General features: G+C 66.9%; 54 protein-coding genes, 1 tRNA gene and 1 riboswitch (1 of these 56 running past the window's edge). Of the genes, 20 read left to right on the forward strand and 35 right to left on the reverse strand.

Going from position 1 to position 57,671, the window contains the following annotated elements; genetic code table 11:
• On the forward strand, positions 1-226 hold a 226-nt coding region (locus B141_RS39365; protein WP_020574464.1), incomplete at its 5' end, for a transposase.
• 362 nt (positions 227-588) lie between these two features.
• Here the strand turns inward: B141_RS39365 and B141_RS0107130 are convergent.
• Both B141_RS0107130 and B141_RS0107135 read right to left on the reverse strand, forming a co-directional pair.
• Positions 589-1,599: a DUF6528 family protein gene (locus B141_RS0107130; RefSeq protein WP_026256988.1), complete on the reverse strand. Its 1,011-nt coding sequence runs from the start codon at positions 1,597-1,599 to the stop codon at positions 589-591.
• An 82-nt stretch (positions 1,600-1,681) separates the two neighbouring features.
• Complete coding sequence (locus B141_RS0107135) at positions 1,682-2,203, reverse strand: GNAT family N-acetyltransferase (RefSeq protein ID WP_026256989.1); 522 nt, start codon at positions 2,201-2,203, stop codon at positions 1,682-1,684.
• 466 nt (positions 2,204-2,669) lie between these two features.
• Here B141_RS0107135 and B141_RS0107140 point away from each other — a divergent pair, with 466 nt between their 5' ends.
• A complete protein-coding gene (locus tag B141_RS0107140) occupies positions 2,670-3,224 on the forward strand; it encodes a hypothetical protein (RefSeq protein ID WP_020574467.1) in 555 nt (184 codons plus the stop codon).
• Here the strand turns inward: B141_RS0107140 and B141_RS39370 are convergent.
• The 5 genes from B141_RS39370 to B141_RS0107165 form a co-directional block, all read right to left on the reverse strand.
• On the reverse strand, positions 3,190-3,699 hold the full coding sequence (locus B141_RS39370) for a DUF418 domain-containing protein (protein ID WP_020574468.1): 510 nt from the start codon (positions 3,697-3,699) through the stop codon (positions 3,190-3,192). The genes B141_RS0107140 and B141_RS39370 overlap by 35 nt on opposite strands.
• Positions 3,700-3,800: 101 nt before the next feature.
• Positions 3,801-4,010 (reverse strand): hypothetical protein, encoded by a 210-nt coding sequence (locus B141_RS0107150; RefSeq protein WP_020574469.1) that lies wholly within the window; start codon positions 4,008-4,010, stop codon positions 3,801-3,803.
• A gap of 67 nt (positions 4,011-4,077) precedes the next feature.
• Entirely contained in the window at positions 4,078-6,081 is a 2,004-nt protein-coding gene (locus B141_RS0107155) for a multicopper oxidase family protein (protein ID WP_040420627.1), read from the reverse strand.
• On the reverse strand, positions 6,078-6,560 hold the full coding sequence (locus B141_RS0107160) for a DUF6220 domain-containing protein (protein ID WP_020574471.1): 483 nt from the start codon (positions 6,558-6,560) through the stop codon (positions 6,078-6,080). Before B141_RS0107160 ends, B141_RS0107155 begins: the two co-directional genes overlap by 4 nt.
• A 198-nt stretch (positions 6,561-6,758) precedes the next feature.
• Positions 6,759-7,712, reverse strand: coding sequence for a carotenoid biosynthesis protein (locus B141_RS0107165; protein ID WP_157180855.1), 954 nt, complete (start codon positions 7,710-7,712; stop codon positions 6,759-6,761).
• A 312-nt stretch (positions 7,713-8,024) separates the two neighbouring features.
• On the opposite strand from B141_RS0107165, the gene B141_RS0107170 reads away from it, so the two are divergent.
• Positions 8,025-9,275 carry a sensor histidine kinase gene (locus tag B141_RS0107170; protein ID WP_026256990.1) on the forward strand — a complete coding sequence of 417 codons (1,251 nt, stop codon included), beginning with the start codon at positions 8,025-8,027 and terminating at the stop codon, positions 9,273-9,275.
• On the forward strand, positions 9,272-9,964 hold the full coding sequence (locus tag B141_RS0107175; RefSeq protein ID WP_020574474.1) for a response regulator transcription factor: 693 nt from the start codon (positions 9,272-9,274) through the stop codon (positions 9,962-9,964). The genes B141_RS0107170 and B141_RS0107175 overlap by 4 nt, the downstream gene beginning before the upstream one ends.
• A gap of 323 nt (positions 9,965-10,287) precedes the next feature.
• On the opposite strand, the gene B141_RS39375 is transcribed toward B141_RS0107175, so the two are convergent.
• Positions 10,288-11,088, reverse strand: coding sequence for a class I SAM-dependent methyltransferase (locus B141_RS39375; RefSeq protein ID WP_020574475.1), 801 nt, complete (start codon positions 11,086-11,088; stop codon positions 10,288-10,290).
• 270 nt (positions 11,089-11,358) lie between these two features.
• Between B141_RS39375 and B141_RS0107185 the strand changes: the two genes are divergently transcribed.
• Positions 11,359-13,365: an elongation factor G gene (locus B141_RS0107185; protein ID WP_020574476.1), complete on the forward strand. Its 2,007-nt coding sequence runs from the start codon at positions 11,359-11,361 to the stop codon at positions 13,363-13,365.
• Between the two features lie 42 nt (positions 13,366-13,407).
• Here B141_RS0107185 and folP read toward each other — a convergent pair whose 3' ends face one another.
• Together folP and B141_RS39380 are read right to left on the reverse strand one after the other, a co-directional pair.
• Entirely contained in the window at positions 13,408-14,262 is an 855-nt protein-coding gene (gene folP, locus B141_RS0107190) for a dihydropteroate synthase (protein ID WP_020574477.1), read from the reverse strand.
• Between the two features lie 21 nt (positions 14,263-14,283).
• Positions 14,284-14,376: riboswitch (ZMP/ZTP riboswitch) on the reverse strand.
• 34 nt (positions 14,377-14,410) lie between these two features.
• Positions 14,411-15,106, reverse strand: coding sequence for an aminoglycoside phosphotransferase family protein (locus tag B141_RS39380; protein WP_157180856.1), 696 nt, complete (start codon positions 15,104-15,106; stop codon positions 14,411-14,413).
• A gap of 411 nt (positions 15,107-15,517) precedes the next feature.
• On the opposite strand from B141_RS39380, the gene B141_RS0107205 reads away from it, so the two are divergent.
• Both B141_RS0107205 and B141_RS0107210 read left to right on the forward strand, forming a co-directional pair.
• Positions 15,518-18,274 (forward strand): DEAD/DEAH box helicase, encoded by a 2,757-nt coding sequence (locus tag B141_RS0107205; RefSeq protein ID WP_157180857.1) that lies wholly within the window; start codon positions 15,518-15,520, stop codon positions 18,272-18,274.
• Positions 18,275-18,462: 188 nt separating this feature from the next.
• Entirely contained in the window at positions 18,463-20,190 is a 1,728-nt protein-coding gene (locus B141_RS0107210; RefSeq protein ID WP_020574481.1) for an ABC transporter ATP-binding protein, read from the forward strand.
• A 393-nt stretch (positions 20,191-20,583) separates the two neighbouring features.
• On the opposite strand, the gene B141_RS0107215 is transcribed toward B141_RS0107210, so the two are convergent.
• Positions 20,584-21,255 carry a maleylpyruvate isomerase N-terminal domain-containing protein gene (locus B141_RS0107215; RefSeq protein ID WP_020574482.1) on the reverse strand — a complete coding sequence of 224 codons (672 nt, stop codon included), beginning with the start codon at positions 21,253-21,255 and terminating at the stop codon, positions 20,584-20,586.
• A gap of 136 nt (positions 21,256-21,391) precedes the next feature.
• On the opposite strand from B141_RS0107215, the gene B141_RS39385 reads away from it, so the two are divergent.
• The 3 genes from B141_RS39385 to B141_RS0107230 all read left to right on the forward strand — a co-directional run bounded on the left by B141_RS39385 (position 21,392) and on the right by B141_RS0107230 (position 25,511).
• Entirely contained in the window at positions 21,392-23,269 is a 1,878-nt protein-coding gene (locus B141_RS39385; protein WP_020574483.1) for an ABC transporter ATP-binding protein, read from the forward strand.
• Positions 23,266-25,047, forward strand: a complete 1,782-nt coding sequence (locus B141_RS39390; RefSeq protein ID WP_020574484.1) for an ABC transporter ATP-binding protein — start codon at positions 23,266-23,268, stop codon at positions 25,045-25,047. Before B141_RS39385 ends, B141_RS39390 begins: the two co-directional genes overlap by 4 nt.
• A gap of 284 nt (positions 25,048-25,331) precedes the next feature.
• On the forward strand, positions 25,332-25,511 hold the full coding sequence (locus tag B141_RS0107230; protein ID WP_020574485.1) for a hypothetical protein: 180 nt from the start codon (positions 25,332-25,334) through the stop codon (positions 25,509-25,511).
• Between the two features lie 126 nt (positions 25,512-25,637).
• Here B141_RS0107230 and B141_RS52710 read toward each other — a convergent pair whose 3' ends face one another.
• Entirely contained in the window at positions 25,638-25,898 is a 261-nt protein-coding gene (locus B141_RS52710; RefSeq protein ID WP_420313578.1) for a VOC family protein, read from the reverse strand.
• Positions 25,899-26,178: 280 nt separating this feature from the next.
• On the opposite strand from B141_RS52710, the gene B141_RS39395 reads away from it, so the two are divergent.
• From B141_RS39395 to B141_RS50555, 7 genes are all read left to right on the forward strand, one after another.
• Positions 26,179-27,111 (forward strand): helix-turn-helix transcriptional regulator, encoded by a 933-nt coding sequence (locus B141_RS39395; RefSeq protein WP_051113991.1) that lies wholly within the window; start codon positions 26,179-26,181, stop codon positions 27,109-27,111.
• 66 nt (positions 27,112-27,177) lie between these two features.
• Positions 27,178-28,023 (forward strand): aldo/keto reductase, encoded by an 846-nt coding sequence (locus B141_RS0107245; RefSeq protein ID WP_237742644.1) that lies wholly within the window; start codon positions 27,178-27,180, stop codon positions 28,021-28,023.
• Between the two features lie 234 nt (positions 28,024-28,257).
• A complete protein-coding gene (locus B141_RS0107250) occupies positions 28,258-28,818 on the forward strand; it encodes a flavodoxin (protein ID WP_020574489.1) in 561 nt (186 codons plus the stop codon).
• Positions 28,819-28,860: 42 nt separating this feature from the next.
• A complete protein-coding gene (locus B141_RS0107255) occupies positions 28,861-29,190 on the forward strand; it encodes a carboxymuconolactone decarboxylase family protein (RefSeq protein ID WP_020574490.1) in 330 nt (109 codons plus the stop codon).
• Positions 29,191-29,218: 28 nt separating this feature from the next.
• Entirely contained in the window at positions 29,219-29,947 is a 729-nt protein-coding gene (locus B141_RS0107260) for an SDR family oxidoreductase (protein WP_020574491.1), read from the forward strand.
• A gap of 75 nt (positions 29,948-30,022) precedes the next feature.
• Positions 30,023-31,009 (forward strand): aldo/keto reductase, encoded by a 987-nt coding sequence (locus B141_RS0107265; RefSeq protein WP_020574492.1) that lies wholly within the window; start codon positions 30,023-30,025, stop codon positions 31,007-31,009.
• A 17-nt stretch (positions 31,010-31,026) separates the two neighbouring features.
• Positions 31,027-31,236 carry a hypothetical protein gene (locus B141_RS50555; RefSeq protein ID WP_020574493.1) on the forward strand — a complete coding sequence of 70 codons (210 nt, stop codon included), beginning with the start codon at positions 31,027-31,029 and terminating at the stop codon, positions 31,234-31,236.
• Positions 31,237-31,243: 7 nt separating this feature from the next.
• Here the strand turns inward: B141_RS50555 and B141_RS0107275 are convergent, their stop codons facing one another.
• A complete protein-coding gene (locus B141_RS0107275; RefSeq protein WP_157180858.1) occupies positions 31,244-31,438 on the reverse strand; it encodes a hypothetical protein in 195 nt (64 codons plus the stop codon).
• Between the two features lie 58 nt (positions 31,439-31,496).
• Here B141_RS0107275 and B141_RS0107280 point away from each other — a divergent pair, with 58 nt between their 5' ends.
• Positions 31,497-32,027: a hypothetical protein gene (locus B141_RS0107280; RefSeq protein ID WP_020574495.1), complete on the forward strand. Its 531-nt coding sequence runs from the start codon at positions 31,497-31,499 to the stop codon at positions 32,025-32,027.
• A 424-nt stretch (positions 32,028-32,451) separates the two neighbouring features.
• Here B141_RS0107280 and B141_RS0107285 read toward each other — a convergent pair whose 3' ends face one another.
• The 11 genes from B141_RS0107285 to B141_RS39405 form a co-directional block, all read right to left on the reverse strand.
• Positions 32,452-33,399: an NYN domain-containing protein gene (locus B141_RS0107285; protein WP_020574496.1), complete on the reverse strand. Its 948-nt coding sequence runs from the start codon at positions 33,397-33,399 to the stop codon at positions 32,452-32,454.
• 181 nt (positions 33,400-33,580) lie between these two features.
• Positions 33,581-34,504 carry an MASE1 domain-containing protein gene (locus tag B141_RS0107290; protein WP_020574497.1) on the reverse strand — a complete coding sequence of 308 codons (924 nt, stop codon included), beginning with the start codon at positions 34,502-34,504 and terminating at the stop codon, positions 33,581-33,583.
• A gap of 261 nt (positions 34,505-34,765) precedes the next feature.
• Positions 34,766-34,838 (reverse strand) — tRNA-Asn (locus B141_RS0107295).
• 81 nt (positions 34,839-34,919) lie between these two features.
• The gene (locus tag B141_RS39400) at positions 34,920-36,542 is read right to left on the reverse strand and encodes a M1 family aminopeptidase (RefSeq protein WP_157180860.1); all 1,623 of its coding nucleotides are present in this window, start codon (positions 36,540-36,542) and stop codon (positions 34,920-34,922) included.
• Positions 36,539-37,057: a hypothetical protein gene (locus B141_RS0107305; protein WP_157180861.1), complete on the reverse strand. Its 519-nt coding sequence runs from the start codon at positions 37,055-37,057 to the stop codon at positions 36,539-36,541. The genes B141_RS39400 and B141_RS0107305 overlap by 4 nt, the downstream gene beginning before the upstream one ends.
• Before the next feature lie 92 nt (positions 37,058-37,149).
• A complete protein-coding gene (locus B141_RS0107310; RefSeq protein ID WP_040420630.1) occupies positions 37,150-38,268 on the reverse strand; it encodes an RNA polymerase sigma factor in 1,119 nt (372 codons plus the stop codon).
• Between the two features lie 125 nt (positions 38,269-38,393).
• Positions 38,394-39,989 carry a D-glucuronyl C5-epimerase family protein gene (locus tag B141_RS0107315; protein WP_169512909.1) on the reverse strand — a complete coding sequence of 532 codons (1,596 nt, stop codon included), beginning with the start codon at positions 39,987-39,989 and terminating at the stop codon, positions 38,394-38,396.
• Between the two features lie 249 nt (positions 39,990-40,238).
• On the reverse strand, positions 40,239-41,249 hold the full coding sequence (locus B141_RS0107320) for a sugar phosphate isomerase/epimerase family protein (RefSeq protein ID WP_020574502.1): 1,011 nt from the start codon (positions 41,247-41,249) through the stop codon (positions 40,239-40,241).
• A gap of 122 nt (positions 41,250-41,371) precedes the next feature.
• Positions 41,372-42,550, reverse strand: a complete 1,179-nt coding sequence (locus B141_RS0107325) for a Gfo/Idh/MocA family protein (protein ID WP_020574503.1) — start codon at positions 42,548-42,550, stop codon at positions 41,372-41,374.
• An 87-nt stretch (positions 42,551-42,637) separates the two neighbouring features.
• Positions 42,638-43,807, reverse strand: coding sequence for a xylose isomerase (xylA, locus tag B141_RS0107330; RefSeq protein ID WP_020574504.1), 1,170 nt, complete (start codon positions 43,805-43,807; stop codon positions 42,638-42,640).
• Positions 43,804-45,177 carry an ROK family protein gene (locus B141_RS39405; protein WP_020574505.1) on the reverse strand — a complete coding sequence of 458 codons (1,374 nt, stop codon included), beginning with the start codon at positions 45,175-45,177 and terminating at the stop codon, positions 43,804-43,806. The genes xylA and B141_RS39405 overlap by 4 nt, the downstream gene beginning before the upstream one ends.
• Before the next feature lie 105 nt (positions 45,178-45,282).
• Here B141_RS39405 and B141_RS0107345 point away from each other — a divergent pair, with 105 nt between their 5' ends.
• Positions 45,283-45,879: a DUF1203 domain-containing protein gene (locus tag B141_RS0107345; protein ID WP_157180862.1), complete on the forward strand. Its 597-nt coding sequence runs from the start codon at positions 45,283-45,285 to the stop codon at positions 45,877-45,879.
• Between the two features lie 61 nt (positions 45,880-45,940).
• Here B141_RS0107345 and B141_RS0107350 read toward each other — a convergent pair whose 3' ends face one another.
• The 3 genes from B141_RS0107350 to dnaG all read right to left on the reverse strand — a co-directional run bounded on the left by B141_RS0107350 (position 45,941) and on the right by dnaG (position 49,803).
• The gene (locus B141_RS0107350) at positions 45,941-46,333 is read right to left on the reverse strand and encodes a hypothetical protein (RefSeq protein ID WP_020574508.1); all 393 of its coding nucleotides are present in this window, start codon (positions 46,331-46,333) and stop codon (positions 45,941-45,943) included.
• 122 nt (positions 46,334-46,455) lie between these two features.
• Positions 46,456-47,862, reverse strand: a complete 1,407-nt coding sequence (xylB, locus tag B141_RS0107355; protein WP_020574509.1) for a xylulokinase — start codon at positions 47,860-47,862, stop codon at positions 46,456-46,458.
• 27 nt (positions 47,863-47,889) lie between these two features.
• Positions 47,890-49,803, reverse strand: coding sequence for a DNA primase (dnaG, locus tag B141_RS0107360; protein ID WP_020574510.1), 1,914 nt, complete (start codon positions 49,801-49,803; stop codon positions 47,890-47,892).
• Positions 49,804-50,087: 284 nt separating this feature from the next.
• On the opposite strand from dnaG, the gene B141_RS0107365 reads away from it, so the two are divergent.
• Positions 50,088-50,402, forward strand: coding sequence for an ABC transporter substrate-binding protein (locus B141_RS0107365; protein WP_020574511.1), 315 nt, complete (start codon positions 50,088-50,090; stop codon positions 50,400-50,402).
• Positions 50,403-50,431: 29 nt separating this feature from the next.
• On the opposite strand, the gene B141_RS0107370 is transcribed toward B141_RS0107365, so the two are convergent.
• The 8 genes in view from B141_RS0107370 to B141_RS0107405 are tightly spaced (at most 42 nt apart) and all read right to left on the reverse strand, a layout consistent with a single transcriptional unit that may run on beyond the window.
• Positions 50,432-51,430, reverse strand: coding sequence for a homoserine dehydrogenase (locus B141_RS0107370; RefSeq protein WP_026256995.1), 999 nt, complete (start codon positions 51,428-51,430; stop codon positions 50,432-50,434).
• Positions 51,427-52,584, reverse strand: coding sequence for a M24 family metallopeptidase (locus B141_RS0107375; protein ID WP_020574513.1), 1,158 nt, complete (start codon positions 52,582-52,584; stop codon positions 51,427-51,429). The genes B141_RS0107370 and B141_RS0107375 overlap by 4 nt, the downstream gene beginning before the upstream one ends.
• Positions 52,581-53,423 carry a carbon-nitrogen hydrolase family protein gene (locus B141_RS39410; protein ID WP_020574514.1) on the reverse strand — a complete coding sequence of 281 codons (843 nt, stop codon included), beginning with the start codon at positions 53,421-53,423 and terminating at the stop codon, positions 52,581-52,583. Before B141_RS39410 ends, B141_RS0107375 begins: the two co-directional genes overlap by 4 nt.
• Entirely contained in the window at positions 53,411-54,580 is a 1,170-nt protein-coding gene (locus B141_RS0107385; RefSeq protein WP_020574515.1) for a M20 family metallopeptidase, read from the reverse strand. The genes B141_RS39410 and B141_RS0107385 overlap by 13 nt, the downstream gene beginning before the upstream one ends.
• Positions 54,577-55,668, reverse strand: a complete 1,092-nt coding sequence (locus tag B141_RS0107390; protein WP_020574516.1) for a mandelate racemase/muconate lactonizing enzyme family protein — start codon at positions 55,666-55,668, stop codon at positions 54,577-54,579. Before B141_RS0107390 ends, B141_RS0107385 begins: the two co-directional genes overlap by 4 nt.
• 1 nt (position 55,669) lies before the next feature.
• Positions 55,670-56,869 carry a pyridoxal phosphate-dependent aminotransferase gene (locus B141_RS0107395; protein ID WP_020574517.1) on the reverse strand — a complete coding sequence of 400 codons (1,200 nt, stop codon included), beginning with the start codon at positions 56,867-56,869 and terminating at the stop codon, positions 55,670-55,672.
• A 38-nt stretch (positions 56,870-56,907) separates the two neighbouring features.
• Positions 56,908-57,627: a GntR family transcriptional regulator gene (locus tag B141_RS0107400; protein ID WP_020574518.1), complete on the reverse strand. Its 720-nt coding sequence runs from the start codon at positions 57,625-57,627 to the stop codon at positions 56,908-56,910.
• Between the two features lie 42 nt (positions 57,628-57,669).
• A protein-coding gene (locus tag B141_RS0107405) for an amino acid ABC transporter ATP-binding protein (RefSeq protein ID WP_020574519.1) crosses the window boundary here: on the reverse strand, positions 57,670-57,671 show a 2-nt sliver of it. The gene runs 751 nt beyond the window's last position; a 2-nt sliver of its 753-nt coding sequence is all that appears in the window; the start codon falls outside the window, past its right edge — the gene reads right to left on this strand; only part of the stop codon is in view: it crosses the right edge, with 2 bases visible at positions 57,670-57,671.

Here is a 57,671-nt window from a genome sequence, read left to right on the forward strand (position 1 = left end):
CGTCGGCAGCCTCAAAGGCGTCTCCACCCCCAGGCTCCGGCAGGAGTCCCCCGGACACATCCGCAAATACCTGTGGGGTGAACACTTCTGGTCCCCGTCCTACATCGCCGCATCCTGCGCAGGCGCCCCGCTCGCCGTGGTGAAGGAGTACACCGAGAACCAGAAGCATCCCGACCGAGGCAGACAGCGCAGACCCGTGCGTCCGTGCAAGTCACCCCGGCTTTAAGAAGCGACTCCACCCCGGGCCTGAAGGCCCGAGGTTCCTCGCTAGATCCTACTGAACTCCGCGGTCCGCCTACAAGGATGTCCGCCTCGAACGGGCAGAGCGTAGCCCCACGCGACGCGGATGTCAGATTTCCTGGGATTCCTGTCCGCCGGACGCCTGCGCCGGACGGGCTCCTCGTCGAAGTCGTCCACGCGACAACAACCTCCGCAGAGGCTGTCCGGCATGCGGTGCTCGACGGATTCGATCCTGACCCTGTTGGTCTGAACGTCGTTCAGGCGTTCGTCGACGGCATTCCCACCCACGGGCACGGATGGGTGGATGCATGGAAAGGTACGCGCCGCAACCCGATCTTGCTAGGGCGTTCAGCGGGACTCGGCTACCCACCACCGCGCTTTGTAGAACTGGGTGCCAGGCCTGGTCCGCGTGGTGTCGGGTCCGAAGAATTCCACCGTGTCGGTGCACCAGCTGGTTGCGCAGCCGGCTTTTGGTCTTGTCTGGAGTATCTGACCGGTCCCAGGATTCGTGCTCACCGACTTGACGCCGACACGGTCGAGTTTGTCAGAGTCGGGATAGTCGGTGGTGAATTCGTCCTTAGAAACGCTGTACTGGTAGACGCGTGAGCCGGTGGTCACCCAGAACCTGTCTGGGTTCCCATAGACCGGCTGGAGATCATGCCCCCACAGAGAAGGGAGCTCGGTCGAGCGAACCTCGGTGAGGGTGGGCTGGGCGGGCGTGCCACCGTACTTGAGCGCAACAATGTGATGGCCGCCCAGGGCCCAGATCATGCGGGTCTCAGGGTCCCATTGCACGCCGTGGGCATCAGGAAGGTTGTACTGCACGTAGGTTTGTGAGTTGGCTCCCTGGGACGCGGTGTAGACGCGTAGCCAACCTCCAGTGCTGGCGGCTACGGCGACGTTCCCGTCCGGGAGTAGCTCGGCGGAGTGGGGATTGTCAAGAGGGGCTATGCCGTCGTCAGCGTTCACCGACCATTGCCTCTTGCCCGATGGGTATCGAATCAGGCCGACGAATCCATACGATGCGGTCGCTAGTACGAGACGAGTGTCGTACTTCCTGCTGTAGCGCAGCTTGGCCTCGTCCACCAACCTCCAGCCCGGTGTCGGTTCCGTGAAACCGTCAGCAGCGGTCGGCTGCCATGCCCACTTCAGCGCCTTGCTGTTGTTCGCTTCGTTCCAGTTCTCGACCGACGGGTCGAGAACAAGAATTCGTTGTGATGCCTGGTCCGTGCCTGCGACCAGGTACTGCTGTTCGTCGGCAGCCGCCCCAGCGGACGTCGGTGCCCCTGACAAGATTCCGGCAGCTACCGAAACCATCCCGATAAGCGCACAGAGCCGCGTTGTGGCAGTCCATCGCATGAAGGTGTCTCCTCACGTTCTGCGGCTGTAGGGATGGCTACTGCTCTACCACAAGCGTTTGCGGTGTGGGGCGACCTGCCGATCATGGTCGCGCCGACCACTCGTCCTCAAGGATGCTGAAGAGCTCAGAGTCCCGCCATCCGTCGCGGATCAGCATCGTGTGTCGCATCCGGCCTTCGTACGTCATGCCCAACTTCTTCAGGACACCGGCCGAGGCGAGGTTTCGCGGATCGCAGGTGCCATAGATGCGGTGCAGATCCATCTCCTCGAACCCGATCGTCAGAAGACCGGACCCAATCTCTGTCCCGATCCCGCGTCCCCAAACCAGTGGATGCACAACGTATGAGATCTCGCCCTGCCGGTGCCTATCCTCGACGTTCAGCTGACCGAGGCCAAGGATCTGGCCGTCGACACGCGCGGCGTAGACGAACCACTTCTGCGGGCTGTCAGTCCAGGCGTTCACCGCCGCTTTCACAAACCCTTGCGTCTGCTCCTCTGTATCGGGCCCATAGGGCTGGTACCGGCAGGCCTCCGGAAGCTTTGCCCAGGAATGCACCGCCATCCAGTCCGTTATACGCAGCGGTTCCAGTCGTACACTCGGCATCCGGCAACCCTGCCAGCGCAACACGACCCCCGCGAGATAATTACTGAACGACGACGACGCCGGCAATCGACCTGACTCCCGAACGCATCGCCTGCGAGATTCGATTCCCCTCAGTCGCCCCGAGGCTCCTCGTGGATTCTTCTGCTGAGGAGTCAGCAAGTAGCCTCCGACGGCGACCCGACGCAGGACCTCGCATCCTTCGACGCGAGGTTCCAGCGCTACGGCTCCCCACGAAGCACACTCAATCCAGCCTGCCTGGTGATGACGCTGTGCCCAAAAGCCCCGAACTGGCCTCACATCCGCGGCGCCCCAACAAGATCGTGGAAACTCCAGGGGGTCATAGCACCCCGGAATCTCCACGATCACACACGGCCAGGCTCCTGGCGCCGAACGAGATCGGCGCGCTGATCGACGGATCATGTCACATTCGAGCCGGCCCATTCGTCTTATAGGTAAAGGAGGCTCCATGCTCAAGTGGATGATTCGCCGCAAGCTCCGCGCATTCGAGCGTCAGCATGGCTATGACTCATCGTTCATGCACGAAGTGCTCGACACCGACCTCAGGGCGTTTCTCAAGTTCGGGTTCGCGACCGGCATCGGCACGTACCGCAAGGACGTCCCGCTCGACGTGTACTTCGCGGCGGGGCTCACCTCGGCGATGCACGCCGATTGCGGGCCGTGCACGCAGCTCGGCGTCGATTTCGCGCTGCAGGCCGGTGTCCCGGCGCCCACGATCGCGGCGGTCGTCGCCGGCGACGAGGCTGCGATGTCGCGCGACGTCGCACTCGGCGTCCGGTACGCGCGAGCGGTGATCGCTCACGACCCCGAGGCCGACGTGTACCGCGAGGAGATCGTGCAGCGCTGGGGCCCGCGGGCGTTGCTCGCGCTCGCGTTCGGGATCATGAGCGCGCAGCTCTATCCGACGCTGAAATACGCGCTCGGCCACGGCAAGGCATGCACACGGGTCGTGGTCGCCGGTGAGACCGTCACGCCGCGGCAGCGGGCGGCCGGGACCATGTGAACAAGTGGTCCCGGAACGCCGCCCGGCGCGATGACGGCGACCGATCTCCACTCAGTAGCAGGCTCAAAGCGGCGTACAGGGTGAGGATGTTGCTGAACCACAGCAGTGCGGCGTGCACCGCGCCGATAGCGAACAGCGCGGCCGACCGGCGCAGCAGGCGCGGCACGGCCGGGGCCTGGGCGCGGGTGGCGGCGTCGATCTGCAGGGTGAACGAGTAGCCGAACAGGAACGAGAACAGCACGAAGAACTTGTTCACGAAGGCGGTGTCCACGATCACGGACACCGCCTGGTCGATCGGGCTGTCGAAGGTGTAGGTGAGGTCGAACGTCCCTCCCTGCATGCTCCGGATCCCGGTCACAGCGGCGACGACGTTGGTGATGAGGATCCCGAACAGCGCGAGGCTGCGGATGGCGTCCACTTCGCCGATGCGGCGGCCGGTCTGCACGCCGGGTTCAAGGTCAGTCGTTGTGGCCATGGGTGTCGTGAACCTCCTTTAACCCCTGGTAGATCCATGAGCTGTCCGGCGGTTGGGGTGTTCTCGATGTAACGGCTGGTGGGGCGGACCGATGGAACGTTTTACGAGTCCACCCACTGGGTGTCGAAGAGACGCCTTAGCAGCGGTGCGGTGTCCCGCGGCGCGTTGCGCAGCCGGACCAGGATCAAGGAATCGGCGAGTTCCTCCAGCGCCGCGTCGATGACGTCCAGATCGGACCGGCGCAAGGAGGGAGCTCGGCGGGCAAGCCGCCGCAGTTCGGCGTCGATGACGGTGCGGCTGTGCTTGTGCACGTAGGAAACGAGATCCGACGTGGGATCCTCCGAGCACGGGGCCGGCTGTCGAGCAGGGCACGATGAATCAGTGGCCATGGCTTGGGTTCCTGGCCGAATCGACGCCGCGGGCAGTGTGCGAGTGGCCGAATGGCGTGGTAACACCGTCGTAGCGGAGCCGCAGCATCATTCCCTGATGTGCGTGCGGCAGATTGTGGCAATGGTTCATCCAGATCCCGGGGTTCGCGGCCTTGAATGCGACCTCCCACACCTCTCCTGGGCGGACATCGAATGTGTCCACCCACAAGGGACTTCCGGACGACGGAGTCCCGTCTCTGGACAGGATCAGCACCGGATGGCCGTGTAGATGCCAGGGATGCGTTTCCAGGCTCCGGTTGACCACGGTGAACCGGACGAGATCGCCTTCGGTGACGAGCTGGTCCGGGATCGACGGGTGCCCCCGACCGTTGACCGTCTGTGCGTACGCCAGCCCACCGTCGACCATGGCCACACCACGGTCCAGGACGATCGTGAACTGCCGGTCAGGGGCATCGGCATCGAACGGCGCGGCGACGGGAGTTCCGTAGTGCAGAAGGTCGAGTTCGGGCCAGCCCGAGGTGTCTTCGATGGCCGGCGTTCCACCGGCTGAGTCGGCCTGCGGGCGCAGCCGCACCCCGCCCTCGCGATCGTTGTCGAGCACGAGGGCCACGGCGGTGTCGGGCATACCGAAGACCAGGTCGTACCTACCGCCCGCAGGCAAGCGAAGCTTGACGCCTCGGACCTCGCCGGGCCGGTTGAGATCCCGGCCATCGACGGCCGCCACCCGGAACGGCGTTCCAGCCAGCGCGAACCAGTGCGGAACTGAATCGGTGTTGATCAACCGCAGTCGCACCGGCGTACCGGCTGGCGCGGTGTGTTCGGTACGCCCGTCCTGATCCGCGATCACCATGATGCCGTCGAACGTGTGCACCGGCAGGGTCAGATCCAGCTTCTCTGCATCAGCCGCTTCATCCCCCTGCCGTCTGTCGCGTGGTGTCACGACGAGGGTCCCGTACAGCCCTCTGCGCACGCCGCGGTGCGAAGCCTGGTGGGTGTGGTACCAGTAGGTCCCCACCTGGTCGGCACGGAACTGGTAGACGAACTCCTGCCCAGGGGCAACGACGTCCTGCGTTACGCCCGGTGCGCCATCGTCACCGCAAGCCACGTCATAGCCGTGCCAATGCAGGGTCACTCCGTCCTCGATGTCGGTGTTGCGCAAGGTGACCTTGATCAGATCACCTTCGGTGGCGGTGATCGCCGGACCGGGCACCTGCCCGCCATAGGTCCACGCATCGATCTCACGACCGGACGGGAGTCTGACCCTGGCCGTCTGGGCGGTGAGTTCGTACTGCCTCCTGGTGCCCCCCGGAGTCGGTCTGCGGGCACCGCGCAGATCGGTCACTGACACGGCGGCTCGGGAGCCGGACAAAGGACTCGGACCGCCTCCAGCAGTGACGGATTCAGCAGGCATGAGTGACAGTCCGACACCGGCGCCCCCTGCACCCACCACGACCGCGCCACCTGCAACGGTGATGAACCGGCGGCGCGAGAACCCAGGGTGGCTGTCAGCGGTCTTCTCGGCCGGTGCCGCGAGCACTCGCGCGGTCAGCAGGGCGCCCGCGCCCACCAGCGCGATGGCGATCAGCGCGGTGCCCCAGGTGAGGGGGTACCCGGCCAGGAAGGTCACCACGAGGCCTGCCAGCGCCGCGTAAGCGGCGGCAAGTAACGCGACAACGTTACTTGCCGGCACCGGTTTGCTCGGCGTCCGCCTCGTATCGAGTAGCCGCGGGCCAGCGATCAGCACGGCGGCCAATCCGGTGACCGCGAGCAGCGGCAGCCCCAGCAGAACCTTCTCCTGTACGAACCACCAGCCCCGGCCGGCCAGCATCGCCACCGTGACCACCCGGCCAAGGATCATCAGCACGGCCGCCGCCAGGAGAGCGAACGCGAGCCGGGCGCGCCGGATGGCCAGGGTGACACCGGTCGCGAACCATGCGGCGACGCTCAGCAGTGCGACCGCATGGTCCAGGAGAATCAACTGACTCGTTGTCATGACGCCGGCTGAGCGGATCCCGCCGCGGAACCGGCCGCCCTGGCGTCCTCGCCCGTGCCGGCTCCTCGAGTGGGCGCCGCGGGTCCCGACAGCTCTCGCGTCTGCCGGATGATCCTCCCGACCACCCCCATGATGATCAGGCCGTTGACCGCGTGCAGACCGAAGACGAGCTTGCCGGCCGTCGTGCTGGTGTCGCCCGCGTCATTGAACGCCTTGGCGATCAGCGCGATCACACCCTGGACAACCCCCAACCCGGCGACCAGACCGGTTGTCCCGATGAGCCGCCCGGGCATCCGCGCCAGCGCGGCGACCAAGGTCGTCAGAACCGCGATGAGGACGATCCCGTACCCCAACCCACGGTGCGGCTGGAATGCCTCGTCGTTGGGCGCGCTGTCGAACGCACCCATCGCGGCAAAGTAGAACTGCACGACGATGGCCAGCATCAGCAGGCGCGCCATCACCGCAAAGACCTTACGCATGGGGAGAACTCCTTCAGGTTGGTTGAATCGCAGTAGGCGGGTTCACGTAAGCGATGGTCCCGCCGACGATGCCGTCGCCGCCTCCGACAGTGGATGGCAGTGCCTACGCAGATCTGCGTAGACAACTCGTGCAGAATCGCGCTCGTCGTCGTAGCTCGTCGCGCGGTTGAGAGGGAGCCCAGCACCTACGATGCGGCTTCAGGGAACCTGGGTTTGGCTGGCGGCCACGACCGTTGACGTCCCTGATCTTTCGGAGTGCCGCTGGGCGATCCGCAGCGAAGCGAGGAGTGCGAGGAAGAGCATGCCGTAGACGGCGAGCAGGATGGAGGTTTCGTAGATGTCGCTGGTTTGCCAGGTGTGGCCGGTGGCGTCGGTGACCGTGGTGCGGTCGCTTTTGAAGTACGCGGCGAAAAATGACAGCGTCGTTGCCGCGTAAAGAATGACTGCTTGAAGGTCACTGACGGTTCGTGTCCGCGCTGCTGATGGCGCCGGGCCGCGGCTGCGCAGGTAGAGGGCGAAGGCTTGCATGTACAGGTAGACGGTGAACGTCCAGCCCAGGAAGTTGACGAGAGGTACGCCGAAGAAGCCTCCGCCGTTTTCCCAGATCCACCATTGGTTGATCGTCGCGCTGCTCGGGTCCATTGCCAGGTCCCAGGCGGTCATGGCGGACGCGCCGACGATCGGGGTACCGATCGTGGTCAGCCAGGGTGAGTTGCGGTGGACGTCGGCGAGCAGGCTCGTGGCGACGATCCATGCCAGGTAGCCGATGGCCAGGTAGGCGGGGCCGATGTACCACGGCACCTGGAAGATCTTGCCGTCTCCGGTGTAGTGGTAGTGCCCGAACGGGAAACCGGTCTGGATGCTCAGGTTCTCCAGAAGGTTACTGATCACTAAGCCCGCCACGATGAAGACGGTGATAGCGCGCCACCCGTAGCGCCGCGAGCCATGCAGCGCAAGAAATCCGACTTGCACGACGATCAGCGGTATCCCAATTCCGGGAATGAACATCGCCGCGATCAAGCCGGCTGCGATGAGGGCCGTGAGGACTGCTGTAGTCATGAAGACCTCGCGGGGATGGACTTGTGGAGGCGGCTGAAGGTCGCTTTGCTGCTTGTTGCCTGGGCTGTGGACATATGGCTTCGCCTTGGTCAATACGGACATTCGGTGGTCACACGGTGCATCCGGTTTGTCTTGATGACCCTGGTATCTGGGAAGATTTCTGGGACCGACGTGTGCCCGCTCAGCGAACGGCATCCAGTTCGCGGGCTGTGCTTACGGAGACGTCCGTACGTCCTTTCACGGGATCGATCGTCGCGCCGTCGAGGCGGCCGTGGCCTCCGACAGCGGATGGCGTCGCCTACGCAGATCTACGTAGGCGAAGCTGCTCTGATCGCGCTCCTCGTCGTAGATGGTCGCGCGTCTGGCTGGAGCCGGTTCCCCGCGCGGGAACCCTATGATGACGGGATGCAACGCCGAGCACCGTCGTTCCGCCTGCCTGTCATGGCGCAGGACGTGTTGCTCGCGCTCTTCATCACCGTGATGCAGGTTCAGGGCATCGACCGCGTAGCCGGAGAGTCCGTGTCACGGCCCCTCACCGATCTCGGGTACCTGGGATACGCCCTGCCGATCGTGAGTGGCCTGGTCATTGCCGTCCGCCGCCGGTGGCCGGTGCCAGTGTTCGTCACGACCGCCCTCGCCAGCCTGGTTTACTACGGCTTCGACTTCCCGGACGCACCCACCTGGCTCGGACTCTTCGTCGCCCTGTACACGCTGACCGCCTACGGCGATGGGCGCCGGTCGCTGGTGACAGCTGGCGTCGGTATCGGGGTGCTGACCGTCGCTTGGCTGGTCTTCGCGGCTGACATCGAGCCACGCGCCGCCATCGGATGGGTGTTCTTCCGGATCGGGGCCTCGGTCATGAGCGCCGCCCTTGGCGAGTCGGTCCGGTCCAGGCGATTCATCGCGGCCGAGGCACAGGAGCGCGCTGAGCGCGCTGAACACACTCGGGAGGAAGAAGCACGCTCGCGGGTTGACGCCGAACGGCTGCGGATCGCGCGCGAGGTCCACGACACCGTCGCGCACGCCATCGCGATCATCAATGTCCAGGCCGGTGTCACCGCACACGTGCTCGACAAGCGGCCCGAACAGGCTCGCGAGGCGCTGATAGCCATCGAGCAGACGAGCTCGCAGGCGTTGCGGGAGATGCGGGCCATCCTCGGGGTCCTTCGCGACGCCAACGACGGGCGAGTGCCGCACCCGGGCCTGGGGCAGATCGACGAACTCACCGCGAAGGCGCGCGATGCCGGACTCGACATCAACCTCGAGGCAATGCCGCCAGCGGTGCCACTACCGAGCGCGGTTGGCAGCGCGGCGTACCGAGTCCTGCAGGAGTCGATCACCAACGTGATCCGCCACGTCGGCCCGACCCGGGTGACGGTAGCGCTGGACTATGGAATCGATGTCTTGGAGGTCCGTGTGAGCGATGAGGGTCGCCGAGGCGCCCCAGCTGGTGGGCCTTCGGACTATCGTCCACGGGCCCAGCATCCGACGAGCAACGGCACCGGTCGCTCGGCTGAGCCAGGCCGCGGGATCCTTGGAATGCGCGAACGCTGCCAGCTCCTGGGAGGAGAACTCACCGCCAGGTCGCTGCCGGGCGGAGGGTTCGAAGTCAAGGCGAGGTTGCCCCTGGCGCCGACCGGAACGGCGCACCTATGAACGCCGCAGCCGCATCGTCGCCTGGCAAGGCTCCGATCAAGGTTCTGCTCGCCGACGATGAGGGTCTTGTGCGATCCGGGTTCAAGGTCCTGCTCGACGTCGAAGACGACATCGAGGTGGTCGGGGAAGCCACCAACGGTGCCGAGGCCGTCGAACGAGCCCGCGCCACCCGCCCCGACGTTGTGCTCATGGACATCCGCATGCCAGAAATGGACGGGATCCAGGCGACCAGCCAGATCGCCAAGACGCACGGCCTGCAGAAGGTCCGAATCCTGATCCTGACCACCTACGACACCGATGCCTACGTTTTCGAGGGGCTGCGAGCCGGCGCAAGCGGCTTCCTACTCAAAGACGCCGGACCGGCCGAGCTCCTTCATGGCATCCGGGTCGTCGCCGCCGGAGACGCCCTGCTCGCACCGCGGATCACCCGACGCCTGATCGCCCAGTTCACCACGCAACGAACAGCCGCCCAGGACGGGGAGAACCGACTGGCCGTGCTGACCCAGCGCGAGCGTGAGGTGGTGGCTCTGGTGGGGCGCGGAATGAGCAACGACGAGATCGGCGCCGAGCTGTTCCTCAGCCCGGCGACCGCCCGCACCCATGTCAGCCATGCGATGGTGAAACTGGGTGCACGTGACCGCGCGCAGCTGGTCGTCATCGCGTTCCAAACAGGACTGGCCAGCCCTTGACCATGGAGCTGCTCGCTTCAGCGATGCGTGGCGGCATCGCTAGCTAGCAGGTCTTCCCACACGCTGTCGGGTCCGGGGCTGACAATTTCGGTGGTGCCGGTGTCCATGCCGGTGAAGGTGAGATCGAATTCCGCTATCTCGAACGGCTTCGGTCACCGTCGCCGTCGTCACACCACCGAGCTCCACGAGAGAGCTCCCCAACACAGCAGAGTGTCGGCCGACGAAGACGAGGACGCCCACCTTCTCTGAACTTTCCCGAAACTCCTCCGGCGGGTTCGGGTGACGGTACAACCAGGTGCGCGCACCGTCGAACACGCCGAAAGTCAGGTGCGGTCCCGATCTTTCGTTGCCAACAGTACGAAACCACCGGGAAGCTTGCGGAGCCTCTCCTGCTGCTCGGCCGGGAGCTCTGGCCTGTCGTTCGGATACTCGTCCAGGAGTTCGATGCGCATACCTGCCCACGCAAGTGCCGTGATGATATCGCCGAGGGGCCAGCGGAACTCCACGGTTCCCGGCATGATGTCGTCCGGTCCGGTGCCGGCCAAGCCTGGCGGGCCGGCAGCGTTCCACTGTGGCCGATCCCGCCGAAAGTAGTCCTCAACGGCTACGTACCGGCTGCCGTCGTACTCGAGGCAGATGAAGAGCGGATGGATCTCGTCGACGAGCAGACGCCCACCCATCTTCAACGACGATGTGACGATGCCGGCCCATCGCTTGATGTCTGGTAGCCAACCCAAGGCTCCGCAGCTCAGGAAGACCACATCAAACCCACCAGCCAGCAGCTCAGGAGGAAGCTGATAGACGTCCGCCGCGACGAAGGTGGCATCCAAGCCTGCGAGCTTGGCCTTACGGCGAGCGTGCCTGATGTTTTCCGGCGCGATGTCCACACCCGTGACCCGCGCTCCAGCGAGGGCAAGGCTGAGAGTGTCTTCGCCGGATGCGCACTGCAGATGAAGTACGTCGAGACCGCGCCAATCCGAGATGGGCAGCTCGTTGGCGGGTAGGTTTGCCTCACCCTGCGCGAACAGCTCTCCCGAGTGAAGGCCTTCACCGCGTACGAGAGCGATCGTGTCCCACGCGTGACGATTGACCTCGGTAAATCGGGCGATCTCGGCGGGTTCCATGCCAGCGAGGATAGGGCGACATGGGCGGAATCGGCCAGCCAATTGGTGAAGCTGGCCGGACGCCTCTGGTGATGCATCGATGCGAGATCGTACATTGAACCTACACGGTTTGGTGTAACCTTGCGCCAAAGCCCGCCTGCGCAAGGAATCAGCGTACGGCTAAGGAATCGTTGTCCCTCTGAACGGATGAGGAGGTCGCCATGCGTGGCACTCACGAACTGCCCCAACTGTCAGTGCCACTGAGCGTCCGCGGAGGGACAACGAAACCTCATGGCGTCTTCGCCCCGTTCACCTTTAAACCTTGGAATCGTCGCCCATGTTGACGCCGGCAAGACCAGCCTGACCGAACGCCTGCTGTTCGACGCGGGCGTCATCAGCAAACTAGGCAGCGTCGACAGGGGTACGACTCAGACGGACACTCTCGATCTGGAACGGCGACGCGGCATCACGATCAAGGCGGCCGTGGTGTCCTTCACGATCGAAGAGGCAAAGATCAACCTGATCGACACGCCCGGGCACTCCGAATTCATCGCGGAGGTCGAGCGCGCCCTCCTCGCGCTCGATGCCGCGGTGCTCGTCATATCTGCGGTCGAAGGGGTCCAGGCTCACACCCGGGTTCTCATGCGTACCTTGAAGAGGTTACGCATTCCGACCGTGTTCTTCGTGAACAAGGTCGACCGGATGGGCGCCCAATACGACAGGTTGTTAGGCGACATCGCAGCCAAGCTCACACCTCAGGTGATCGCAATGAGCCGAGTGAGCTGCCTTGGCGCGAAGAACGCGACCGTAACTCCCTGCACGCTCGATGACGACCAACACCTCGAGCAGATCGTGGAAGTCCTTGGGGAGAACGACGAGTCACTGCTCGATGCGTACCTCTATAGTTCACGGGGCCTCGACGGCGCCTTCCTGGAACGAAACCTGGCAGCTCAGACCAAACAAGGTCTGGTGCATCCGATCTACTTCGGCTCAGCCATCACGGGCGCTGGGGTTCCCGATCTCGTCCGAGGAATCCGCGACCTCCTGGAACCAAGCGCCCCACCAGGCGAGGAGCTGAGCGGTGCCGAAGACTTGAGCGGCACGGTGTTCAAGATCGAACGCGGTCGGGCCGGCGAGAAGGTCGCCTACGTCAGGCTGTATTCGGGTGCGATCGGCGTCCGCGACCGCGTCGTCTTCTCAAGGCGAACAGCACACGCAAACGTCAACGAGTACGAGGGAAAGGTTACGGCCATCCATGTATTCGAAGATGGCCGTACGATGCAAGCCGCCAAGGTGTCCATGGGAAACATCGGCAAGATCTGGGGACTCGCAGACATCCAGATCGGCGATCAGCTCGGCCGCTCCAAGCAGGCACGTGCTGAGGCGTCCTTTGCGCCACCCACGTTAGAAACAGTAATCAAATCAAAGCATCCCGACGACCGGATCGCGCTCCATGCTGCGTTACAAAAACTTGCGGAGCAAGACCCGCTGATCAATATTCGACGAAACGACCTCGCTCAGGAAACAACCGTCTGCCTCTACGGCGAGGTGCAAAGAGAAGTCCTCGAAGCCCAGATCGTCGAAGAATTTGGCATTGAAGTCGAATTCGAGGAAACTCGGACTATCCATGTTGAGCGCGTTATCGGCACTGGCGAGGCGTACGAACATATGGGCCTACATGAGCACGTCCCCATCGCCGCGACCGTAGGCCTGCGCATTGAGCCAGCGCCACCTGGCGCCGGGGTCACCTACGAAGTCGGCATCGAACCCGGCCTGCTCTTGCGGGTCTACCACACTGCAATCGAGGAAACAGTGTACGAAACTCTCCACCAAGGCTTGTTCGGCTGGGACGTGCCCGACTGCAAGGTGACATTGACTCTTGGAGCGTACGACAGCATCGGCAGCACGGGTGGCGACTTCCGCGCGATGACGGCACTCGTCCTGATGGCGGCCCTCCTACAGGCCGGCACGCAGGTCTGCGAGCCGCTCAACCACTTCGAACTGGAGGTCCCCAAAGACACGGTCAGCGTCACCATGGCCAAACTCATCGAACTCGACGCCACACCCGAAAACACCACCATCCAAGGAGAGTCGGGCCATCTCGACGGCAGGATTCCGGCACGAGCTGTCCACAACCTCGAACGCCAAATCCCTGGACTCACCAGGGGCGAAGGGATCGTCCTCACCGAGTTCGCCGGCTACCGCCCAGTCACCGGCACCCCACCCCGTCGCGCTCGCACCGACGCCAATCCGCTCAATCGCAAGGAATACCTCAGCCACCTCGCCAAGCGCGGATAACGAGGTAGCGATCGGCGAGTTTCCCCCCAACGGCCACCAGCGTCATCGCCGCGTGACTGGAGGACGTGCGCCCAGAGCATCCCAGATGGTGAGCGCATCCCGAATAGCGGCGACGTCGTGAGTGCGGATGAAGTCGACCCCCTGGCGCGCGGCATATAGTTCTGCAGCGAGACTCGCAGGGCCGATGTTGTCCAGATCACGACCAGTGAGGGAGCGTAGGAACGACTTTCGGGACGGCGAGACCAGGACCGGCAGTCCGAGCTGAGACTTCAACGCGCCGATCCGGGCCAGAGCCATCAGCGAGGGCTCTGGAGTTCTGCCCAGAAAATAACCGAGTCCGGGATCGATGATCAGCCGTTCACGGCTGACACCGGCCCTTTGTAGTGCGGCCAAGCGCCCCCTGAAGAACCCCTCGATGCCCTTCCACACCGTTTCGGCAGCGGTCAACACTTCGGTGGCTGGCCCTCTGCGTTGCACGGAATGCATGACGATCAGCCGACATCCCAGGTCGGCCAACTCCCGGTAGCGGCTGGCATCGGGGAAGCCTTGGATGTCGTTCAGGTACGAGGCGCCGCGCGCGGCGGCAAAGCGTTGGGTCTCAGGCAGGAACGAGTCAACCGACACCGGTATGTCCGCGGCTACCAGCTCGTCGATGACGTCAGCCAGCCGCCGTATCTCTTCATCAGCGGTCACCCTCTGGGCGCTTGGATTGCTCGCCGCCGGGCCAAGCTCAATGATGTCGGCGCCCGCCGCACGCAATCGCCAAGCATGCGCAATCGCGTCCTCGGCGGCCAGGAACCTGCCACCATCCGAGAACGAGTCGGTGGTGATGTTGACGATCCCGACAAGCCGAGGCCGACCCGAGGGTACTACCGCGGAATCAAGATGTTGGACCATAGCCGTGTCTCCCAGGTCGATCCCAGAAGCCCAGGCGCACGGCACAACATCCCTTTGATGGAGCCGCTCCCCGATGGTTACATCCATCTCAAGTCGCCAGTCACGGCTCAACCGCAGTCTACTGGTCACGCAGAGCGGATAGGAAGATCTACGTATGCCGGTTGACGATCTCTCGGCAGGCGGTCGCCCATTCGATTGCGTGCCGCGCTTGATCTCGTCGGGCCGCTGGTAGTGCGAGATCGGTGAGGTGCACCGACTCCTCAGCGATCAAGGCTGTCTGCTGACCGACCATGGCATGTACGAGTTCCTCAACCCACGGATGGCCGTAGCCATAGCGCACTTCCCGAACCTGGTCGGCTTGCTGCGAGATCGGGATCTGATCTACTGGATAGATGCACCAACTCCACGCCATGTAGGCAACATCGTCGATGCGATTCCCAGGGCCAGCAAAGTCCCAGTCGATGAATGCGACCGGGTAACCGTCTTGGAACAGGGTGTTTGTAGAGCCCGCATCGCCATGGGTGATGCATTCCTCTCCGTCGGCGAGAGGATGCCCCGCGGTTATGTCATGGAGATCACGGAGCATTCTGGCACCCAGCTTGGCTGCGCCACACGCACGCTGGCGTGGGTGATCCGAAATGCTGCCGGGGATGTACGTGAAGATGTCCCGACCAGCCTCGTCAATGCCAAGGTATCGAGGCGCAAAGGAATACCCGACGGACTCCAGATACCCCAGCAGCGACGCTACATACGTCGAGTGCGGGCCCCGAGTCCGTCGGACCGTCGAGCCGACGCGTACAACCTCATCCGTCAGGTGGCCACCAGCGAGGGGCTGCTCATTCATGGCCTCCATCATGGAGGAGGTACGACCTTGTTGCCCAGCAGACCACCGGACCGCCTGGACCAGCTACAAGCGGCTAAGGAAACCGAGTTGTGGGGTGGGCACTGGGCCTTCGCCGCGTTCGCCGGCATCTGCGCCGCCACCGCAGTCATCGCCACTGCCAGTCGCGGAGTACGAAAGATGCGCCCGCTCGAAGAACTCCAGGCCGACAGGACTCGCGGGCATCGGCGGCCGGCAGAACCCGCTTGACGGATCGTGGCCGTCATGGGCAGGCTGGCCGAGTCCTCGACAACGGAGCAGCAGGGGAAGGAGGTGCGGAGTTGAACCTGCCGGTCATGCCCGCGCCATCGCCCCTACCGACCCGCTGAGCCCGCGGACCAGGACGGTGGCCCACCAGCCCCTTCGGAGGCCACCTTGTCCGATCGGTTGCCCGATCCTTCCGATCCTTCCGTCCGTCGTGCGTTCCTCGACGGGCTCGACGTTCGACCCGACCCGTTCCAGCTCCACGCCATGGATGGGCTCGACGACGGCCACTCCGTCCTCGTCATGGCACCAACCGGCGCGGGTAAGACGTTCGTCGCCGACTACGCGGTCGCACGCAGCCTCGCCGCCGGAACCACCGCCGTCTACACCACACCGCTGAAGGCACTCAGCAACCAGAAGTACCGCGACCTCTCCGCCCGACTCGGCCAAGACCGCGTCGGGCTCATCACCGGAGACCGGACCGTCAATCCTGGTGCCGCGGTGCTCGTCGTGACGACGGAGGTGCTGCGGGCCATGTTGTACGAAGTGCGGGCGGCGCGGCACGAACTCGAAACGACAGCGATGTCGGAGGGGGTCCACCCGGCTTCCCCACCGCCGGCACTGGCCCGACTGGGTGTCGTCGTACTCGACGAATTTCACTACCTCCAGGACACCGAGCGCGGCGCGGTCTGGGAAGAGGTCGTGATCAACACGCCTGCCGACGTGCCCCTCGTGTGCCTGTCGGCCACGATCCCGGACGTCGCGCTCGTGCACGACTGGCTGACAAAAGTCCACGGCCCGACCGAGCTGGTCGTCGCGGACCAGCGGCCGGTGCAGCTCAACCATCTCTACGCTGTTGGCAATCTGCGCCGAGCCGCGCCGATGCTGCTTCCGGTGTACGTCGACGGACGGCTCAACACCGCGGCCGAACTCCTCGACGGTACGCGCCGCGACACCCGAGGCGAGGGTCTGCGGGCCCGCGACCGGGACCGGCCCGTCCCACCGTCCCGGCAGGACCTGATCGAACACCTGCGGGCAAACAACCTCGTACCCGCGATCTGGTTCGTCCTGTCAAGGTCAGGTTGCGACGAGGCGGTCACCGACTGCCTGGCCAGTGATCTCCAGCTCACGACCGAGGCGGAACGGGTACGGATCCGGGCCCTGGTCGGCGAATCGCTCGCCCGCTTGTCGAGTGGGGAACTCCGCGCGATCGACGCCCCCGGCTGGCAGCACGCGCTCGAGTCCGGCGTCGCGGCCCACCATGGCGGGTTGGCGCCGGTCCAGCGCGAGGTCGTCGAGGCGGCGTTCGCCGAAGGACTTCTGAAGGTCGCCTTCGCGACGGAGACGCTCGCGCTCGGCGTCAACCTGCCCGCCCGCACCGTCGTGATCGACCGTGTCATTCGCGCCAGTGGGGAACTGCTGGATGCGGGCGAGTTCGCCCAGCTCTCCGGCCGGGCCGGCCGCCGCGGCATCGACGACGTGGGGCAGGTGGTGGTTCCGTGGTCGCCGCATGTCCCCTTCCACCGGGTCGCCGCGATCGTCGGCGGGCACCTCGCGGCCATCCGGTCGGCATTCCGGGTGACGCCGGCAATGACCCTCAACCTCGTCCGCATAGGTACGCCGGACGAGGCGCGCGCCGCGGTCGAGTCATCGCTGCGGCATCGCTGCGCGCTGGATCAGGCGGCTGTCCTGCGTACCGATCTCGCCACTCGTCAAGGCGAGCTTGACGACCTCACCGAGCAGCTCGAGCTGTCCGACCTGGCCGAACCCGCCGACCTCACCGAGCAAGCCGAAGCCGCCAACCTCGCCGAATCCGCCGACCGGACCGAGCAAGCCGAAGCCGCCAACCTCGCCGAACCCGCCGACCGGACCGAACCCGCCGACCTGGCCATGGAGCTGGCCGGTGTCCGCCCGGGCGATGTCGTCGTCGACACCGGACGGACGTCGTACGGCCCGGTCGTCGTCCTGGCCGTGGGTACCAAGCGGGGCGCCACCTGCGTCGAGGCCATCCACACCAGCGGGCGGCGCCTCCAGCTCACGCCGTCGAGCCTGCGCGGCCGCCCGGCCGTACTCGCCCACCTCGACCTGCCGGACTGGGAGCCGACCCAACGTGGCCACGCCAAACGGGCCGCCGACGCGCTGGCCCAACTCGACCTCCCACTCGCTGGACTCGAACACGCCACCTCGCCCATTCCGCATCCCCACGCGAAGCCAGCCGCACCTGGACGACGGCTCGCGGCGCGACGCAGCCGGCTGGCCGCGACGGTCGAGAGTCTGGAGACGTTGGTCGCGGAGACGACCGACGGTGTGAGGACAGAGCTCGACCGGGTGATCCGCCTCCTCCGCCGCCGCGGACACCTTGTCAACTGGACCTTGACACCGTCGGGTCAGGCGGTACGGCGGCTGTTCCATCCGTCCGGACTGCTGCTCGGGGAGTGCCTGGTGGCCGGAGTTCTGGACGGACTGGAGCCCGCCTCACTCGCGTCGGCCGCGTCGTGGTTCACGGCGCGCAGCCGCCTTGGCGGGCCACCCTCGACCGGTATCGCCACACCGGAACTGGCCCGGCGATGGGAAACCGTTCGTGCCATCACCCGGGCAGTCCAGGCCGACGAGATCGCCGAAGGGCTGTCCCCCACGCCGCACCCCGAGCCCGCGCTCGGCGTACCCGTCCACCGCTGGGCTGCTGGTTCGCCGCTCGACGTCGCGGTGGGCGCCAGCGACGTCCTGGTCGGAGACGTCGTACGCGAGATACGCCAGGTGGCCGAACTCCTCGACCAACTGGCAACCGTCCCTGGAAACCACCAGACACCCGCGCGGGCCGCCGTCGTCGCGTTACGCCGCGGCGCCGTCGTCGCGGCTGACGAACGAACGACGCCCGACGGAACGGCGTACCCAACACTCCTGCTCAGCACCCCGGTATCGAACTGAGTGCCGACCAAGAGGCCTGCGTAAAAAGCCGTTTGCCAGGCTTTGCCGGCATCGCTTACGGTGCTGGCGTCAGGTTTGGAAGGGGGTGACGGTCATGTCCGATCGACTGACAGCGTCGCCCGAGAGCCGCCCCCAGGCCTGACAATCAGCCGGGGCCTCGCTGCTGAGACTCACAGTGGAGGCCCCACATGCAGCTTTCCCTCCTGCTTCGCCTGCGTCCCTTCCTCCTCGCCGGGCAACGGTCGAGGCTTGCTCTCTACATCGCGTTGTTGCTGGCTTCGGCGCTGCTCGCGGTCGCGGTCCCGCTGGCCTTTCAGCGCACCGTCGATGATGGACTGGCAATCGGCGCCACAGCGGTCGCGCTGACGTGGACCGGCGTCGCCCTGGCACTCGGTCTGATCGCCGCCGGGGCGGCTGCCGTCGCGAACGCCGCGGGCGCCGATATAGGTGGCAGAATCTCAGAGGCGCTGCGGTTGGCGCTGTTCGAGCAGATCACCGCCCAGCCGTACGCCTTCCATGCGCAGTCCAAGGCCGGTGCCGTGGTCTCCCGACTGACGCGCAGCCCCTCAGCGGCCAGCAACCTGATCCAGTCGGTCTTCGGCACCCTGATCGGCCAGGGAGTGCTGTTGGTTTTGGCTGTGGTCACGTTGGCCCGGATCAATGTGATCGCGGTTGTAGTGGTGTTGGCGATGGTGCCGCTATTTATGATCCCGCTGCGCCTGTTCACGAACCGTATTTATGCGGCGGGGCGCGAACAAACCGCCGCCACCAGCGAGGCCGAGCATTTTCTGACCGAACGACTCAACGTCGAAGGCGCGGTGACCCGTCACCTGCTCCATTCACACCCGGCCGAGTCCGCGGCCTTCGCCGCCCGGGTCGCGAGGATCCGGACGGCATTGGTTCGGCGCAATGGCAGCTTCTACGGATCCCAGTTCTTCACCTCCGCCCTCGCCGCTCTCGGCGTGGCTGGCGCCTACGCTGCTGGCACGCTGCAGGGCGCATCAGTAGGACAGGTTGTCGCGATGGCCGCCCTGGTGAAGCTGATCTACGACCCCCTTGTGCAGATCAGCATCCAAGGGCTCGGCCTGAGCGGCGGCATCATCGAACTGGAGAGGATCTTCGCGGTGCTGGACCTGCCGGTGCAGCAGCCTGCAGGTAACCGGAGGCTGGGGGCGCCAGCGACGCGGCTCGCCTTCGAGCGTGTGTGGTTCCGGCATCCAGCGCCCGGAACGGCAACCCTTCCTGACCTCGCCGCGGACACCACTACGGTGGGCGAACACGACTGGGCGGTGGCCGACCTCACGTTCTCATTGGTGCCGGGTGGTACGACGGCCCTGGTCGGCCCCAGCGGAGCCGGCAAAACCACAACAGCCCTGCTTGCCGTCGCGGTGCATCAGCCGACCCGAGGTCGGATCATGATCGACGACGTCGATCTGGCTGATCTGTCCCCGGCGTCGCGGCATCGGGCCATTGGCATGGTGACTCAGGACGTCTTCGTCCTCCACACCAGCCTCCGCGACAACCTCACGGTGGCAGGCCCCGAGGCGACCGACGACCAGATCCTGGAGGCCCTGCACCGCGCCCAACTCGCCGGCCTGATCGACACGCTGCCGCAGGGGCTCGACACTGTGGTGGGTGATCGCGGATTTCGGCTGTCCGGCGGAGAACGTCAACGACTCAGCCTTGCCCGGCTCTTCCTGGCCGATCCGGACATCGTGATTCTGGACGAGGCCACGGCCCACCTGGACACGTTGACCGAGGCCGCCCTCCACAACGCGATGACCCACCATCTTGCCGGGCGAACCTTGCTGATCATCGCCCACCGACCGAGCACGATCGAGAACGCCGATCGCACCATCCGTCTCGATCACGGCCGGGTCGTCGCCATTGATCCAGATCGAAGGATCACGCGATGACCGAACCCCCTTCGATTTCCAAGCCGAAAGCGGGGTCCGATTCTCACTCATACGACAGCCGTCGATCGTGACCTTGGCTGCGTCTTGTGGGTATCGAACGCTGGAGTCGATACCGCGGGCGCCATCAATGCCGAGGTGAAGTCGGCGTGGTTAGGGGCGCGGCGATGCTCGTTGATATACGCCGGGTCCCGGAGCATCCCACCACTGTGCGTCTTGCTCTGCAACGCCGTTGGCCAACCTCGCGCCCGTCGTACCGTCTCGCCAATGCGGACTACCGGATTGAGATTCCCGCCGGTGAGGACTTCTTCTGGCACGGTCTAACGCTACAGCCGACAGCCAGTGGATCGATGGAGCCGGCGCCGCGCAAACCCGCGTGCACCAGCCGCCAGCTCTTTATGACAGCAACGGAAATCGACCGGCCTGAGACCCGAGTTCACTTCGTTCGTGCTCCGTAAGCGATCGTCGGCCGGTACCAACCTCGAAGAACTGCTGGTCGTCCCAATCGAGACTGACGGGCGGTTCCCCACCCAATAGCGCTACGAGGACTGGCCGCGTCACACGCAAGGCGGGTTCAGTCGTCCACGGCGAGCGGCCCAGCGTCATTGCGGCATCAATTCCATGCGCCGCCAAGGAGATCACCCGCGTGAGCAGCCAATCCCCGAGTCTCATGGCCCCGACCCGGTTGATCTCCACCACCCGTTCGAGTTCGACCTCATCCGCCCACGTCACGATGGAATGCACCATGGAGTCGAAGTACTCGGGCGCGGTCGTATGCCCGACGAGGATGCGGGCATGCCTTTGGGTGCGCTCGACATTAAGTTGGCGATATTCCGTCGTGGACCGTTCAGGCCGGCGGTAGTAGTCCGCCGCTTCTCGCGGTGTAGCAGCTTCCGGCGCTCTCGGAAAGTCACCAGACCGCACGCTGTCGGCCGTGTGGACGACAAGCTCCGCCAGAGTCCATGGCGGACAGTTGGTGAGGCGAGCGAATTCCTGCTCCGACACATCACGAAGCGCTTCACTCATCGCCCGTCCCTCAGCCGTCAATGCCAGCCGGATCTCCTTCATGCGCGGCAGCCTAGCCCGGATGCCTGGTGTGCAATCCGCGTACAACAAGCACGCTCGATCCGGCGCTGAACGTGGCCGGAAGAGGCCATGAATTCTGTCGGGCGCCCGCGGGGTCGCGTGTGGCAGCGTCGAGCGCATGGCGCGATTCGATCTGGTTCCGGTGCTTCGGAGGTATCTCCTGCATGCCCGACTGTTGTGGCGGGTGGCTCCCGGGCCGACTGTGCTATGTGCGGTACTGACGATGCTGTCAGCGTTGGCGAGTACGGCGGTGTTGGTGACGACGGGCCGGCTGGTCGGGGCGTTAGCGACGGCGATCTCCTCGGGTCCAGGCTCGGCGGCGGCAGGTGCCGCTTGGTGGTGGCTGGCGGCGACTGCCTCAGCACTGGTGATCGGTCCCGTGTCATCGTCAGCGGTGGCCGCGGTGGCTGAGGGGATCTCGGCGAAGTACCTGGTCGCTGTGTCGGACATGACGATCCAACTCGGCACCGACCCATACGGCATCGGTCACCTGGAGGACCCCGTTATCGCGGGGCGTCTCGATGCGTTGGCGCGAGCACCGCAGGATTGGTTGTTTGTCACCGGTATCAACGGCGGCTGGCTGGTGCTGGCCGAGCGGCTCAGCGGTGTCGGTGCGTTCGTCGTACTGCTGGAATGGTCTTGGTGGCCGCCACTCATCGTGGTCTTGGCATGGCAGATCAACGCGCGGACGATGGCGCGATATATAAACGACGTCTTTGACGAGATGTTGACTGCGACAGGCAGCGGCCGGCGCCGGGCGACGTACTTGCGGTCGCTACTCACCGCGGGCACGACCGCGAAAGAGGTACGCCTGTTTGGGTTGGTCGACTGGCTGGCCGATCGGTACCTCGCGACCTGGCACACCACAATGGCTGTGGTGTGGGCCCGTCGGACCAAAAGCCTGCGGCGAACCATATGGTCAGCGGTGATCGTGCTGGCAGCGAATGCCCTCGTGTTCGGTCTGCTCGCGCGCGATGCGTGGATCGGCGGCGTATCGACTGGCTCGCTGGTGACTGTCGCACTGTCGATCCTGGCGCTCGCAGCATTCGGCAGCCTGTATCCGAGTAACGGGTTCGCACGAACCACCTCTGTGCTCGCCGAGGTGGTTACGACGCGCGTCCAACGCGGTTTGTCACCCCTTCCCGACCGTCGAGGCAGTGCCATCCCGGCGCCAGCACGACCACTGCCGGTGCGTCCGCAGCCTGTGGCGGTGGACCTGCAGGACGTGACGTTCGGCTATGCGTCCCGCGCCAATCCAACCCTGGCGGGGTTGACCCTGCGTATTCCGGCAGGCCAGTCCGTCGCGCTCGTGGGCGTGAACGGTGCCGGCAAATCGACGCTGATCAAGCTCCTGTGCGGCCTGTATCGACCGCAGTCAGGAACAGTTCGGATCGACGGCGCTGACCCCGGCGTCGATGTCACGGCTCGGCGCCGAGTGAGCGCCATCTTCCAGGATTTCGTTCGCTACCAGCTCCCGCTGCGCGACAACGTCGGCTTCGGCGCAGAGGCGGTCGCCGATCACGCCGTCCTCGAACACGCTCTTCACGATGCTGGCGGGGCACAACTGCTCGACGAGCTCAGCTTCGGATGGGACACGATCCTGTCCGCGGAGTACGCCAAGGGCACCGACCTGTCCGGCGGGCAGTGGCAACGGGTAGCCCTTGCCCGCGCATTCGCCGCCCTGTCCGCCGACGCGGGGCTGCTGGTCCTGGACGAGCCCACCGCCGCCCTCGACGTACGCACCGAGGCGGCACTCTTCGATCGTTTCCTCCAGGTGACTCGGGGCGCCACCACGATCCTGGTGTCGCACCGCTTGTCGAGTGTCAGACATGCCGACCGGATCCTCGTACTCGACAATCCCGACGGAGCCGGCGCCCGCGTCATCGAGGACGGCAGCCACGACGAGCTGCTCGCCGCAGGCGGCGCGTACGCGGAGATGTTCACCCTGCAGGCATCACGCTTCGCAGCTGCCGGGAGCGAAGGAGCGACCCGATGACGCGCATGATGCGGTCACTGTGGCTCCTCGCAGCGACCTCCGCGAAAGTCAGTCCGTGGCAGTCGCTGGCATGCCTGGGTGAGCCGGTCGGGCGTGTCCTGCAGCTGCTGCAACCCCTGTATCTGGCGTGGTTCGTCACCGGTATCGCCGAGCATGAGCTGGGGCTCGTCCTCTCGGCTGCTGTCGCGTTCGTCGGGTCAGTTGGTGTGTCACTGGCGCTCGGCATCATCGGCATGGACGCCCGTGGCAGGCAGCAGGAACGAGTCGGCACCTTCTTCGCAGCCCGGATCGGCCGCATCACGGGCGCCATCCCGACCCTGGACCACCTCGAGTCCCCGCGCTACCTCGACGAGTTGCAGGTAATGCGGGAGAACGAAGGTGCCCTGGGTCTGGCGCTCAACCAGTTGTTGAACGCCGTCAGCAATCTCATCTTCGTCGTCGGGACGATCGCCTTGGCCATCACGGCCGACTGGCGGTTGCTGCTGGTCGCGTTGGCGGGTGCGCCGGCCGTGGTCGCCACCCGGTGGGCAGTGGCGTGGCGGGCCTCGGCAGAAACGAAGTCCGCCGAACCTGGCCGGTTGGCCAGCCACCTGCTCGGCCTCGGCCTGTCCGCAGCGCCTGGCGCCGAGCTCCGCGTCTTCGATCTCCAGGGCACGATCCGCGGCCGTCTCCGAGCTGCGACCTCGCTCTGGCGAGCACCGCTTGTCGACGTGGCCCGCCGACAAGCCGTCCTTGACATCGCCGGAAACGTACTGTTCTTTGGCGTCGCGATAGCCGTCTCGGCCTGGATGGTGCGCGACGCGATCGGCGGCACCGTGCTGCTCCCCGACCTGGTCCTATCTTTGATGCTCATCGGTCGGCTCCAAGCGACAAGCAGCATCGTGCAAAACTCGATCCACGCTCTGGCGGACATGATCCGCACTGCGAACCGCTACCTCTGGCTCCTCGACTACCACCAGCAGCAAGCCCGCGCCCACAGCGGAACGGCGATGCCACCGGCGGCCCTGACCAAGGGGATCCGCCTGGACCACCTCACCTACAGCTACCCCGATGCCGCCCGCCCCGCCCTCGACGATGTGTGTCTCGACCTACCCGCCGGCGCGATCATTGCTCTGGTTGGCGAAAACGGGGCGGGCAAGTCAACCTTGGTCAAGCTGCTCACCGGCCTGTATCGACCCACAGCCGGCGCGGTTCTGCTGGACGGGGTCGACCTGGCCGACCATGATCTGACCGCCTGGCGCACACGCGTCAGCGGCGCATTCCAAGACCATGCCCGCTTCGAACTCCCTGCCGGTGATGCCATTGGCGCCGGCGACCTGGCGCACATCAGCGACGGGGACAGGATTCACCACGCCCTCCGCGCCGCCGCGGCCGAGGACGTACTTGCCGCCCTTCCCGATGGTCTCGACACCCACCTCGGATCACAGTGGCAGAACGGGGTCGACCTGTCAGGTGGCCAGTGGCAGAGACTTGCCATTGCCCGCGGCATGATGCGGAGTGAACCACTCCTGCTCATCCTCGACGAACCCACCGCCGCGCTCGACCCCGCCACCGAACACAACCTGTTCCAGCGGTACTCAGCGGCCGCCCACGACGCCAGGCGGCAAGGCGGCATAACCCTGCTCATCACCCACCGCTTCTCCACCGTCGCCGCCGCCGACCTCGTAGTCGTACTCGACCACGGTCGCATCCTCGAGCAGGGCACTCACAAGGAGCTCATAGCGGCAGACGGGCAGTACGCCAACCTCAACAAACTGCAGGCCCATGGGTACCGCTAACACCATCAAAGTCGCTGGATGGCTGTCGCGGGGACTGTGCATCTTACGGTGTTTCCGGCCCGACACGCTGCCCGTGGTAAACCAGTTGGCGGCGGTGCACGCCCCCGAGAAGATCTTCTGCGTGATTCGAGCCTGAGCCTTGGTGTGCAGTCAACGCCCAGCGTTTCGAACGCACCCGCGTAGCCGCATGGTCAGGGGGCGACCGAGATCGGTCGCGCCGCCGGTGGGCCTCCCTCCTGCGGGAATGGCAGCTTGCGATCATCCTTCTCAGAATCGGATCACTCATGTCTTCTACCGTCGACGCGCCCGTAAAGGGCGCGCGGCTCGGCGACGCTGTCGACGATGTCGCCTTCGGGCACCCCTACCTCATGGCCGGCACACTGATCATCCTCACCACGCTGCTCACTATCCCTACTCTCCAAAGGGCCGCTGCTTCCCAAAACACCTCCGTAAGCGTCGAATGACGAGCCGTCCCACCCGAGTTCGAGGCAGTCAAGGCGACCCGGTCCTCACTCGGGAATGGAGCGCCGGGTTTCTGCCAGGTCAACGCAACTCGCGTCGATGTCCCAAACCCTGTGCAACCAATGCGGTCATCTGACCGTGTACAAGAACGGATGACTCTCGTGGTCGGAATAGACGGCACAGTCGGTGCCCGCGTCACGAAGCCAGGCGGCGCCGAGTCCGACCACAAGGTCCTTCGCGGCAGCGAGATCGTCCACTTCGATGTCCAGGTGGATTTGCTGCGGGCGTGCAGGATCTGGCCAGTGCGGCTGCTCCCCCGTTGCTCCTTGGAAAGCGAGAGTAGGACGCCTCCCAACCTCGACCTTGATCGTCACCCACCCCACGAGCACGCCTGCGCCCGATGCCGGTTCCTCCGTGCCAATCCCGCGCAACTGCCGCGGATCGTCGACATGATCAACAACACCGGAGAACGTCTTCAGGAAGCCCGGGACCCCACCTGGCTCGGCGAGGTCGCCGCACTGGAGGAATCATTGCAGCACCTACGCCGTCGTCATGATGAGGCACAGGCCCGTGATCCTCTTCGCGTGAGCTCTATTCCTGATCCCCGGCAGACTGGGGTGCACTGACGGGTCCTGTTACGGCGGCCGATGGGCCCGTACCGTCGAGTGCGTGGATCGGCGTAGGGATATTCAGGAGTTCCTGACGAGTCGTCGGGCGCGGTTGACGCCGGAGCAGGCAGGGCTGGCGAGGTCCGGCGACACGCGACGCGTCGCGGGTCTGCGTCGGGAAGAGGTGGCGACGCTGGCTGGGGTCAGCGTGGACTATTACGCGCGACTTGAGCGAGGCCAGCTGGCCGGGGCATCGAATTCGGTGCTGGAGGCGGTGTCTCGCGCGTTGCAGCTGGATGAAGCGGAACGGCAGCATCTGTTCGACCTTGCGCGAAATGTTGAGCGGAAACCGTCTTGTCGGCTGCGGCGGAAGTCGGCGCCGTCCGGTCCGCGGCAAGCCGTCATGTCGATCCTTGCCGGGATGACCGGGCTACCGGCCTACGTGCGCACACCGAAGATGGAGATCCTGGCGGCGAACGAGTTGTGTCAGGCGCTGTACGGGGGTGCACTGGACGAGAGCCGACTGCCGCTGAATCTGGCCCGGTATCTGTTCCTTGACCCGCATTCACGCGGCTTCTTCCTGGATTGGGAAGCAATCGCCGACGATCTGGTCGGTGCATTGCGGATCGTGGCCGGCCGGGACCCGCGGGATCGGGCGTTGAGCGACCTGATCGGGGAGCTGTCGACCCGCAGCGACGAATTCGTAGCCCGGTGGGCCCGGCAGAACGTCCGTTTGCACCGCACCACTCGCAAGCGGCTGCAGAACCGGGTGGTCGGCGCGATCGAACTGACCGGCAACGCGCTCGAACTGCCCGGTGATGATCTTGTCCTGATTGCCTACACCGCCGATCCCGGCTCACCGGCCGAAGATCAACTGCAGCTGCTGGCCAGCTGGGCTGCCAGCCATAGTCCGACGATGGTCGATCCCGATCCGGCCAAACCGTCAAGTGGCACCGACTTACCAGACCCTCGGCACACGCCCTTTCCCTTCTGAGCAACGAGAGAACCGAGATCAACAATGTCTGATGCGTCTACCCTGACTTTGAACAACTGCGTCACCATGCCCGCCTTGGGATTCGGCGTCTTCCAGACCCCGCCTGATGAGACACGTGCGGCGGTGTCGGCGGCCCTGGCAGATGGTTACCGGAACATCGACACGGCGGCCGCCTACGGTAATGAGCGGCAGGTCGGGGAGGCGGTCGCCGCGGCGGGTCTGGATCGGTCCGAGGTGTTCGTGGAGACCAAGATCTGGATCAGCGACTACGGCTATGACCAGACACTGCACGGGTTCGAGAAGAGTGCCCGCAAACTCGGTGTCGATCAGATCGACTTGTTGATCTTGCATCAGGCGTTGCCGTCGGAGTTCGACAAGACGCTGGAAGCCTACCGCGCCCTGGAGACCCTGCTGGCCGACGGCAAGGTTCGCGCGATCGGGGTGAGCAACTTCATGGTCGACCACCTGACCGCACTGCTGGACCGCGCCACGGTGGTGCCGGCGGTCAATCAGATCGAAGTTCATCCCTACTTCACCCAGCCGCAGGTCCAGGCGATGAACGCCGAGCACGGCATCCTGACCCAGGCCTGGTCTCCGATCGGCGGCATCACCTTCTACCGCGACGGTCAGCACAGCAGCACCCTGCAGGACCCAGACATCGGCCGGATCGCCGATGCCCACGGCAAGACGCCGGCACAGGTGATGCTTCGCTGGCACCTGCAGCGGGGCCGCTCGGCCATCCCGAAGTCGACCAACCCGCAGCGGATCGCGGAGAACATCGACGTCTTCGACTTCGAGCTCACCGCCACGGAGCTGGCGGAGATTGACGCCCTCGACACGGGCCGTCGCGGCGGGCCCGAGCCCGAAGCAATCACCTTGGAGACCTTCGGCCGAGCGATTCCCGAGGACTGAGCCCACGACCTCCGCCAAGGTCTGCACACCTCTGCCGCCCGCGTCGCCGGACATCGCCACACCCATCTCCCGAACGAGGACGCACCCATGCCCACCCCGACGCCAAGACGTGGCCTGCTCACCCGAGGCCTATTCCTCGCCGCAGGCGTGTGCATCGGAACAACCGCATGCTCTGCCGACAACCCCACGGGTCGACCAGCGACAACTACCGAGCCGCGTGACGAAAGCACCACTGTGACCGATCCAGCTACGCCAACGAGAGCCGAGCGGCCGCGAGTCCTGCTGGCCTACTTCTCCCGGGCAGGCGAGAACTACTACAACGGCGGCCGGCGGAACCTGAAGGTCGGCAATACCGAAATGCTGGCCGAGATGATCAGCGATCTGGTCGACTGCAACGTCCATCGCATCGAACCCGCTGATCCGTACCCGCAGGGATACGACGCAACCGTTGCCCGCAACGTAGAGGAACAAGACGCCGACGCGCGGCCCAAGATCGCGAACCCGCTCAACTCGATGACTGACTACGACACGGTGTTGTTGGGCAGCCCGATCTGGAATGTGCGGGCGCCGATGATCATGTCCACCTTCACCGACGCCCACGACTTCACTGGCAAGACCATCTGCCCGTTCGTCACCTACGCCGTCAGCGGGCTGGCCGGCGTCGATCGTGACTACGCCGCCTCCTGCCCGACCGCACGCATCAGTACCGGCCTCGCGGTCCGCGGCGAGGACGCCACCCGGCGCCGACCACAGGTCGAAGCCTGGCTCCGACGGGTCGGCTTGCTCACCGACTGACCATCCACCATCAACACCCATCCGCGTGCAAGGAGGACAGCCGTGACCGAGAAGGCCAATCTCACACCCGCGCAACGCGCCATCGGCGGCTTTGCCCCGAAGCTGGTCTCGCTGACCGATGACGTGCTGTTCGGCGACGTGTGGGAACGCGCCGAGCTACCCAAGCGAGACCGCAGCCTGATCACCGTCGCTGCACTCATTGCTGGCGGCAACACCGAGCAACTGCGCAATCATCTGCGGCTGGCTCAGCAGAACGGGCTCACCGAGACCGAGTTGAAGGAGGTGATCATCCACCTCGCGTTCTACGCCGGCTGGCCTCGCGCGATGTCAGCGATGAACGTTGCCAAGACCGTTTTCATCACCGAGGACTGACCGACCACAAGGGGAAGGAGAGGCCGAGATGGCTGAGCAACACTGGCCGGTGGCGGTGATCACCGGAGCATCGTCGGGCATCGGCGCGGCAACGGCCCGAGCCTTGGTCGACCACAACTATCGGGTCGCGTTGCTGGCCCGACGCATCAACCGCTTGGAAGAACTCGCCGCCGATCTGGGCCCCGCCGCGCTCCCGATCGCGGCCGACGTCACCGATCGACCGGCACTGCTCGCCGCAGCTGAACGAATCGCAGCCGAGTTGGGTCGCGCGGACGTGCTGATCAACAACGCCGGAGTGATGCTGCTCGGCCCGTTCGACAGCACCCAACGCGAGGAAGCCCGCCGGATGGTCGAGGTCAACCTGCTCGGCGCGATGACCGCCACCGAGGTCTTCCTCGGTCAACTCCGCGCCGGCGGCGGCGACCTGGTCAACATTTCCTCGGTCGCCGGCCGCACCGCACGTGCCGGCAACGCCGCCTATGCCGCGACGAAATGGGGCATGAACGGCTGGTCCGAAGCACTCCGCCAAGAACTCCAACCCGACATCCGCGTCACCGTCATCGAACCCGGCGCGGTCGCCACCGAACTCACCGACCACATCACCGACCCAGCAGCCAAACAAGGAGCCGAACAGCTCTACGAGCAGCTGGCGATCACCGCCGAGGATGTCGCCGACGTGATCACCTTCGCCGTGACCCGGCCGCGGCGGATGACGCTGAACGAGATCCTGCTGCGGCCTACCAGCCAACCCGGATAACAGCCTCCACCAGCACGACAACACGACTGCCACGCGGCACCGCTCAACAGCGGATGCGCGGTGAAGGAGTAGATCATGATCAACAGAAGCCTCGGCACCAGCGGCCTCGAGGTGTCGGCGATCGGCTTCGGCTGCATGGGCCTCAACCACGGCTACGGCCATAGCCTCACCGAGAACGACGCCGTCGCGGTTATCCGCTCCGCCGTAGACCTCGGCGTCACGTTCTTCGACACCGCCGAGGTCTACGGCCCCTACACCAATGAGGAACTCGTCGGAAAGGCTCTGGCGCCGGTCCGCGACCAGGTGGTGATCGCCACCAAGTTCGGATTCTCCATCGACGGTGGCCGATCGACCGGACTCGACAGCCGACCCGACCACATCCGCACAACGGTGGAGGAGTCCCTGCGCCGACTCGATATCGAACGCATCGACCTGCTCTACCAGCACCGTGTCGACCCCCAGGTGCCGATCGAGGACGTTGCCGGCACCGTCAAAGAGTTGATCGAGGCCGGTAAGGTCGGCCACTTCGGACTCTCCGAAGCCGGCGTCGAGATCATACGCCGCGCCCACGTCGTCCAACCCGTCACCGCATTGCAGAGCGAGTACTCCCTATGGTGGCGCGAACCAGAAGCCGAGATCATTCCTACCCTCCACGAGCTCGGCATCGGACTGGTGCCGTTCAGCCCTCTCGGAAAGGGATTCCTGACCGGCACGATCAGCGGTGCCACGTCGTTCAGCGACAGCGATGTCCGCAGCAATCTGCCCCGATACAGCGAGCAGATGCGCACTGCACACCAAAGCCTGGTCGATCTGGTGACAGCAATCGGCGCACGCAACAACGCCACCCCTGCCCAGGTCGCACTGGCCTGGATCCTGGCCCAACACCCCACGAACGTCCCGATCCCCGGCACCACCAAACTCCACCGTCTCCAAGAAAACACCGCAGCCGTCGACGTCGAACTCTCCGCAACCGATCTTGATCAACTCAATGCGGCATCCGCCGAAGTCGACCTCTCAACAGACCGCTACCCGGCCCACATGCAACGTTGGATCAACCGCTGAACCGGTCCACAACACCAGTGAACAGGAGCCGGATCCTCGTCCCCTCAGCTGCCCTGCTGTGGGGGCTGCAGCTGGCATTCCTCAGCCCAGCTTTCGCGCTCATCTTGACCGAGCTCTACAACGCGACCACTGCTGAGGTCGGCTGGGTACGCGGCGGTCAGATCCTGACCGGAGAGATCGGCATCGGCGAACCGGGTCCCTTCGACGGTCTGGCTCGCTGCGAGTGACAAGCTGTCACCCTCGACCAGATCGTTCAGCTGCAGCGTGTCGATCCTTGGGGCATGCGTCGTCCTCGATCTGCTGGCCATGCGTTACTCCTGGGTTGTCGTCCATCGTGGCGAGAATCTGACTGGCCCATCCCGGCTCCAGGGAATCGGCGATGTCGATCAGCGCGGTCAGCTGGCTGGGGTGCAAGCGGTCGAAGAGCACCTCCCGCAGCATCGAAATTGAGTTGCCCAACTGAGCTGGCCATCGCAAAGCTCGCGCCATGTCCTCCGCGCGCAGACTGACGCTTGAACACTTTCAGTGGATCGACGGGCACGCAGACGTCTGGGAGATCTTCCGTGATCCCAGCGCGCTCACCGCAGTGGTCAAAGGCCTGGTAGAACCATTCAAGGACGACGGGATCACCGCGGTCTGCGGTATCGAGTCCCGGGGCTTCGCGCTCGGGGTGGCAACCGCGATCCAACTCGGCGCCGGATTCGTGCCAGTACGCAAGCAAGCTGGTCTCTTACCGGGCGAGAAGATCACTCGACAGACCGCTCCGGATTACCGCGGCGTTTGCCACGAGCTCCGACTTCAGCGCGGCTCGCTGACCCCATCAGACCGCGTACTGATGGTCGACGACTGGATCGAAACCGGCAGTCAGGCGGCAGCCGTCAAGTCCATGGTCGACGAATGTGGAAGCCACTGGGCCGGCTGCAGCGTCATTGTCGACGAGACCAATGACGACCGTCGAATGATGCTGGGGGTACGCGGCCTGGTCACAGCCGCCGACCTACCAGCCTGGACCCCGTAGGTCGAGCCGAATATCCGCAAACCCCTCGCGCCGAGGGCTCGCAGCATCGTGACGGAAGCGAGAGCCGGCTTGGTGGTGGTGTCTCGACGGAGAAGCCGACGCATCTGCGCCAGGTCGGGGTGTACCGCGGGTGGCGTCTCACATTGTGTACACCTTCTCGGGTACGAGGCGGGGCATGTCCCCACCAGGCAAGGCAAATTCGCCTAGTGAGGTGGGGACTTGCCGCGTGAGGTCTGCCAAAGATGGCTCCCCACGAAGCACGCTCAATTCACCCTGCCTGGTGGCCACCCAGCGCACGAGAATCCGAATTCGACAGCATCGCCAATAAAGATGGTAAGGCTCGCACTGTCATTGCAAGCCGTTCGTCACCGCCTGGCGCCAGCCAGCTGAAATCGGCTCAGAAAAAGCTCGAGCGGGCCGATAATTATTTGCTCGACCGGCGGACCGTAATGTCGAACTCGCGGTAGACCCGCGCCCAGAATCCGTCCCGCAACCAGACCCGAGCCTCCGGGTAGGGGCGCAGCGAGTGGCCGAGTTCCTTCTCCGCCTCGATCAGGAGCTCGGTGTCGATGACGGTCGGGAGGATCGGCCCGGGGAGGAGATCGCGGACGTTGTCGCGGCCGCGGGTGAGGATCCACTTCTGGGCGACGTGCTCGCCGACTTCCTCGACCGTGTTGCGGTTGGGGCCGAGCTTCGGGACGGTGCCACCGGGCGTGGACCGGACCGGCCGCGGCGCGGGCGTCTTCCCCGCGAACACCTGAGCGGGCGTGGGTGCGGGTTGGGCCGCCTGGGTGGACAGCGGATGCGACTCGCGCACATACGGCCGCAGGAGGTCCGCGGACAGCACCTCGACCGTGTCCGCCTCCCAGACCAGGCGCTCGGCCTGGTTGCTGCCGTAGGAGGGTTCGACCCCCCACAGATGGATGCGTACGCCGTACGCCTGCGCCGCCTCCACCGCGGACACCAGGTCCTCGTCACCGGCGAGCAGCACCGCGTCAGTGACCGCTCCGTGTCGGGCGAGTGCGTCGAGGTCGCTGCGGATCTGGGCGTCGACGCCCTTCTGCTGGCCCTGCTTGTTGAGGTTTCCCAACCGGACCTTGACCATCGGCAGGGCGGCGATCACCCGTTGGTCGACGGTTGGTACGCGGTCGTGAGCGGCGTCGTACCAATACACCCGGAGCAACTCGCCCGGCAGCCGCTCGGCGGCCTGTTTTTGTAGGACCTGGATCAACTCGTCGGCAGCGACGCGGTACTCGCGGCGTTCGCGCGCACCGAAGAGCACTTCACCGGCCGCGGCGTAGAGGTAGCCGACGTCGACCAGGATGGCGTACTTCATCGCGAAGACCGACGCACTGAGGTCTGGGATTCCCATCGTCACCCTCCCTCGACCTCACTGCACGTTGCCGCGCACCGGCAAAATTCCTGAGCCGGGCGCTTTCCCCAGCGAGCGTACACGTCTGTCCCATCCGGTGGACCGCGGATGTTGAGACACGGCCGACGCTCACGGAGCGTCGGCGATGGATGGAACGCCAGGCAGCCGGGATCAGCGGCCGCTACTCGCGGTGCTGCTGCCACCGGTCGGCAGGGTTGCCGGCCTCTCCCCTGCGCCCGAGTCGGTCGATGACGTCGACGAGCTGTCGTACGGTGCGCTCGATCTCCTGGTTGGCGCGGTTCCGCTCGGTGATGATCACGGCGAGCAGGAGCGCCGTCAGCGCGATGGAGCCGTTGAAGATCTGGAGAAGGATCATGTCGGTCAGCAGTCCCTCGTTGGCGAACGGACCGTACCCGTGCGCGGCGGCATCGACAGCGAGGGCAGAGGCGATCAACGCACAGGGGGCGGTGCCGGCGAGTTGGAAGCGGAATCCCGCCCAGATCAGGAACGGAAATGCCACAAAAAGGATATCCAAGGTCCGCAGCGCGATGCCAATCGCCAGGAACGTGCCAGCCAGGAGCGCCGCGGCCTCGACCCACCGCTGCCAAGGAACGCCGCGTGGCCAACCGATACTGCGGATGACGAGGAGCAGTGGGGTGACGATGAGGACGCCGAGCGCCTCCCCCGTCCACCACAGCATCCACGTCGACCAGAACCCGTTCACCGGAATCGGACCGAAGAACACGATCGCGACGCTGCCCACGGTGGCGCTGATCAGCGTCGAGGTGAAGGCACCCAGGAAGACCAGCGCGAAGGCATCGCGCAGCCGGTCGAGTTGGTTGTGGAACCCCACCCGGCGCAGCATCAGGTATCCACAGACGGGAGCTAACGTGTTGCCGAACGTGGTCCCGAGCACGACGGGCAAAGGGCTCCCGATCAGGAGGTTCGACACGAGGGCACCCACCAGGATGCCGGGCCAGACCCAGGGGCCAAGCAGCAACAGGGCAGCCATCGCGACACCGGTCACCGGCCACAGCGGGGCGAGCTGCCGTCGATGGACCAACTCGTCGAGGAGCCCGGCGTCCGCCGCTACCCAGTAGGCCACCGCTACAACGAGGTTCTTGAGGCAAACCACCGCAGCACGGCGGAGCCTGTGGCTGTCAACCACAGGACGATGTTACGCGCGTTGACCAGGTCACCACCCATCTCGCGGACCCCCATTCCCGACCGCCAGGGCGGTCGGATTCCGGTGTGCGCAAGATGCCCGGTTTGCAAAAGGCAAGGCCCCTCTCTGAGCTACAACCTGGCTACAGAGAGGGGCCTCCAGACCCACCGGCCTTCGGGTTGGAACCCCAGGCCAAACGCGCTCCCGCGGCTGGACTCGAACCAGCAACCTGCCGGTTAACAGCCGGACGCTCTGCCAATTGAGCTACGCGGGATCGCCGTGCCGGCGACTGCCGGCCCCGCATAGGTTAGCAGCACCCTCGCCGGGGCAGCGCACGCCTCCGTCCCCTGATCCATCAGCGTGGCAGTGCGCCGAACTCGCGGAACACCCTCAGCACTTCCGGCTCGCTGGCGAACGCCTTGGCGACGTCCTGATCGGTGACGATCCGGTGGGCGTTGGTATCGATGTAGTCCCGGAGTAACCGGTCAAAGGTGGCAGATCCGGCCGCCTGCCGCGCGCGAAGCAGCATCGCACCGCCCTGCCGGTAGACGCCCGCGCCGTACAGATCGGGGTTGCCGAGCGCGTCGTACCACCGCATCGACTCACCGACCTTGTTGTGGACCAGCGTCGGAGCGACGAACGTCATGCGCGCGCTGAGGTCGCCGCTGGTCAGCGCCTCGGCGTACTCCGCGAAGGACTCGTCGAGCCAGGGGTCGCGGGCCTGGTTGTTGCCGACTAACCCGTAGAACCACATGTGCGCCACCTCGTGCGGCACCAGTTGCGGGAAGCCAGCCATGTCGACGTCCCCGAACTGGATCGCCCCCGGGAACTCGATGCCGCTGGTGATGTCCGGCACGATCGAGACCCAGAGGTCGGCGTACGGGAACGGTCCGAGGTGTGTCGAGAGCTCCTTCATCGCCGCCTCGGTGGAGTCGGCCCACTCGGCGACCGGTGTACTGGTGCCGATGGTCGGGGCGCCGACGTGCAGGCGTACGCCGTCCACGGTGCGCTCGACCAGCTCCATCCGCCCCACCGTCACGGCGACGTCGCGGACGGCGTCAGCGCTGAACCGGTGGACGACACTCCCCGAACGCGACGAGGGTTCGGTGCCCATCGACCGACCCGTGCCGAGCACCTGGTCGGCCCGCGGCGCCACCACGTCGAGCTGCGCCAGCCGGAACTCCTCGCTGGTGACCGTCTCCCCGAACAACCGGACCGCCGGGTCGGTCACCCAACCGCGGCCGCGTTCCCAGGCGAGCAGGGGGTACGCCGTCGCGAGCCACGCGGTGCGGTCCTCGGTCGAGTAGCCAACGCGTTCGGGGGTGTCGGCGCCCAGGGTGAGCGTGAACGCGAGGTCGATCGTGGCCTTCTTGCCGGCCGCGATACATCCCTTGACAGGCAGGCGGACCAGCGTCCCGGGCGTGCCCGTCGGGGCGCCCGCCGCCTCGACCTTCGGTGTCACGACGGCACCACCCACGGCCGCCGACGTCACGTCGAGCCGGTTGCCGAAGCTCGCCGTCTCCGGCTTGTTGGGCCACGTGCGGAACACCACCTCGCAGGTACGCCGGTCCGGTGTGAAGACGACCTGCTCGGTCCCTTGGACCACTCGGCGGTCGGCTGGTACGTCGAAGCAGAGCTTCACCACCGGGCGGTCCTTCCACGGCCCGGCTCGCTGCGCGTTCCGCGCCTGGGTGGCGGTCGCGGCCGTCGTCCCGGTCGTCTCTGTCGTCGCCTGGGAGGGGTCGGCGTACGACACCTTGGAGCTGACCCCGCCACCGCCACCATCGGTCGGACACGCGGAGGGTTGGTTCGGTGAGGACGGCGGAGGAGCGGAATCGGTCGGCGCCGGCGTCGCGGTCGGTGCGGCACTCGGAGTCGCGAGGCCGCCGACGGCGCTCGGGGCACATCCGGCGAGTCCGGCCGCGACGAGGCCGAGCACCACCGCGGCGACGCGGAGCCGGCTCCTCGCCCGACTCACGGCTCGACCTCGGCGCGCACCGCGGCAAGAGCGCGTTCGGCCGCCGCCAGGATCTCCGGATCGTCTGGATCGATACCTTCGTCGAACGCGACCGCCCACAAAAGTGCTGTGCCCACACCAGGAGCACGGCGAGCGATCACGCGGATGCCGCGCCGCCCCCGCAGGGCGACGCGCTGCTCGAACACCACACTGGCGGTGATCCGCTCGCGGATGAGCCCCAACAAGGAGACGTCGGGCTGCTCGAAGCGGAAGGTCGAGGTGGGCTGCGGCTCTCCGAGCGGTGCGGTCTCGGTGACGCGGAGGAGTTCGGCGTCGCGGTCCCACTCGGCGTGCTCGACCTGCTCCCACGGAACCCGATGATGGGGAGCACCCGACTCGCCTGGCAGGTGGATCGCCAGGTTGGTCGCGACCACCCAGCGACCAGACACGTCGGAGCCGGCCGCGAGGATTCGTTCGTGGCGTTCGAGCGCGAGGGAGTCGGTCACCTCGCGGGGAACGCTATGCCGTCGGCGCACCAGGTCACCGTACTGGCCCCGCCTCCAAGATCCGAGGACGAGGCCAGCTCGTGGTGCGAACGACTACCCGGGCCCAGGCTGACGCCGGAACCTCAGGCGAGGTACTCCCGGAGTGCCGGCGCCCAACCGCCACCCCGCAGCTTGGCGAGCGTCTTGGCCTCGATCTGCCGGACGCGTTCCCGGGTGACCCCGAACCTCCGGCCGACCTCCTCCAGGGTGTGGATCTGACCGTCGGTGAGGCCGTAGCGCATCTGGACGACGTAGCGTTCCCGCTCACCCAACTGCGCGAGCGCGGAGTCGATGTGCTCGCGCATCAACGACGACGCCGCCGCCTCCAACGGGGCGACGGCGTCCAGGTCCTCAATCAGGTCACCAAGCTCAGACGCTTCCATCTCACCGATCGGAGTATGCAGCGAGACGGGTTCTCGGGCCAACCGAAGAAGCTCACTCACACGTTCGGGACCAAGCCCGACGAGCCCTGCGACTTCCTCGATCAGAGGATCTCGACCCAGCTGTTGGAAGAGCTGCCGCTGCGCGCGGAGCACCCGGTTGATCGCGTCGACAACGTGGACGGGTACGCGGATCGCGCGCGACTGGTCGGCGATCGCGCGGGAGATCGCCTGCCGGATCCACCAGGTGGCGTACGTCGAGAACTTGTAACCCCGGGTGTAGTCGAACTTCTCGACCGCCCGGATAAGACCCAGGTTGCCTTCCTGGATGAGGTCCAGGAGGGGCAGCCCGCGACCTGTACACCGCTTGGCGACTGACACCACCAAGCGCAGGTTCGCCTCGATGAGGCGACGCTTCGCCTCACATCCGAGACGTACGAGCGCCCTGAGCTCGGCGTCCGTCGCCACCACGGTGCCACCCTCGACGAGGCGGCGTTCGGCGAAGAGTCCTGCCTCCACCGCCCGCGCCAGCTCGACTTCCTCCTCGGCGGTGAGCAGCCGGACGCGTCCTATCTCGCGGAGGTACTGCCGGACGAGATCGGGCGCGCGTTCGGTCGGCTCATCGAGAAGCGGGAGGTCTTCTACCTCTGATCCTTGCTCGATGGCGCCGGCCGCAGTTTCTGATTGTTGAACACGAACGGGGATCGTGTCGGGCTCGTCGGCGTCAACGGGGCGAGGATCAGGTTGCATGCCCCGCGCTGCCTCGTCAGCTGTCGGGGTGTCGGCTCTTTGAGCCACGGTCTTGAGTGCGAAAACCGGCACAGCGCAACTCCTCCCACGGGGAAGATCGGCATGATCCAGTGTGCCTGTCCGCACTCAGTTACGTAGGGCATTTACGAATACTCGTGGAGCTATGGCCAACGTCGGCACATCACCCGCCAGACGCCTCAGTCGAGCTTCATCCCGGATGTCGGAACCCAGTACCCCTCCAGCGGTCCATCGGCGATGAGGGCGTGGACCGATCCGTCAATCCAGGCGGTCCGGTCGAACGGCGCGGGTTGCTGGGACGGCACCACCACGGTCCTGGTGTCCACGAGCTTCCCGTCCGCGTCGTACTTCGTACCGATGTACGTCTGGCGACCCAGGAACGCGCCCGTCCGGTTGGCGCGGTACCCCACCTCCGCGACCGGACCGCGCAGCATGACCCGCCCCGGCTTCTCCGGAACCCACAAACCCGTGAGTGGCCCCGTGGCGACGCGGTAATAGACGCCTCTCCCCTTGATCCGCATCCGGCGGATGGTCGTGCCGGTCGTCGCCTCGTGCAGTGTCAACCGCTTCTGGCCGAGCAGGTCGCCAGTGGGGATGTCGAAGTTGTACCCGACCTGGACGCCGGGCTCGAAGTCGATGGTGCGTGGTTCGTCGAACACCGGCGAGGGGTTGTCGTCGCGCAGGATGTCGGCGAAGCGGACGAACTCCGCCGCACCGGTCATCCGCCACAGCTGGACGAACTGCTCGATGTGCAGGTTGTGGTACTTGTTCGCGGCGACGCTCTCGTGCTTCAGGTCGTACATCGACCGGCCGCGCGGGACCCGCACGGTCACCCGGTGGCGGTTCATCGTGGTGACCGCGCCGTCGAAGAGCGCCAGTGCCGAGTCGTTCTTGGAGAGGCGGTAGTACTGCCACAGCCCGAAGATGGCGGACATGTGGCCGTTGAAGACGAGGTCGGACTCGCGCGGCGTACCAAGCGGATACTCGACGAGCCAGAGCAGGCCACGGGAATCGACACTGACCACCCAGGGTGCGGTCGTGCTGGGGGCATTCAGGAAGCTCGCGAAGGTCCGGTCGGCTGCCTGCCGCCACTTCGCCTCGCCCGTGGCCTCGGCCAGCCGGGAGAAGAAGAGGAGTACCTTGCCCTGCGCGAGCCCGCTGTACCACGGCGCCCGCATCGTCTCGTCGGGGTTGCCGTTCAGCCGGAAGTCGAAGCCGTACGGGTAGTACCAGGCACCGCGGGACTCGACCCGGCGGTCGATGAGGCGCTGCGCCTGCGCCTTCGCGCGGTCGAGGTAGGCGGTGTTCTTGGTGAGCCGGTAGGCGTCGATGTTCTCCAGCCCGTAGTTGGCCTGGAAGTTGGGATGGTCATAGACCTTGCCGCCAAGCCTGTAGACGCGTACTCCCTGCGCGTCGTGCGGGCCGGTGTCCTTCAGGGAAGTGACACGGTTCATCACCACGGGCGCCTGGTTGATGGGGAGGTCGCGGAACTTGTAGCCGTCCCGGCTGAACGAGAACCCCGGCCGCCCGAGTCGCACCGGTTTCCCGGGCGGTGCGGACCCGTCGTTCTGCTGGCGGAGGACGGCGTCCACGTCCCGGGAGGGTGGGAACACCAGATCCTTCCGCGGCCCCGCCCGATCGGGTGGCTGGCTCGGGTTGTTCAGCTGGCTCGAGTTGTTCAACTCACCCGGCCCGTCGAGCTGATCAGACTCGACCGCCGTCAGCGGCGAGCACGCTGAGGACAGCAGGCCAAGGACAAGCGCAACCGCCGCCACCCACCGCCACATCCGCCGCCTACCTCTCCCCCCGTGCCACCCGGGTCACTGAACGTGCCATTCGACGCCTCTGGCCGGGATGGCTAACAGAAAGAGAAAACGCAGCGTCGCCAGCAGCGGTTGCATCCCTGCTCCGCAACTTTCGTGGCCGATCCCGGACGACTGTGGCGATCGACGTTTCGCGGACGTAAAAAACGGACGCCGTGTGGTCACACGACCACACGGCGTCCGTGGTATCAGTAGGCGGGGTCAGCTGTCGGAGCTGAAGGCAGCGTCGAACGACGCGGCCGACGGCTCGATCTCGCACAAGGCCCGCACGGTCGCGAGCGCTTCCGGCGCGCCCATCAACCGGTCCATGCCCGCGTCCTCCCACTCCACCGAGATCGGGCCGTCGTACCCGATCGCGTTGAGCGCGCGGAAGCAGTCCTCCCACGGCACGTCACCACGTCCGGTCGACACGAAGTCCCAACCCCGGCGCAGGTCGCCCCAGGGCAGGTGGGACGACAACCGACCGTTGCGGCCGTTGCCGACCCGGCGCTTGGCGTCCTTACAGTCGACGTGGTAGATCCGGTCCTTGAAGTCGAGGATGAACCCCACCGGGTCGAGGTCCTGCCACACGAAGTGGCTCGGGTCCCAGTTCAGACCGAACGCCGGCCGGTGACCGATCGCCTCGAGCGTGCGGACCGTCGTCCAGTAGTCGTACGCGATCTCGCTCGGGTGCACCTCGTGGGCAAACCGCACACCCACCTCGTCGTACACGTCGAGGATGGGGTTCCACCGGTCGGCGAAGTCCTGGTAGCCCGCGTCGACCAGGGCCTCGGAGGCCGGCGGGAACATCGCGACGTACTTCCAGATCGACGAGCCGGTGAAGCCGACCACGGTGTTGACACCCAGCCGGGCGGCCGCCCGCGCGGTCATCTTCATTTCCTCGGCGGCTCGCTGGCGCACGCCCTCGGGATCGCCGTCGCCCCAGATCCGGGCCGGCAGGATGTCCTTGTGGCGTTCGTCGATCGGGTCGTCGCAGACGGCCTGACCCTTGAGGTGGTTGGAGATCGCCCAGACCTTGAGGTTGTGCCTCTCCAGAGTGTCCAGCTTGTCCTTGACGTACTTGTCGTCCTCGGCCGCCTTCCAGACATCCAGATGGTCGCCCCAGCAGGCGATTTCGAGGCCGTCATATCCCCATTCGGAGGCCAGCCGGCACATCTCCTCAAAGGGCAGGTCAGCCCACTGACCGGTGAACAAGGTAACGGGACGTGGCATCTGCTCTTCTCCTTCTCGAAGCTGGCGGGTACTTCACGTGGCCTGTGCCTGTGCCTGCGCCGCATGGCGTCGATACCATGCGAAGCGCGTAATGACCACGTAAACGTGATCATTTGGGTCACTCATACGGCGTCGATGCTCACCCAGCCGGAGCCAGCCTCGGCACTACGCTCCACCGCGTCAAGCACGAGTTGCACCTGCAGGCCGTCGGCGAACGTCGGCGCCGGGTTGGTTCCCTCGCCGATCGCGGTCACCAGGTCGTACGCCTCGTGGGTGAAGCTGTGCTCCCAGCCGATGATGTGCCCGGCCGGCCACCACGCCGACATGTACGGGTGCTCGGCCTCGGTGACCAGGACCCGCCGGAACCCCTGCGTCGTGGTGTCGTCGTCGGCGAGGAAGAGCTCGAGCTCGTTGAGGCGTTCGAGGTCGAAGACCAGGGAGCCCTTCTCGCCGTTCAGCTCGATCCGCAGGCCGTTCTTGCGCCCGGTCGCGAACCTGCTCGCTTCGTACGTCGCCACCGCACCGCCCGACAGCCGGGCGAGGAAGAGCGCCGCGTCGTCAACGGTGACTTGCCCCCGCTCGCTCGAACCCGTGCCACGCAGCCCTTCCGTGGACGCCACCAGCGGGCGTTCCTTGATGAACGTCTCGGTCAGGCCGCTCACCCCGGTGACGGTTTGCCCGGTGATGAACTGCGTGAGGTCGACAATGTGCGACGCGATGTCACCGAGCGCACCCGAGCCGGCCTCGTCCTTCTTCAGCCGCCACACCAACGGGAATTCCGGGTCAACGATCCAGTCTTGGAGGTAGACCGCACGAATGTGGCGGATCGCCCCAAGCTTGCCGCCAAGGACGAGCTTGCGGGCGAACGCGGCGGCCGGCACCCGGCGGTAGTTGAACCCCACCATCGACCGGACGCCGTTACTGGCGGCGGCGTCGGCCGCCTTCACCATCTCGCGGGCTTCCTCGACGGTGTTGGCGAGCGGCTTCTCACAGAGCACGTGCTTGCCGGCGGCGAGGGCGGCGATCGCCACCTCAGCGTGGTTGCCGCCCGGGCTGCAGACGTCGACCAGCCCGATGTCGTCGCGCTCGACCAGCGTGCGCCAGTCGGTTTCGTACGACCGCCAGCCGAACTTCTCGGCGGCCGCCCGGACCTTGTCTTCGCTACGCCCGCAGATCGCCGCCATGTCGACCGCGTACGGCAGGTCGAAGGCGGAGTTCACGGTACGCCAGGCCTGCGAGTGCGCCTGGCCCATGAAGGCGTACCCCACCATGCCCACGCCGAGCGTTGGCTTGCTTGTCATGCGTACTCCTCGTCTCCTTTAACGAACGCCCAGCACTGTCGATCCCCAGCACTACCGAACGCCCAGCTCATGGTCGTGTTCGACTTCTCATCGAGCCACTCCAAGCAAATAGTCCATGGCCAGCTGGTCAAGCCGCTCGAAGGCCATCCCGCGACTGGCCAGGGCCTCAATCCTCGCGTCGTCCCAATCCTCTTCGCGAAGGGTCGCGTAGGTCTCGCCCGCGGCCAATGTCGGCCGTGCGAGCTCGTCCAGCTTGGAGGTCGCCAGCGCCTCCCGCACCTCCGGGTCGGCACGGAACGCCTTCGCCTTCGCCCGCAGGATGAGGTAGTTGCGCATGCAGCCGCGCGCCGACTCCCAGACGCCCGCCATGTCCTCGGTCCGCGGCGGCTTGAAGTCGAAGTGCCGTGGCCCGTCGTAGCCGCCGGACTCCAGTGTGTCGACTGCCCAGAACGCCCCGCGCAGGTTGCCCGCACCAAAGCGCAGGTCCTGGTCGAACCGCGGTCCGGTCTGACCGTTCAGGTCCACGTGGAAGAGTTTGCCGTGCCACAGCGCCTGGGCGATGCCGTGCGCGAAGTTGACCCCGGCCATCTCCTCGTGCCCCACCTCGGGGTTGAGGCCGACGAGTTCGGGGTGCTCCAGTTCGTTGATGAACGCCAGGGCGTGCCCGATCGTCGGCAGCAGGATGTCACCACGCGGCTCGTTCGGCTTCGGCTCCACCGCGAACCTGATGTCGTACCCCTGGTCGAGGACGTACGACGCGAGGACGTCGAACGCCTCCTTCATCCGGTCGAGCGCGGCCCGCACGTCCTTGGCCGCCCCGGACTCCGCACCTTCCCGGCCGCCCCAGCAGACGTAGGTCTTCGCGCCGAGTTCGGCGGCCAGGTCGAGGTTGTCCATCACCTTGCGGATCGCGAACCTGCGGACCGCGCGGTCGTTGGCGGTGAAAGCACCGTCCTTGAAGATCGGGTGCCCGAAGAGGTTCGTCGTCGCCATCGGGACGATCAGGCCGGTGTCGTCCAGGGCCTTGCGGAATGCCGCGATGTGCTCGGTCCGCTCCAACGCCGTGGCCTCGAACGGAAAGAGGTCGTTGTCGTGGAATGTCACGCCGTAGGCGCCGAGCTCGGACAGCTTGTGCACGGCGTGCGCGGGTTCGAGCGGCTCGCGGACCGCCGTACCAAACACGTCGACGCCCTGCCAGCCAACGGTCCACAACCCGAACGAGAACTTGTCCTCGCGGGTCGGTGTGTAGTCGGTCATCCGGTCTCCTTCCGTGGGGTTTTCGTTACCCGCGAGACGCTGCTCGCGGGGACGGTCGCGGCGCTGGTCGCCGGGACGCGGGTGGGATCGTCAAGGAGCGGTTGCAGGGCGGCGTAGGCGGCACCGGTCGCGGCGGCCCACAGGCCGAGCCGGGACAGCTCCACCCGCGCGCCGCCGAGTTCGGGTGCGACGACGCGGGCGGCGAGCTCCGCCTCGACCGCGGGCAGGAGGAACTCCCCCAGGCGGGCGAAGTAGCCACCGAGGACGAGCAGCCGGGGATTCGCGAGGTTGATGAGCATCGAGGCTCCGAACCCCAGCGCGCGGCCGATCTGGTCGAACGCCCGCAAGGTGCGCTTGTCACCGGCCCGGGCGCGGTCCCGGAGCAGGTCGAGGCGTTCGTCGAGGTCACGTTCGTGGTCATGAATGGGATCGTCGGGCGCTCCCGCCAGGTGGAGGAGAGCCCCGAGGCCGCACAGGGTCTCCCAGCAACCGCGCCGCCCGCAGCCGCAGACCTCGCCCTCGGGGTCGATCGCGAGGTGCCCGACCTCACCGGCGAACCCCGCACTCCCCCGGACCACCCGGCCGTCCACGACGATGCCGCCACCGACTCCGACGCCACCGGTGAGGTAGACGAGGTCGCGGTCGTCTGCGTCCGAGCCGGCGCTGAACTCCGCGAACGTCGCGAGGTTGGCCTCGTTGTCGACCGCGACCGCGGCGGGCTCGAGGTGGTGGCCGGCGAACGCGAACGTGCGGGCCAGCCGGGTCGAGATCAGGTCGCGCAGGGGTACGTCGTTCCAGTGCAGGTTGGGCGCCACCCGTACGACACCGCGCCCGACGTCAACCAGGCCTGGCGCGGCCACCCCGACACCGGCGAGGACGGTCTGGTCAGACGCGAGCGCTTTTCGCGCGACCTCGCGGAGAACGGTGCCAGCGCGGTCGACCACCTCGTCGATGCCACGGCCGGCCACATCGAACGACGTCCGCACGGTCGCCCGCTGGACACCTCCGAGGTCGAGACCGACGGCCGCGAGATAGTCGACGTTCAGCTCCAGGCCGAGGGCGAGGACGCGTTCTCCCACCAGCTCGACCCGCTGGCCTGGTCGCCCGACGACTCCCTGCGAGGTGGCCTGGTGAGTCCGGGCGAGCCCGCGTTCGGCGAGTTCGGCGACGAGGCTCGACACGGTGGCCTTGGTCAGCCGGGTGTCGACGGCGAGTTGCGGCCTGGTGCGCGGGCCGCCGCGAAGGGCGCGGAGCACCAGAGCCAGGTTCGTGCGGCGGACGGCGGCCTGATCCGCTCTGCCCGCCAGGTGCGTCGTCGCACCCCTCACCGAGTCGCCCGCACGCTGATGGTCCTTGATCTGTCCAGGCACCTATTCGTTCAGGTCCCGAACAAATTAGGGGCGGTCGGTCCGGGCGGTCAAGGCAAGGACCGATTCCCGCCAGCGTTCCGGCGGCCGGGCGAGCATCGTGGGCGCATGACCACGAGCACCTCCACGACCACCAGCACCTCCCTAACGACCGGCAGCTCCATGACGACCGGCACCTCCATGACCGCGAGCAGCTCCATGACCGGCGCCCCCGGGACCACCCGCCCAGACCTGCGCATCGTGCCGGTTCCCGCCGCGACGCTGCGCCGCCTCCGTGAGCAGGGGTACGACGACTTCGGTATCCCCTGGACTGTGGTCCCGGGCGCGCCCGGCCGACCGGTGCGCTGCTGCCTGCGACGTACCACGCCCGACGAGCGGGTCGTCCTCATCTCCTACGCGCCGGTCCACCACGCGGCGTTCACCGACCGGACCGCGCCCTACAACGAGGTCGGGCCGATCTTCGTCCACGCCGAGGAATGCGAAGGCTACGTCGAGGACGGCGGCTTCCCGTCGGCCTGGCGGGAAGCCCCTCAGGTGCTGCGCGCGTACGCGCCGGACGGTGAGATCCTCGACGGCGTCCTCACCCAACCGGACGAGGATCGGTTGGCGATCGCGGCGGACCTCCTGCGCGAGCCCGGGGTCGCGTTCGTCCACTCCCGGTGCGTCGGACCCGGCTGCTTCGCCTTCGAGATCCGCCGCGCCTGAGCCCTCTTCAAAACTCCTGGTCGCCGCACCGCCGTGTGGCGCCAAGGGGACCTTGTCCCCCTCACGCCGGAGGGCGAGCCAGTGGGCGCCAGCCGTCCCGGCCCGCGGTCACCACGCGTGGACGTTGCGGAGCCAGCGGGTCGCGAGGCCGCGGCCGTGGCCGAGCGGCGACGACCGGGGCGTCTGGCTCCCACCGCCGCGGATCGGAGGTCAGCCCGAGGAGATAGGTGACCGTGCACTCGAGCGCGCTGGCGAGTTCCGGAAGCTTCGCGACATCGATACCGGCGCCGTGCTCCAGGCTGCTCAGTGCCTTGTTGGTGGTCATGACACCCAGCCGTGCCAGGCGGGTGACCACCTGCTTCTGGGTAAGGCCGAGGCCCCGCCGTCGCTCCCGTAGCCGCTGGGTCACGACCAGCCGCCGGCGTGCGTTTGACTCGGTTGGTTCCATCGCCATCTCGCCTCCCCCGACGAGCACCCTCCCCATTCGGCCACTCGGCCAATCGTGGAGTCCGTCGGGAGCGGACAGCGGTTGGGTAACACCAATGACGCGAGCCCGCGCTGCGCTCGCCCGCCGCCTCAGCCGTGTAGGGACCCGCGCGCCTCGGCGTACGCCGAGCGGATCCGCTCACCCGCCTCGGTGTCGACGTCGTCGCGTACGACCGCCGCACCCTGGTCCCACCGTGGTGGTTCGGCACCGCCCGCCAGCGCCCAGGCGGCCTGCCGGGCCGCACCCAAAGCGACGTACTCGGCGGGTGCCGGGACCGTGACGGGTACGCCGAACACCGTCGGCGCGACGGCCTGCACCACCGGCGACCGGGCCGCACCTCCGATCAACAGCACCCGGCGTACCACCACGCCGTGGTCGCGCAGCGCGTCGAGCCCGTCGGCGAGTCCACACAGCATCCCTTCGACCGCCGCCCGGGCGAGGTTGGCGGGGGTCATCGCGTCCCGGCGGAGGTTGTGCAGGGAGCCGGCCGCATCGGGCAGGTTGGGCGTGCGTTCGCCGTCGAGGTACGGCAGGAGGACGAGCCCGCCGGCACCGGGCCGCGCGGTCAGTGCCAGCTCGTTGAACCCGGCCACGTCGACGCCCAGCATCGCGGCGGTCGCGGTGAGAACGCGCGCGGCGTTGAGCGTGCACACCAGCGGAAGGAAGCGACCGGTCGCGTCGGCGAAGCCCGCGACAATCCCGGTCGGGTCGGCCGTCGGCTTGTCATGAGCCGCGAACACCGTGCCGCTGGTGCCGAGCGAGACCACCACGTCGCCGGCCTGGACACCAAGCCCGAGAGCCGCGCCCATGTTGTCGCCGGTGCCGGCCGAGACCAGCGCTCCCGCCGGCGCGACGCTGCCAGGAGCCACCGCACCCGCCGGCTCGGAAGGGCCGAGCACCCGTGGCAGGACCGGCGTACGTCCGAACGCCAACTCCAGCAGGTCGGTGCGGTAGTCGCCGGTGGCCGGCGACCAGTACGACGTGCCGGAGGCGTCGCCACGGTCGGTGACGGCTCGCTCCGGCCGACCACACAACATCCAGGTGAGGTAGTCGTGCGGGAGCATGACCTGGGCCACCCGGTCGGCATTGGAGGGCTCGTGTTCGGCCAGCCAGGCCAGCTTCGTCACGGTCATGCTCGCGACGGGGACGCTGCCGACCGCCTCCGCCCACGCCTTCGGGCCGCCGAGCCGCTCGGTCAGCCGGGCCGCGGCGCCGGCCGATCGGGTGTCGTTCCACAGCAGCGCCGGACGTACGACCTCGCCGGCCTCATCGACCGTCACCATGCCGTGCTGCTGCCCGGCGACGCCGATCGCCGCCGCCTCGTCGAGCAGTCCGTCGCCAGCTTCCTGGAACGCCGACCACCACGCCTCGGGCGGGCACTCGGTGCCATCGGGGTGCGGCGCTGACCGCTCGGCGAGCACCTCGCCGGAGTCAGCGTCACAGACGACGACCTTGCAGGACTGCGTGGACGAATCGATCCCGGCGACCTTGGGCATAAGGAAAACCTAGTGTCGTCGGGAGGCTTAGGCCAGACCGCCCACCGCGCGCTCGCGCAGGGCGCGGCGATGCTGTTCGAGCGCGACCAGCTCGCCAAACATCTTGTTGTAGGCGTCGGTCTGGTCGACGGGATTCGTGCGCTGCAGGCGGGACTTCACATCGGCGATCAGGCGCGACACCGAGAGCTCCCGCACCCGCGCGAGCAGCGAGTCGGCATAGCGGGCATCCGGCCCTCCGGCCGCCCGGAGCGGCTCGACGGCCAGCGCCGTGACCAGGCTGCGAAGGCCGTCGTCGGGCGTCCGGTCACCCACCGCGGAGACCCACGCGTCTCCCCCGGCCGAGGTGCCCGCGCCGCCGGCCGCCGCCACTGACTGGCGGAGCGCGGCGTACGCCGGATGGGTGAAGTCGTCGTCGTCGAGAGCGTCGAACTCCGGCCCGACGAGGGTCGGCGACTGGATGACGAGCTTGAACAACTCCCGCTCCACCCAAAGGCGCGGGTCGGCCGGATCGGGCAGCGGCGTCGCCGGGACCCGGGCGGGCTGCGAAACCTCCGCGGCGCGGACCGGTGCGGACCCGCGTCCGGGTTGACCCGCACCGCCATTGGCGGACGCGTTCATGGCCCGGCGTACCTCCGCGCGGACCTCCTCGATCTCCATGCCGAGCATGCCGGCGAGCTCGCGGGCGTACGCACCAACCTTCGCCTTGTCGCGGACCGAGCCCACCAGCGGCGCGGTCGCCCGCAACGCGTCGACCCGCCCGTCAGCCCGGTCGAGGTCGTAGCGGGTGAGGATGTTGCCGAGAACGAAGCGGTAGAGGGGGACCCGGCGGGCGACGAGATCGCGCACCGCGGCGTCTCCGTGCTTCAGGCGCAGGTCACACGGGTCGAGGCCGGACTGCTCCACCGCGACGTAGGTCTGGGAGACGAACTGCTGGTCGCCCTCGAACGCCCGCATCGCCGCGCGCTGCCCCGCCTCGTCGCCGTCGAAGGTGAAGATCACCTCGCCGCGGAACTGCTCGTGGTCGAGGAGCAGCCGGCGGAGGACCCGCGCATGGTCTTCACCGAACGCCGTACCGCAGGTCGCCACGGCTGTCGGCACTCCCGCCAGGTGGCAGGCCATCACGTCGGTGTACCCCTCGACGACCACCGCCTGCGAGCGCCGGGCGATCTCGCGGCGGGCCAGGTCGACGCCGTACAACAGCTGGCTCTTGTGGTAGATCGGGGTCTCTGGCGTGTTGAGGTACTTCGCCTCGATCCGGTCGTCCTCAAACAACCGCCGCGCACCGAAGCCCACCACATCACCGGACAGCTCGCGGATCGGCCACACGAGCCGGCCACGGAAGCGGTCATAGTGTCCGCGGGCGCCGCTGGCGACCAGACCGGCGGTGTTCAGCTCCTCGTCGGAGAATCCCCGAGCGCGCAGGTGACTGAGCAGCGCGAGCGGCCCGCGCGGCGCGAACCCCACGCCGAACTGCTCGGCCGCCTCCCGGTCGAAGCCGCGCTCGGCGAGGAACGACCGTCCCTGCCCGGCGTCGGGTGAGGTGTGGAGCTGCTCGGCGTAGAACTCCGCGGCCGCCTTGTGGGCCTCGATCAGGCGGGCGCGAGTGCCCGGCTGCCGGCGGTCGGGCGCGGCGCCGTCGGCGTAGCGGAGCTGGATACCCGCCCGGGCGGCCAGGCGTTCCATCGCCTCGACGAACGACAGCCCCTCGATCTCCTGGATGAACCAGATCGCGTCGCCGCCGACGCCGCAGCCGAAGCAGTGGGCGTAACCAATCTGGGGGCGGACGTTGAAGGACGGCGACTTCTCGTCGTGGAACGGGCAGAGACCCTTGAGTGACCCCGCGCCGGCCGGCCGCAACGTGACGTACTGCGAGATCACCTCGTCGATCCGCGTGCGTTCGCGGACCAGCGCGATGTCGTCGTCGCGGATCCGGCCAGCCATGCCGGCGAGTCTACGACCGACGGCACCGGCGGCTGGCGGCGGCCGGCGGCGGTCGGGTCCCAGGCCGCCGAGACCAAAGCTTCACCCGAAGACCCGAACCGGCCGTCCCGGTTTCAACGTGATGACGAATGACCGCCTGACGGTCTCAGGTCGATAACAGCTGTCGGTGAACGGTTTGCCAGAACGAAATTCACAGTGATCATCTTTGCCAAATCAATTTCCTTCCGGTTGGCAATCACCTCACCAAGGAGGAGGCAGCGGACTTCTACAACGAGGGCTGGATCATGGAGCCGGGCAGTCTGCCTGACGCGTCACTGATCCCCTCCTCCGAGCCCTACAAGCTGAGCAAGTGGGACGCCGGCCAGTCGATCACGTTGACCGCCAACGAGAAGTACTGGGGCGACCCGCCCGCCGTGCAGACCGTGGTCATCCGGTTCATCGCCCAGGACGAGCAGGTCCAGGCTCTGCAGAACGGCTTGGTCAACATCATCGAACCGCAGTCGAACCCCGACCTGCTCAACCAGGCGGCCCTGACCGATCGGGGTAACGGCCACCCGGTGGCGTGCCACTTCGCCGCCACCGATCTGACCGTCCTCTGATCCGCTTGGGTCGCGCGCGGCGGGGGCGCTCACGCTACAGCTGGGTCCGTCGCGCAGGTCAGCGTGTCCTTCAGCAGGGCGGTCGCGGCGCCGAGCGGGCTGGACGCACCACCGCTCACGGTCACCACACCGATCTCGCCGCAGTCGTACGACACCGCCTTCTCCGGGCCGGCGATCGCGGCGAGCGGATCGGTCTCCCCCAGCCGCTCCAGCTGGACGCTCACCAGACCGGGCCGGTCGACGGACGCGACGGCGACGGCCCGCAGCCGGGTGCCGGCACGGCGTGCGGCGACCGCTTCCTCGGCGGTCGCCGCGGTGATCGGGGCGAGGTCGGTGTCGAGCGTCGAGACGTCCCAGTCCCACAGCAGGCCGGCGAGGATGCGTACCTTCCCAGCGGCGTCCGCTCCTGACAGGTCCGCGGCGGTATCGGCCTCCGCAATGCCGCGTTGACGGGCGTCCGCGACCGCCTCGGCGAGGCTCGCGCCGTCGCCCATCCGGTCCACCACGTAGGTGCTCGTGCCGTTCAGGCAGGCACGTACGGCGCGGATGTCGTAGCCCAGCAAGGCATGTCGCGCGACGTCGGCGGCGGGCAGGGCGGCGCCAGTGGTGGCCGAGACCCCGAAGCCGAGCCCCGCGTCCGCGCTGGCGCGGCGGAGCCGGCGCCAATGCGCGAGGACGTGACACTTGGTCGCCGTGACCACGTGCGCGCCGAGCCGCCAGGCCGTGAGCGCCTCCTCTGCCGCCACGGCGGCGAACCCGGGATCGGATGGGTACGCCTGAACGACGACCCGCGCGCCGGTCGCCACGATGAGCCGCGCCAGTGGGACCCGCGGGCCCCACTCCGACCGCGGCGGAACGTTTGGGCCCGCAAGCTGGCATTGCGTGCTGCGGCCCGTCACAGCCGCGATGCGGAGGCGGTAGGCGTACCGCTGCTCAAGGGCATCCGAACGGCCACGCACCAGCCGGACGTACGCCTGACCGACAGGGCCGTACCCGACCAGCACGATCGGGACATCGAGAACGCTCACGAACCCAGCACAGGTCCCACCGGGCACGTTGTCAAGATCTCATTGCCCTGCTCGGTGACGAGGACCGTGGCGGAGAATCCGATCCCACCGACACCTTCCAGCCGAAGGGTCGGCACGACATGGACAACCATGCGGGGCTGGAACTCCCGGTGTTCGGTCTCCTTCAACGACAGCAGGTGACCCTCACCCCAGTCGGGCGCGAACGCGATTCCTACCGAATATCCGCTGCGCTTTCGGTAGGTGTGAAGCATCCCGTGGTCGCCGATGACCCGGCGGCAGGTCTCGTGCGCCTGCGCCGGCGTGGCGCCCGGACGCACCATCTCAACCGTCGCCTGCCTGGCGGCCGCGCAGGCCTCCGCCATCCGAGCCAGGTCACCCGTCAGACGGCCGTGCCACACGGTGTGCATGAGCGGCGCGTGGTACCGATCCCGGCTGGCGGCCATTTCCAGGAGGACCGGCTCGTCTCGCGCGACCACGCGATCGGTCCAGCTGGCGTGGATGGTCCCTGACCGTGGACCGGACGCGACGAAGGGTTCCATACCGAAGTACTCCGACCCGTACGACACAAGTCCGGCGAAAGCTGCCGCCGCGATGTCCCGTTCCCGGGCACCGACCTGAACCGCCTCCACCGCTGCCAGCATCCCGGCGTTCGTCACCGTGGCCGCCGCACGGATCTTCGCGATCTCCGTGTCAGACTTGAGGACTCGCAGCTCCGCCAGCACCCCGTCGAGCGCGAACGGCTTGTCGTGCTTGACGCCGCCGAGCTGCGCCGCCAACCGCGCGTGCGCGACCGGAGGAAGGAACCAGGAGTTCTCCTCCAGGCCCACGATCCGGGCGTCTGGAACCAACTCCCGCACCAGATCGACCGTCGCCCCGAGCGGGTCTAGGGCATCCGGGTAGCCGTGGATCTGCTGCAGATGGGTCGTGGCCCGGGCGTTGACCGTTTCGGTTTCCCGGGTGAGGACCGCCGGCTCTCCCGTTGCCGGGACCACCAGGCACTGGTAGGTGTAATAGCCGGGCGTCGCATGGCCACTCAGATAGCAGACGTTCTCCGGGGTGTGCACAACGGCAACGTCAACACCTTCTTGACGCAGGACCGCTTGCAGTCGGTCAACCCGGGACCCGAACTCCTCGGCCGGGAACGCTGGACTCATGGGGACAACCTCTCGACTCGCTGGTGTTTCAGATCGGTACGCCGATCCCGCAGGTAGGTAAGGTCACGGCGGACGGTGTGGACGCGCGCGGATTCGATGGCGACGACGGCGATCCCCTGCTCGGGCGCGACCTCGGCCAGTAGGGAGCCGCGTGGGTCATAGACAGCGCTGCGCCCGAAGAAGTCCAGCCCGTCGATCTCGCCGACGGCGTTCGCGACCGCCACATAGACGCCGTTCTCGACGGCGCGCGCCGGGTGGTAGATGTCGTAACGGCTCTCCTGGTCGCCGTGACAGAACGCCGAGGCGAACACCATCACGTCCACTGGAGGATCGGCGGTCGCGTACGCGCGGACGAACTCCGGAAACCCTTCGTCATAACAGATCCCGACGCCGAGAACGATCCCGCCGATCTCGAGCCGGAGCAACCCGCCCCCGGGCACGAAGACGTCCCGTTCCCCTTCCCACAGGTGCGCCTTGTGATAGGTCGCGATCCGCATACCCGCGCCGTCGAACACCACCGCCGCGTTGGACAACCCGCCATTCCGGCGTACGGCTGCGCCGACCAGGAGAGCGGTCCCCGCCTGCCGGCAGGCCTGTCCCAAAGCCGCGAGCAGAGGCCCGCTGAGGTCGACGGCATACCTGTCGGGTTGGGCCGCGAGTCCCGCCAGGTCGTACCCGCACAGGAAGAGTTCCGGCAGGACCAGGAGGCGGGCGCCGGCCCGGCCAGCCCCGATCACCAGCTCCGCCGCCTTCTCGGCGTTCACGGCGACGTCGCCTGGCACGCTCGGCGCCTGCCCGACCGCCAGGAGGATCGATGGCGGGGGCGTCACCTCCACCATGCCCCCTCGTGGCGCAGGAGTTCGCGCAGGATCGCCTCATATCCACGTACTCCGCATCGAAGGTCGTCGAGTGCCACCGACTCGTCGACCGCGTGCATGACCTCGAGTTCGCCGGGACCGACCACCAGGCAGGGAATCCCCGCCGCACGAAAATGTGTCATGTCGCAGTTGACGACCAGCCCGCCAAGCTCTGGTGACAGGCCCGCGCCCGCAAGGCCGAGTTGACAGGCCACCACGAACGGATGGTCCGCCGGGGTCTCCGACGGCCCGCCGGTGCTGGGAGCACATGCGGAGATCCGGGCCTGCGCCGGCGCGTGCTCGGCGTTGAACCGCTCGAGGATCTGCTCGACCTCCACGAGAGCGTCCCGGTCCGTTTCGCCCGGCACCAGCCGCCGGTCGAGCGTGAGGCGGCAGCGTTCAGGCACCGCGTTTGGCGCCTCTCCACCCTCGACCAGGACCGGCGTGACCGTCGGCGCTCCGACCAGGGGGTGGCTCCGCCCGGCGAGCACACCGGCGTAGTCGGTGATCAGCTCCACAAGCTGGGCGGCGTGCACGATCGCGTTCACGCCGTTGTGCGGTGTCGCAGCGTGCGCGGCGACACCCGTCACCTCGATGACCGGACGCACCGATCCCTTGTGTGCGGTGAAAAGCCGGCCACCGGTGGGCTCCCCGACGATCGCCGCGTCCGGCCGGTGGTCGGTCAGCAGCCGCCGCGCGCCGGTGCTCCCGACCTCCTCATCGACCACAGCCGTGTAGACGAGAGTGCCGGAGAGCCCGGCCGCTTCCTCGAGCAGTCCGAGGGCGGCGACTGCCATCGCCGCCAGACTCCCCTTGGCGTCGGCCGCACCCCGCCCGTAGAGCCGACCGTCCCGTTGCGTGGGTTCGAACGGCGGCGACGTCCAACCCGGCCCGGCCGGAACGACGTCCAGGTGCGAGTTCAGCATCACGGTCGGCCCGCCGGAGCCAAACTCCGCCCGGGCAATGAGGTTCGGGCGCCCTGGCGCCACCTCGTCGAGCTCGACATCGAAGCCGCCCTGGCGCAGGACGTCCGCCAGAAGTCCGGCGGCACCGGCCTCGTTGCCGGCTGGATTGGTCGTGTCGAGTGCCACCAGATCACAGAGGAGCCCCACCACATCGGGGATCTGGGCAGAAGTCATCGCATCCTCACGAGGGTTTCGTCTGTCAGGTTCACGTTGACACCGAGGCCAACCCCCCGTGGCACCACGACGGCACCGGCGCGCAGCTCCAACGGCCCGGCGACGTCCTCGGCGACGTTGGCGCATCCCCACAGCTCCGCCATCTCGACGTCGAGGGCGACCGCCAGCTGCGTGGTCGCCGCACAGCCGAGCCGGCCGCAGTCCATCTGGCCGAGCGCCACGCCAAGACCGAGCTCGCGCGCCACCTCGACTGCCCGGAATAGCTCGTCGACCGTCCCGCACTTCTCCAGCTTGAGGTGTACGCCGTTGACCGCGCCGGCCGCGGCCAGGCGCCGTACCGAGCTGGCGTCCCCCGCGCTCTCGTCCGCGTACACCGGGACCTTCCCCGCCGCGCGTACCCGCGCCATCGCGTCGTCGTCACCGGCCGGTGTCGGCTGTTCGATCCAGGCGACGTCGGCCGATACCAACCAGGGCAGGGCGGCCAGCGCCCGCTCGACATCCCAGGCCCCGTTGGCGTCCGCGAGCAACACCGTCCGCGGGCCGGCGGCCGCGCGTACCGCCGCCAGCCGGTCGGCGTCAACGCCCGCTTGCGGGTGACCGACCCGCACCTTGATCCGGGCGAACCCCTCGGCTACCGCGGCAGCCGCCCTGGCCGCGGCTTCCTCCGGCGTACCAAAGCCAATCTGCGCGTGGGTGGGCATCGCGTCGACGATCGGGACCTGACCACGGTGGCCAAGATGCTGGGCGAAGGAGACACCGGCCTGCCGGGCGGCGGCGTCGCGGCAGGCGAGATCGAAGCCCATCGCGGCAAGCCTTGAACGCTTCAGCAGCCTGGGCAGGATCGCCGGTGGGCCAAGCTCCGCTGCGAGTTCGGCGTACGCGGCGAGGACGTCATCGGCTGTCTCGCCGGTCGCGTACGCGCCGTTGCCCCGGATCTCGGCCCATCCGCTCCCACCGTCGCGCAAGCGCACGTTGACGAACACCTCATCCAGGTGGTGGGCGTCAACCCGGGCATGACGCAGTGAAACCCGCAACGGGAGGGCGATCCGGTGGACGCTGAAGGCCGCCACCTCGCTCGACCGTGCCACCTCAGCGGATTTCAAAATGCCCCACGACCTCGAGCAGCCGGTCGAGAGCCGGCGCCCAGACAGACTCGTCCTGCGCGAAGCACAGCCGCATATGCCCAAGGCCCGACGGCCCGAACTGGTAGCCCGGGTTGACGACAATGCCCGCGTCCTTCTTCAACGCCAGCGCGATCCGCTGATCGCTGGTGTCGACAAGGACCTCGGGGAAGACGTACGCCGTCCCCCACGCGGGACGGACCCGCATCACCCGCGAGGCGTTGATCGCCTCGACCGTCATGTCGCGCAGGGATTGGTACTCCTTCAGGCGATTCCGCAGGAACTCCCCATCGTCGGCCAACCAGTGCGTCAACAGATGCTGGGCGTACGCGGGTGCCCGCAGAGCCGTCACGGACTGGACGTCCTCCATCCGGTCGACAATCTCCCTCGGCCCGACCGCGACGCCGAGGCGATAACCCGAAAGAGACTCGGTCTTGGACGGGCCCAGCAGCGTGACCGTGCGTCCGGCCATCCCGGGCACCGCCGCGAGATGGTGGAACTCCTCGCCGTCGTAGACCAGACGGCAGTACAACTGGTCGGCTAGCACGAGAATGTCGTGATCCTGCGCGGCCCGCGCGATCCGCTCGATGGTCTCCTGGTCGTAGATCGCGCCGGTCGGGTTGTTGGGATGGCTGAAGACCATCAACCGCGGCTTGCGTTCGCACGCTTTCTCGAACGCCGACCAGTCCAGGGTGGGGCGTCCCTCGTCCGGAACCACCATGGGAACCCGCAGGACCTCGGCCCCGAAATACCGCAGCATCCGCTCGGTCGAGAGGTAGTCGGGATCGGGAAGGACGACAACATCGCCCGGTGAGAGGATCGCGGCCAGCGCGATGAACAACGCACCCTGGGTGCCGGGCGTCAGGATGACGTCGGCGTCTCCGGTGCTCGGCAGCCCGAACTCCCGCTCGACGTTGGCCGCGACGGTCTCACGCACCGCGCGGTCACCGCGATAGGGCGTGTACGTCATCCCGCCGCCGCCCGCTGCCGCTGTGAAGCTCGGGAGCGCCCAGTCAGGTGCGGGGAACCGGTGCGTGTCGGCATAGGTCACGTCCAGCAGCGGCGTGCGCCCAGGCGCGTTCTCCAGTTCGCGTTCGGCCTCCCGCAGCGACATTCCCAACACCTCACGGAGTTCGGGTAGCGCCAGCCGGTCGATCGACGCGGGCACGTGCGTTTCTATCGTTCTCACCTCTCGATGTACTGCGGTCATGCGGATGGATCTGGTCGTTTCTGGTCTTCGGTCCGGCCTTGGAGTTCTGGAAGCAGGCGGTTGAGGGCTGTGATCCCGCCACGAACGTGGTCGCGGGTCACCGCGCGCATCCGGTCGGCGTCGCGGGCGCGAAGGGCGTCGATCATCGCCGCGTGCTCGCGAAGGGACGTCGTGGCCCGGTCAAGATCCGAGAGGTACATCGCGATGTAGCGGTCGCTGAGGGTCCGCAGGCGTTCAAGGACCTCAAGTGAATGCGGCATCTGGGCGAGTCCGTAGATCGCGCTGTGGAACTGCCGGTCGAGAAGGGCGAACCTTGCGAGGTCCCCGCGTTCGGTCACCCACCGCTGCTCCTCGACGATCTCGACGAGCTCGTCGAGATCCTTGTCTGTCACGGCTTCGACCGCGGCACCCCCGAGCAGCACCTCCATCGCCTCGCGCCCGGCGTACACATCCCGGGCGTCGGCGAGGGAGACCGGCGTGATCATCCACCGTTGGTGCGGCCGATCGACCACCAGCCCTTCGGCCGCGAGCCGTACCAACGCCTGCCGCAGCGGGACCCGACTGATCCCGAGTTCAGTGGCCAGGCCCTCCTGGTCGAGGGTCTGCTGGGGCGCCAGCCGGCCAGCGAGGATCCATTCCCGAAGACGCAGGTAGGCCCAGTCCTGCTTGCGCCACGACATGGGTAGCTGCGCGGGCGCGGAAGGAGGTAGCGGCATGGGAGCTCCGTTTCAGGACGTCTCGGTCAGGCGTGGCACGGGTC

Source organism: Actinopolymorpha alba DSM 45243 (assembly GCF_000373925.1).
In the GTDB taxonomy this organism is placed as follows: Bacteria; Actinomycetota; Actinomycetes; order Propionibacteriales; family Actinopolymorphaceae; genus Actinopolymorpha; species Actinopolymorpha alba.

Coding starts and splice junctions, on each gene's coding strand:
- B141_RS0107210 (WP_020574481.1), top strand. CDS start 18,463: ATGCAGCTTTCCCTCCTGCTTCGCCTGCGTCCCTTCCTCCTCGCCGGG.
- xylB (WP_020574509.1), bottom strand. CDS start 47,862: ATGCCCAAGGTCGCCGGGATCGATTCGTCCACGCAGTCCTGCAAGGTC.
- B141_RS39390 (WP_020574484.1), top strand. CDS start 23,266: ATGACGCGCATGATGCGGTCACTGTGGCTCCTCGCAGCGACCTCCGCG.
- B141_RS0107325 (WP_020574503.1), bottom strand. CDS start 42,550: ATGACAAGCAAGCCAACGCTCGGCGTGGGCATGGTGGGGTACGCCTTC.
- B141_RS0107285 (WP_020574496.1), bottom strand. CDS start 33,399: ATGGGAATCCCAGACCTCAGTGCGTCGGTCTTCGCGATGAAGTACGCC.
- B141_RS0107245 (WP_237742644.1), top strand. CDS start 27,178: ATGCCCGCCTTGGGATTCGGCGTCTTCCAGACCCCGCCTGATGAGACA.
- dnaG (WP_020574510.1), bottom strand. CDS start 49,803: ATGGCTGGCCGGATCCGCGACGACGACATCGCGCTGGTCCGCGAACGC.
- B141_RS0107400 (WP_020574518.1), bottom strand. CDS start 57,627: ATGCCGCTACCTCCTTCCGCGCCCGCGCAGCTACCCATGTCGTGGCGC.
- B141_RS39370 (WP_020574468.1), bottom strand. CDS start 3,699: ATGGCCACAACGACTGACCTTGAACCCGGCGTGCAGACCGGCCGCCGC.
- B141_RS0107160 (WP_020574471.1), bottom strand. CDS start 6,560: ATGCGTAAGGTCTTTGCGGTGATGGCGCGCCTGCTGATGCTGGCCATC.
- xylA (WP_020574504.1), bottom strand. CDS start 43,807: ATGACCGACTACACACCGACCCGCGAGGACAAGTTCTCGTTCGGGTTG.
- B141_RS0107320 (WP_020574502.1), bottom strand. CDS start 41,249: ATGCCACGTCCCGTTACCTTGTTCACCGGTCAGTGGGCTGACCTGCCC.
- B141_RS0107140 (WP_020574467.1), top strand. CDS start 2,670: ATGCTCAAGTGGATGATTCGCCGCAAGCTCCGCGCATTCGAGCGTCAG.
- folP (WP_020574477.1), bottom strand. CDS start 14,262: ATGGTCCAACATCTTGATTCCGCGGTAGTACCCTCGGGTCGGCCTCGG.
- B141_RS0107345 (WP_157180862.1), top strand. CDS start 45,283: ATGACCACGAGCACCTCCACGACCACCAGCACCTCCCTAACGACCGGC.
- B141_RS0107350 (WP_020574508.1), bottom strand. CDS start 46,333: ATGGCGATGGAACCAACCGAGTCAAACGCACGCCGGCGGCTGGTCGTG.
- B141_RS0107135 (WP_026256989.1), bottom strand. CDS start 2,203: ATGCCGAGTGTACGACTGGAACCGCTGCGTATAACGGACTGGATGGCG.
- B141_RS0107130 (WP_026256988.1), bottom strand. CDS start 1,599: ATGCGATGGACTGCCACAACGCGGCTCTGTGCGCTTATCGGGATGGTT.
- B141_RS0107260 (WP_020574491.1), top strand. CDS start 29,219: ATGGCTGAGCAACACTGGCCGGTGGCGGTGATCACCGGAGCATCGTCG.
- B141_RS0107280 (WP_020574495.1), top strand. CDS start 31,497: ATGTCCTCCGCGCGCAGACTGACGCTTGAACACTTTCAGTGGATCGAC.
- B141_RS0107365 (WP_020574511.1), top strand. CDS start 50,088: ATGGAGCCGGGCAGTCTGCCTGACGCGTCACTGATCCCCTCCTCCGAG.
- B141_RS39380 (WP_157180856.1), bottom strand. CDS start 15,106: ATGAATGAGCAGCCCCTCGCTGGTGGCCACCTGACGGATGAGGTTGTA.
- B141_RS0107230 (WP_020574485.1), top strand. CDS start 25,332: ATGTCTTCTACCGTCGACGCGCCCGTAAAGGGCGCGCGGCTCGGCGAC.
- B141_RS39375 (WP_020574475.1), bottom strand. CDS start 11,088: ATGGAACCCGCCGAGATCGCCCGATTTACCGAGGTCAATCGTCACGCG.
- B141_RS0107265 (WP_020574492.1), top strand. CDS start 30,023: ATGATCAACAGAAGCCTCGGCACCAGCGGCCTCGAGGTGTCGGCGATC.
- B141_RS0107185 (WP_020574476.1), top strand. CDS start 11,359: ATGGCGTCTTCGCCCCGTTCACCTTTAAACCTTGGAATCGTCGCCCAT.
- B141_RS0107215 (WP_020574482.1), bottom strand. CDS start 21,255: ATGAAGGAGATCCGGCTGGCATTGACGGCTGAGGGACGGGCGATGAGT.
- B141_RS39410 (WP_020574514.1), bottom strand. CDS start 53,423: ATGGTGGAGGTGACGCCCCCGCCATCGATCCTCCTGGCGGTCGGGCAG.
- B141_RS0107375 (WP_020574513.1), bottom strand. CDS start 52,584: ATGAGTCCAGCGTTCCCGGCCGAGGAGTTCGGGTCCCGGGTTGACCGA.
- B141_RS0107170 (WP_026256990.1), top strand. CDS start 8,025: ATGCAACGCCGAGCACCGTCGTTCCGCCTGCCTGTCATGGCGCAGGAC.
- B141_RS0107385 (WP_020574515.1), bottom strand. CDS start 54,580: ATGACTTCTGCCCAGATCCCCGATGTGGTGGGGCTCCTCTGTGATCTG.
- B141_RS0107175 (WP_020574474.1), top strand. CDS start 9,272: ATGAACGCCGCAGCCGCATCGTCGCCTGGCAAGGCTCCGATCAAGGTT.
- B141_RS39385 (WP_020574483.1), top strand. CDS start 21,392: ATGGCGCGATTCGATCTGGTTCCGGTGCTTCGGAGGTATCTCCTGCAT.
- B141_RS0107155 (WP_040420627.1), bottom strand. CDS start 6,081: ATGACAACGAGTCAGTTGATTCTCCTGGACCATGCGGTCGCACTGCTG.